Below are 57,671 nucleotides of genomic sequence, written 5' to 3' on the forward strand. Positions count from 1 at the left end.
AACGGTTATTTCTTTATAAATTTATAAGAAAATAAGAAATATTTCTAATTATGCCGAAAACGTTACCAATAACAGTAACTGTAATCACCATCCTGTTATACTGAACAAAAAATAGTCATTTCTATTATTGGGAAAAAATCCGGATGAAGGGACATAACGTATCAAACTATGTCTCTGGAGAGCGCCGTTGGAAAAATTACCTGATCCCAATCCTGTCCCGGTCTTTCTCTCCCGCAGGCGTCTTCTGGCTCTATCCGGCGCCTGCATCACCGCTGCTGCAATCGGAACGGTTAAGAAAGGTTCTGCTCAAGAAATAGTAGCATCGAACCGGAATGGCGTTTCAGATTTTATGCAACTATCAACTTTTGCCACCGGGCATAAAAATCTGGATCTTGCTATTGGATCCGCGCTGCTCCTCGCGTTTGAGGCCCAGACAAACGATTTTTCTGCTCGCGTAGCAGCTCTTCGCGAAAGGATCGCGAAAAACGGCTATCAGGATGTTGAGGCGCTGGACGAAGGTCTTAACGGCGATCCTTTGCATGCCACGCTCCTGCAGATTATCCGCGGTTGGTATTCTGGCGTTATTGAAGGTGGAACGAGCGCCAAGGTTTACGCTTTCGAAAAAGCGCTGATGTATCAATCGTCTCGCGATGTCGTCGTCATCCCGACTTATGCTCATAACGGGCCAAATTACTGGGTTGCAGAGCCCGGTTCCGTCGACGTCATGCCGGAATTCTAAGGAAATTATCACAGTGAAAATGCGATATTTTCGTTCTCTGTCCGGCACTGCCCTGACAACGGTTCTGCTTTTCGCAGGACCGTCTGCACTGGCACAACCGACGGAACCCACACCCGCTTCAGCTCATCAACCATCTATCAGCCGCGGCCATTATCTTGCGATCGCAGCCGATTGTGCTGCGTGCCATACAAACGGACGGGATGGTCAATTTCTGGCTGGTGGATATGCGATCTCCTCCCCGATGGGAAACATTTACTCCACCAATATTACGCCATCCAAAACTCATGGCATCGGAAACTACACGCTTGAACAGTTTTCTCAGGCGTTAAGGCACGGCATTCGCGCAGACGGTGCGCAGCTCTATCCGGCCATGCCTTATGACGCCTATAACCGCCTGACGGATGAAGACGTTAAATCGCTCTACGCCTACATCATGAACGAAGTAAAACCTGTAGACGCGCCCTCGCCCAGGACACAGCTCCCCTTCCCGTTCTCTATCCGTGCCTCACTGGGTATCTGGAAGATTGCCGCGCGTATTGAGGGCAAGCCATATGTCTTCGACCATACCCACAACGATGACTGGAACCGTGGGCGCTACCTTGTTGATGAACTGGCTCATTGTGGCGAGTGCCACACGCCACGCAATTTCCTACTTGCACCTAATCAGTCCGCTTATCTGGCGGGAGCAGATATAGGCTCATGGCGTGCACCGAATATCACCAATGACCCTCAAAGCGGCATTGGCGGCTGGTCTGACCATGATCTCTACCAATACCTGAAAACCGGCCGAACGGCTCATGCGCGTGCGGCCGGGCCGATGGCTGAAGCCGTTGAGCACAGTCTGCAGTATCTGCCAGACGGGGATATTTCGGCGATCGTGACCTATCTCAGGTCGGTTCCGCCTAAAGCAGAAGCTGGTCAAACGGTTGCCAATTTCGCTCATCTCGGTCGCCCATCGAGCTACAGCGTTGCCGACGCGAATGCGCGCCGTAACAACAGCACCCTGTCCAAAACAACGGACGGGGCAGCCCTCTATGAAGCCGTCTGCGCTAGTTGCCATCAGTCGGACGGCAAAGGATCAGCAGATGGATATTATCCCTCCCTCGTGGGGAATACCACGACCGGGCAGCGCAACCCGAATGATCTGATTGCCAGCATTCTCTATGGCGTGGACCGCACAACGGAAGATCATGAAATCCTGATGCCAGCCTTTGGCCCGGGAACTTTGGTGCAACCGCTCAATGATGAGCAGATCGCAACAATCGCAGATTACGTTCTGAGCCACTTTGGCAACGCGCAGGCTACTGTCTCTGCCGATGCCGTGAAACAGGTGCGTGTTGGCGGCAAGCAGGTGCCTCTCGCCAAACTCGCAAGCCCAGGCGTGATGCTTCTGCTCGGAGCTGGTGGCGTTTTAGGGGCAATCATCGTGGTGGGTGGCGTCTGGTGGCTGATCAGCCGTCGGAAACAGCGTGTCGCTTAATAGAATTCAAAGGTAAAATCATGTCTGGTGAAACGCTTTCGGCTGATGTCGTCATTATCGGAGCAGGAATCTGTGGGTCCCTGCTCGCCCATAAACTCGTTCGCAACGGTCTTTCTGTCCTGCTTCTGGATGCTGGTCCTCGGCGTGATCGCTCCCAGATTGTGGAGAACTGGCGGAATATGCCGCCTGACAACAAGTCCCAGTATGATTACGCAACGCCTTATCCCAGCGTGCCGTGGGCGCCCCACACCAACTACTTTCCGGACAATAATTACCTGATCGTCAAAGGCCCGGACCGGACAGCCTACAAGCAGGGCATCATCAAGGGCGTTGGTGGTACAACCTGGCACTGGGCAGCCTCAAGCTGGCGGTATCTGCCAAACGATTTCAAGCTGCACTCCACCTATGGCGTGGGGCGCGATTATGCCATGAGCTATGACACGCTCGAGCCGTACTACTACGAGGCAGAGTGCGAAATGGGCGTGATGGGCCCAAATGGAGAGGACATTACGCCGTCCGCCCCCCGCAGAAATCCCTGGCCCATGACATCCATGCCTTATGGATATGGAGACCGCACCTTCACCGATGTGGTGAGCAAGCTTGGGTTTTCCAACACTCCTGTTCCGCAGGCCCGAAACAGTCGTCCCTATGATGGCCGTCCACAGTGCTGTGGAAATAACAACTGCATGCCGATCTGCCCGATTGGAGCGATGTACAACGGGGTCTATGCCGCATTGAAGGCTGAGAAGCTGGGGGCCAAGATCATTCCGAACGCTGTCGTGTATGCGATGGAGACGGATGCCAAGAACCGGATTACGGCCATCCGCTTCTATGATCCGGAAAAACAGTCTCATCGTGTCGTTGCCAAAACGTTTGTCGTGGCCGCCAACGGTATTGAAACACCCAAACTGCTTTTGCTTGCGGCCAATGATCGCAATCCGAACGGTATTGCAAATTCATCGGACCTTGTTGGCAGGAACATGATGGACCATCCGGGCATCGGTATGAGCTTCCAGTCAGCTGAGCCTATCTGGGCTGGCGGCGGTTCGGTTCAGATGAGCTCCATTACGAACTTCCGTGATGGTGATTTCCGTTCTGAATATGCCGCGACACAGATTGGCTATAACAACACGGCTCAGAACTCCCGTGCTGGCATGAAAGCTCTATCCATGGGCTTGGTTGGCAAGAAACTCGACCAGGAGATCCGCCGCCGTACGGCTCATGGTGTGGACATCTACGCCAACCATGAAGTCCTCCCTGACCCGAACAACCGTCTCGTTCTGTCAAAGGATCATAAGGACGCTCTCGGTATTCCCCATCCCGAAGTCACGTACGACGTGGGAGAATATGTGCGCAAATCAGCGGTCATTTCCCGGCAGCGCCTGATGGACATTGCCAAGGCCCTTGGAGGGACCGAAATTGAAATGAGCCCGTTCTTTACTCCGAACAATCATATCACCGGTGGTACCATCATGGGCCATGATCCGCGTGATTCTGTCGTGGATGAGTGGCTCAGAACCCATGATCACGCCAATTTGTTTCTCGCTACAGGCGCAACAATGGCGGCGTCTGGAACGGTGAATTCCACTTTGACGATGGCTGCGCTCTCACTTCGCGCTGCCGATGCCATTCTCAACGACCTGAAACAGGGGTAAGTGTTTTGTACAAACTATTTCAGCGCCAGACCATTGGCGCCGTCCTAAGTATTCTCATCGCAACAGCAAGTCTTACGGGGCTTGCATCAGCGAAGGACCTGGCCGTGAATTTAGAGACGTCAAATACCCTCATCGATCAGGCCAAGAAGCTTGCGGTGGCCAGTCATGCCCGTGTCGCCATCGCTATTGTTGATGCGGGAGGAAATCTGGTGTCTTTTCAGAAGATGGATGGGACACAACTCGGGAGTATCGAACTGGCGATCCGCAAAGCCAAGACCGCGCTCTCGTTCGCTCGTCCGACTGCTGACATGGAACATGCCCTCAATAGCGGGAATTACATGATCAGCACGCTGCCGAATGCTCTTCCCGCCGGCGGCGGATACCCGATCATGGTGAACAACGAACTTGTAGGGGCTCTTGGTCTGAGTGGTGGCGAAGGTGAAACCGATGCTCGTCTCGCTCAGTCCACAGTCACCACCTTCCTGCAGACTTCAAAGGCAAAGAGCACTGAATGAAAACCCGACGTCCAATGCACAGGAAAAAACTTGCTGGCTTTTTCCTGTGCGCGGCCTTGGGTATCGTTGGTCCCGGCCGTCAGGCGCTCGCACAGAGCGAAACTTCCCAGAACCTTGCAACACCTGAATCCTACAAGTCCCGTGCTTTTGCGATGGAAGGCATGGGCACCTTCGCTGTCGGTCCCCTCGTCCCGTCTCTTTATGGGAATCCTCATTTGTTCGGAGACTGGGGCGGTGCGCAGACATGGCTGACAAAGCACGGCATGTATCTGAATGTCGCGCTCAATGAAGAATACATGGCCAATGTCACGGGTGGCCGCACGCGGGATAATGTCCTGGCCGGTCAGGTGGCTGCCGAACTGGATGTGGATTGGCAGCAGCTTGCAGGTGTGAAGGGTCTCTGGACGCATCTTCTCGTAATTAACGGCCATGGACGCAGCTTTAGCCATACACTGGGCGATTCAGTCACCAACCCTGAACAGATCTACGGTGCCCGCGGTAACGTGGTTGCCCATCTTGTTTCCATGTATGCGGATAAATCCTTTTTGAATGACCGCATCATTTTGTCCCTTGGTGATATTCCAACGGGAAGCTTCTTTGCGTTCGATTACGTTGCCTGTTCCTTCATGAACGTATCCGTTTGCAGTAATTTCGCTCCCGGAAAATACGTCCCGGGTGGACGCGACTGGCCCTCTGGAAACCTTGGTGGCGTGCTGCGTCTTCGTCCGACGGAACAAACTTACATCATGGGAGGCGTCTTCGCGGTTTCGCCCCATAGTTACAACGGTGGCATTTCAGGCTGGGCTCTTGCTCAGAGTGGATTAGGTAAGGTCTCGTCGCAGATTGAAATCGGCTGGATGCCGTCTTTCGGTAAGAACAAACTGCGAGGCAACTACAAGCTCGGCGCCTGGTACGATAACTCGCGGTATCCGAATCTTTACGAGGACGTGAATGGCAACTCCTTTCAGGCGACAGGCCTTGGGAGGCGCTATGAGGCCGGGATGACATCAGCCTGGTTCATGTTTGACCAGATGTTGGTCCGCAATGGGCCGGGCGTTACCGATGGGCTTATTCTTATCGGCGGTGTTGGGTATGCGCAGGGCAATCTCGTCGCCATGCGAGATCATGAGTGGATCGGGATAGTTGATAGCGGAACACCGTGGCACCGAAGTGGCGATCAGGCTGGTATCATGTTCCAGCATATGGACATGAGCCATACCGTCACCCTTCAGCAGGAATCATCCCTGGCGCTTGGTCTGCCCTATCTGGATAATCAGTGGGGCCCTGTTTACGGGGTGCAGCATTGGGAGAATGTGTATGAAGCGTTCTACAGCACCCATCTCATGCGAGGCACAACGTTGCAGGCAGACTTTCAGTATCTCCAACGCCCAGGGGCTACGACCACCTTCAAGGACGCCGCTGTTATCGGAGGGCAGCTGACTTCCAATTTCTGATTGCCAGAAGTTCGGTTCAACCAGATTGCCGTTCTGCACTCCAGATGACGGGACAAAAGCTGACATAGCGGCGTCCCATCATTTGGTATCACGGCTTCAATTCCCGTTCTTTAAATCCAGGAATTTCAGTTTTCACTCTGGCACAACGCAGGTGAAGCTGGCCGCCGTGGTCATAGGGCCGTGTCCATCATATCGGGCAACTTGCGGCCATGCACAGAGCGGTCTTGTGCGTATAATCTTCCCGTCCTCGACCCGAGAGGCAATAATCGTTTGTGGAGCGTCGTGACGTACGACCCACGCATCGATCGCGCCAAGCTTGTTGAACGTGTCGCACCCTGCTCCGCCATAGCAATGCCCCATACCGGGGATTTCAATGAGGCGAGCAGCCTTCTGTTCTTCTGGTCCGGCATGCTGCATGAGGGCCTGATAGTATCCGGCGAGTTCCTGCGGGTTATGCCCGTCATTCCAGCCAATATACATTAACAGCTTCCCCCCACGCTTGAAGAAGGGCGTCAGATTGTCATCGACATGAAGCAGCGGGCCAAGCTTGCTGGTTGCTGAGGCGATGTCAGTGTCCCACTTCAGTGTGGTCCAGTCCCATGCGGGGTTCTGAAAAGCAGCATATCTGAACAGATCGAGAGCCACAGGAAACGCTTTCCCATCCGCTGAAAATCCGTCTTCACTGCCCTTCGCAGGCCCGGGGAAGATAACCTTGCCTGTTTTGGGATCAACCGGGCCGCGATAGATCTGCTCCACCGCTTTGATCTCATTGGCCGTCAGGCAGCTTTTCGTATCTTTTCCCTCGCACAAAAGCTGCTTAGGCTCGAACCCGCACTTGTCCGGATCATCAAGAAAACCCTGGCTTTTCCCGACCGGAGAGGCACATGCCGCCGTAACTGCGCGGTTCAAAAGCTGGAACTTCTCGCGCCCCACACGCAGTGCGGGATCATGATAGCTCATCCATCCTGCCCAGAGCTGCTCACCATTAAAATTGACAATCGGGTTAGGAGGCGCTCCAGCAACGATGCCGTCATAATCATCGGGGTAACGCTTGGCTTCGATCAAGCCTTCCAACCCGCCCAGGGAGCATCCAATCCAATATGCATGGGAAGCGTCTTTCCCATAAAAGCGCCGGACAAGCTGCTTTGCCATCACCGTCATCAGGTGGTCAGCGCGATAAGCATAATCCACCAGCTTTTCCGGATGCCCTAGCGTGAAACGTCCCCCCTGTCCTTCGGGCGTAGAACTGTCATGGCCTGTATCTGTGCTGGCAACAGCATAGCCTTCACCCAGACCCGTCACCATGCCGTCATACATGAGAGAGCCTGCCCATCCGAAATTTCCGACCCCAAGCAGCTTTCCGTTCCAGCCCTGTAGCGGAAGCCAGATTTCTGTTTGGATCGCTGAATCTGAAGACGGACGGAGCGTCATAGCCACACGGCAGAATGCCGTATTGGCAGCCTGAACAGGATGTCCTGCAAGGTTCATGCCGGGTGCTGTCATGATCCGGCTCAGATTTGTTTGCGGGCTGTGCCACTCTCCGGCGCCTATGGTTTCAACCTTGGTAAAGGTTGCATCGGGAAGTGCTAGTCGCGCCAGATCCGCGCAGTTGGCAGCATGCGCCTCTGAAGACAAAAGCAGAGACCCTGAGGCCAAGAGGAATGCTCCAATTGCACAAGTTGCCAAAATTCGATGCGGCAATTGCGTGTGGCGAGAGCGGCGGGGTTGCATGATTGGCATAGGGTCCTCGGCTTTTTGCTTCCGTGGCGTTGTCTGGCGTACCAAAGATCAAGCCTCTGCAACCTAAGACAGCACGACGCAGTCTGAACACCTCAAAGCTAAAGAGGTAAAGTCTTGATCCGTTCCGTGCTGCAATGCAGTGTTTCAGTCTCGCTTTTCGGAACAGCGCGTGAAGCGGTATGAGCACCAATGAGGGTGGGCGGGATGAAGAGCATATTTGGGATAATTGGTAGCCTGGTTATGGCCAAATCTCCGTCCATTGCAGCCAGTACTCTACAATTTCGGACGAAAGTGCCGTCAGGATCAAACATGGTCTTCACGCAGACGAGCGTCGCCATAAGGTACAGTTTCCTTTTGTTGCACAAAAGTCTGGTAACCTTCCCTGCTTCCGAAGACTGGCTCCACTTATCTTGCTTGTATTAGTTTTGGATTACGGTCTGAAACAGCGTGGTTTATGAACTGCCCGCTTCCCTACGATCCCATATTTTCCGGCAAAAACGTTCTCCGAACCAGTCGGACTATCAGCTGAACTTCTCTTCTGGAGACTTTTTTTGCCGAAGGCATCTCATAAAACCGTGGCCTTTTCTGCTCAGTCTGACGCGGGAGAGGCTCTGCGTTACTCCCCGCTTATTGCTTTTACCATGGCTATTGCGACGTTCATGCAGAACCTTGACGGAGCCATCATCAACACCTCCCTTCCAGCAATGGCGCGTTCCTTCGGGGTAAAGACGCTTGATCTCTCGATGGGCGTGACTGCCTATCTTCTGGCGTCGGTTGCTATTTCACCCATCTCTGCCTGGATGGCCATGAAGTTTGGTGAGAAGCGCGTCATGTGTCTGGCTGTAGCATTTTTTACGCTTTCGTCCCTGCTTTGTGGTCTGGCGGAGACACTTTCTATTTTCGTCTGCGCGCGGATCGGACAAGGTTTGGCCGGTGCCGTCATGATGCCTGTAGGCATGTCCATCATCCTACGCCACACGCCTAAAGGCGACCTGATGAAAGCGCAGTCCGTCACTGTATGGCCTGCTTTGTCTGCTCCAATCATTGGCCCGGTTCTAGGCGGCTATCTGACCGAGACCGTCGGATGGCGCTGGAATTTCTGGCTTAATCTGCCCATCGGAATTCTAGCCGTTCTGATCATGCTGCGTGTGGTCCCTGCCGAACCTGCGGAAGGAGCAGGAAAGCTGGATATCAAGGGTTTTGTGCTTTGCGGGACAGGTCTGACCTGCCTGCTGTCTGGCCTTCAGCGCATTTCTGAAACGGGAACGGAGCAGCTTGTTGCATGTGGCCTTACAATAGCAGGAGCCATCATCAGCCTGTTGGCCGTTCGTCATCTTAAAGCTCACCCTACTCCCATCCTTTCTCTGGAGCCTCTCAAACGCGCCAGCCTGCGATATGCGGCCTTCTACCCTGGGCTAATTTTTCGCGCTGTATTTTCCTCTGCCCCATTTTTGCTTCCGCTGTTTTTACAGCTTGGGCTTGGATTTTCTCCCATGGAGGCCGGAACATGGCTGCTGGCCTATTTCTGCGCCAATCTCGGCATAAAACCCTGGACGTCTGCAATCATTCGGTGGGGCGGCTTCCGGAACATCCTCTTCTTCAATGGCTTACTCGTCGCGGTGTCGCTGCTCCCCTTCACTTTGTTAAACACCCAGACATCTCCGGTCTTGCTAGGTCTTTCCCTCGTAGTCGCGGGGTTATGTCGCTCGCTCCAGCTCACCAGTCTTTCGACGATGGCCTTTGCGGATGTCGGTCACAACGAACGGAGTAAAGCCGCTGCCATCATGTCCATTCTAGGACAGGCGGGCTCGACTGTGGGCGTTGCCATGACGGCTTTCGGGCTTGCCATGCTCTCTCACGTGTATGCTCACGCCTTAATCAGCCTGCGCGAACTGCATACGGTCTTTCTGCTGACTGCTGTGATCGTGCTGATTGGTACATCTGGTTTCTGGAAAATGTCACGTAATCTCGGGGCAGAAATTTCAGGAAAGCGAAGCTGAATTGAATGCAATATGCGGCTCACGGTAAGGTGAGATGACGACGCGAATGCTATAGTCTTCCCGCTCATTGCCCTTGCTACAGCACACGGTTTCTGCTTCCCCGCCGTGATGCCTAGAAAATTGTGATCGGATACCCGCAAGCAATCTCCCTTTTTTCCAGAACTCTCGCGCAGTTGGGAGCGTTCACTGATCATCCAGCCTTCAAAGGTCCGTTTTTTTGCGGGATCTCATTGCAAATCACGAAACTGACTGTTTTCCGTTTGTGGGCAGTTGATTAGCCGAAACAGACAATTACCAGTCAGCGGAGAAAATGACACCATGGCTTACCAGACGGTCAATCCTTTCACCGAACAAACTGTAAAAACGTACCCTGGACACACGGATGCGCAGGCATTCGAAGCTCTCGGTAGAGCTGATGCAGCTTTCAAATCAGCTGACTGGGGTCATGGGCCTATCGAGAAACGGCTATCTGTATTATCGAAAATTGCAGATCTCTTTGATGAGCGCGCTGATGATTTGGCGCATGCCGCGAGCATCGAAATGGGCAAGCGGTTTTCTGACGCGAAAGAGGAAGTCAAACTTTGCGGCGGTATTGCACGCTTTTATGCTGATCACGCAAAAGAGCAGCTGAAGCCCACACCCTGCGAGACGTCTCTCGGAGAGGCGTGGATCGAAAATGCGCCGATTGGAACACTCGTTGCTGTAGAGCCATGGAATTTTCCTTTTTACCAGTTGGTCCGTGTTGTTGCGCCAGCGTTCGCGGTAGGGAATTCCGTTCTCATCAAGCACGCGGAAATTGTGCCGCATTGCGCTGAGCTTTTCGAAGCCCTCGTTCGTGACGCAGGCGCGCCGGATGGTGCCTGCGTCAACCTGTTCATAACGCCTGACCAGGTTGCGGCTCTTATCGGTGATGACAGAGTGCAAGGTGTTGCGCTTACAGGCTCAGAACGCGCTGGCGCAGCGGTGGCGGCTACCGCAGCCAAGCATCTAAAGAAGTCCACTCTTGAACTGGGTGGCATGGATATCTTCGCAGTTCTAGATGACGCTGATCTCGCCCGCGCAATCAAAATTGGCACAGCAGCGCGGCTCTCAAACGCTGGACAGGTTTGCACCGCGGCCAAGCGCTTTATTGTGCATGAGAAAGTTGCAGACGCGTTTATTGCTGGCCTGAAAACAGAGTTTGAAAAAGCCCGTTTGGGCGACCCTCTGGATCCGGCAACCACGCTGCAACCGATGTCGTCCAAGGCCGCATTGGAAACAATCGCCAAGCAAGTGGACGAAGCTGTAAAGCACGGTGCTCAAGTCCTGACGGGTGGAAAAGTCGCTGATCGGAGCGGCTTCTTTTACGAACCAACCATTTTGACCGGTATCGACAAGAACAGTCCTTCGTTCAAATCGGAGTTCTTCGGACCGGTGGCGCAGGTTTATGTTGTGAAAAGCGAAGACGAACTGGTTGCGTTAGCCAATGACTCTCCATATGGCCTTGGCGGATCGGTCTTCTCGAAAGATCATGAGCGCGCCAAGAAGCTTGCCTCTCAGATAGAAACCGGCATGGTTTTTATTAACCAATGGACCAGCACGGCGCCGGAACTCCCTTTCGGAGGGGTCAAACGATCTGGCTACGGACGTGAGCTGGGCGACCTTGGGATTATGGAGTTTGTTAATCGCAAGTTGGTCGTTGTCGCGCACGGCTAACAGCCTGCTAGACCCACGTCTGCGCTTTTATCTGGTGCTCGCTATTATGAGCGCTGGATAAAGTTGCGTAACCTGATGCCCGCTCTATTTGTCATAGTTTATGTTTGTATCACCAGCCTCTCTCTCCGCGCAGTCTCTGCAAGTGAGCGCCGGTAAAGAACAATGAAAGATTTCCATAGCCGTCAGACTATGAAACCGACGACTTCTTCCAAATTTTAGTGACTGGCCATCGAAATGATTGACGCTGTCATTTCTACGCGTAAACCGTCGGGATCGTAGTAAAGTTCGGTCTTACCTTGATGTCCCAGGCCAGCCTGTAACAGGCGAATTCCGAAACCTGTCCGGTTTGGCATTGTCACTGATGGGCCGTCCGTTTCCTGCCAGGTCAGCATCATAGCTGACTCTGGTCCATACCCTTCGACCGTCCAGTTCAAACTCACAATCCCATCAGGGACACTCAGCGCGCCATGCTTTAGGGCATTCGTGGCCAGCTCATGAAGGACCATTGAGAAGGATGTTGCCGTATCGGGCCCAAGGCAAAGGAAAGGCCCGTTCACTTTCACCCTTCCTTCCAAGCCGAGCGGTGTCATGACTGCTACCGTCAGACTGGCAAGGTCTGTAGATTGCCAGTTTCTTCTCATCAATTGATCATGCGCTGAACCTAGCGCAATCAGTCGCGCGGTAAATGTCGTGAGCGCGCTCTGGTCCTCAACACCTCGAAAACCCTGATGGGCCAAGCTCTGGACAATGCTGAGCGTGTTCTTCAAGCGATGAAGGATTTCATGGTTAATCAGATCCTGCCGGGACAGAGTATCCCACTCATCCAAACCAGCAAAAATCCTGTCGGCAGCCGTGCGGATGAAAGACGTCTCGTCCACAGTCCATTCTCGAGGCTGAGAGCTATGGACAAAAAGGCAGCCCGTCAGGTCTCCTCCCCTTATTTTCGGGACCAGTACCTGCGCAATGACATTCACGGACTGATAGGCGGCCTGTTCGACACTCATCCACGACGTATGGGTGATATCATCCAGAATGAAGACGGAACCTCCGCGAAGGAAATCTGACGTATGCCGAAAGGCTTCGAATGAGAATTCTCCGCTGATGGGCGGCATGTCAGCCGCACACCAACTCTGCTCTACAGTGAAGCGCTCTTCCCGCATGGAAATGCGGGCGAAACCAACGCGCTGCGCATCAAGGCGGTTTCCAAGCAACTGACATGTTTCCTGGAGAGCCTTCTGGCGCGTTTCGGCAGTCCGAAGGGCATCACCAATGGCGAGAAGCGTTGTCAGTCTGGCAGTCGCATTTCTTTCGGGTGTAACGTCCTGAAGAGTTCCGATTAGCCGGATCGGGCGCCCCGCTTCGTCATGATCAAGAATACCCTGACGGAGAACCCATCGCTCCTTTCCGTCACTGGCCCGAAGGATGCGGTACTGCAGTCTTAAGGGAGCAGTTCCTTCAAGAATTCGATTAAGAGTGGGGATCGTCACCTTGTCATCGGGATGGATCAGGGCAATCCATTGCTCTGCCGAAAGAGTAGGAATGAGATCGATGCCTGCAATCCGGCAGACCTCGGGCGACACGGTGATGTCTCCCGACACCAGATCATACTCATAGATACCTATGCCGCCAGCCGCTCCGGCTGCTTGTTGAAGAGCATATTTTTCCAGAGCATGGCGACGTTCGGCCTCGGCCTCTCGCACCCGCTTTGCAGCACGCTGGCTGCGAAGCTGCTGCGCTGTAAAACGCCGTTCCTGAGTGACTGACGCCTGCCTTAAATCCATCAGACGCATGGACTGGCGTGCCAGTGCAGCGAGACCATCTTTCTGATGTGAGGACAAGCCATCAGATCGTGTTTCAAGATCGACAACGCAAAGGGTACCGACTACCCTTCCCTGGGTATCGAACAGTGGATAGCCCGCGTAAAACCGTAGTCCAGGCACACCGCAGACAAGTGTGTTCTTCTGGGTGTAAGGATCTGCCAGCATGTCAGGAATAACAACCGGAACCTTACGGGCAATCACTTGCCCACATCCTGAATTTGCAAGCGGACCGAAAGGCTGGTCTGTGCCGACACGGGCTGAAAACCACAGTCTGTCCTGATCGAGAATACTGACAAGGGCTATGGGAGTTTGACACAGTGCAGCGGCTGCGATCGCGATGTCATTCAGGTCCGCGTCGGAAAAGGCCGACAGATCTCCGTAGGCATTCACCCGGTCAAGTCCGTCGGCAGAGCCCATTCTCAAGGTATGTCCAAATCCTGCATGGTATCCAGCATACCGCGACTGGGGCTTACCTCCAATCCTGTTTTAGAAGAACGCACCCTCAAATATGAGGGCTTTCATACGTCCGGAGTAGAACTGCCAATAAGATGTATCTGGAGGGAGCGTCGTTTGAGACAAAAAACCTCCCTGGCCAGGTTTGGCAAGGGAGGAAGAGGCTAGCTAAAATGCAGGCGATGGACCCCTTGGACGATCAGCCGTTGATAATCATGCCGCCGTTCACATGAAGTGTCTGTCCGGTCACGAATGATGCGTCGTTACTCGCGAGGTAAACATATGCTGGGCCAAGCTCGGAAGGGTCTCCACAACGTCCCATGGGTGTGTCTTTCCCAAGATCTGCGACGGCCTGCGGGTCAACTGGCCCCCAGCTTGCTGGCTGTAGAGGGGTCCAGACCGGGCCAGGAGCGACAGCATTCACACGAATACCTTTCGAGACAAGCTGAAGCGCCAGCGCACGCGTGAACCCCATTTCCGCAGCTTTGGTGGTTGAGTAAGCCAAGAGGGCTTTGTTCCCGGCGAACGCGTTGATGGAGGACGTGTTGATGATAGCACTTCCCTTCGCGAGATGCGGGAGCGCGGCACGGACCAGATAGAAATATCCGTTGATATTGGTGTCCATGTGTTTTTGCCACTCTTGGTCCGATATGGCGCTGATATCTTCCTGAACGATCTGGACGCCAGCATTGTTGACAAGAATATCAAGTCCTCCAAGCTCCTTGACCGTCTTCTCCACCGCTGAGTTACAGGTTTGACTTGAAGAGACATCCCCCGCGATAGCAAGGCCTTTGCGGCCCTCCTTCTCAATCAGGCGAATAGTCTCTTTCGCATCTTCATGTTCTTCAAGGTAAAGGATTGCAACATCTGCCCCTTCACGGGCAAAATGTAAGGCTGCAGCACGTCCAATCCCGCTGTCGCCGCCGCTGATCAATGCTTTTTTTCCGATGAGCTTTCCGCTTCCTTTGTAACTGGCACGGATATGCTCCGCTTTAGGCTGCATTAGTCCTTCAAGGCCGGGCTGATGATCCTGTGACTGGGGAAGAATATGGTCAGGCATGCAACTATTGCTCCACAAGGGATGATGCGCCTAAAACAAGGGCGCTCCTGGCATAATCAACATCCAGAAGTCCAAAGTGTTTCTTCGAAAATTTTTCCCTCATGGAAGTTTTACCAAGCGATGAGAAATTCGTTGGTGGAGTAAATATTCTATCAAGAATGTTAATTATTTTAAGTATAGATAGAACGGAATAAATCCGAAAATCGTCCAGGCGATAATGAATATGAAGGGTGCCTGATGAGCAAAGAGTGCACCTCGTTGTGCTCTTCGCATCATGTCGCGTGTCTCGTCCTCATTTGGGGCAAGAGTGAAATCAGTCAATGCCGGGCTGCGCTGATGTAACATACGCTGCTTCCCTTCCCATTTACCAATCGCAGCGTATGCCGCACGGATACCAGGAAGGGCCATTGCTGCCAGAACAAATCCCAATAGCGAAAACAGGGGCGGCAGAAGAAGAACCATGCTGTCTCCCCACCTTTTTGTAGAGCCCGTCATGGCTGTGGCATAGGCAATGACAAGAAATGCCTGAGAACCCAGAAGAGCCTGCAAGCGACCGTTTACAACTTCAGTCTCAAATCGGATCTCCGAGCGGTAAAACGCTAGTAATTCGTTGTCTGTCGGATGACCCTGCGCCACGATCTGGCTGGTGTCGGGGGACGGAGACGCTGTTTCTACCATCAGGACCTTCTGCAAAACTGTAATGATGTTTAGCGCAAGGGTATCCTTCAAGTTTCCTGCAAAGCAGGTTTCAGAAAGTATCTCGGTCTGTAATTATGGTCAGTGCGAGTGATTTTCCTCGATCTATAGGGCTACACGGGCAATAAAAGAGTTCATTCCATTACCCGTAAATCATAACGCGGGCGTCAGTAGCGCTGCGGAACCAGCATGGTTTCTGGCGTGGGCTCACGCTCATAGTCGGGATGGAATACACGCTCGGGAAGAACAACTTCCGGGCGGCTGACAGGTTCGTAAGGCAGAAGAGACAGGAAGTGAGCAATACAGTTCAAGCGCGCCCGCTTTTTGTCTACTGCCGGCACAACCCACCAGGGAGCTTCTGGAATGCTGGATCGTTCGAGCATGATTTCCTTGGCCAGCGTGTAACTTTCCCAGCGACGACGGCTTTCAAGGTCCATCGGGCTGAGTTTCCACTGCTTCAGGGGATCCTCAATGCGGGCGCGGAAGCGTGATTCCTGTTCTTCGTCCGTGATCGAGAACCAGAACTTAATCACCCGAATGCCGCTACGGACGAGCATGCGCTCAAATTCTGGCACTGATCGGAAGAATTCTTCGTATTCCTCGTCGGTGCAGAACCCCATGACACGTTCAACGCCAGCGCGATTATACCAACTGCGGTCAAACAGCACGATCTCGCCTGCTGCGGGAAGATGCGCAACATAGCGCTGGAAATACCATTGTGTCCGTTCACGGTCATTAGGCGCCGGAAGAGCTGCTACGCGACAGATCCGCGGGTTCAGCCTTTGGGTAATACGCTTGATCGCACCACCTTTCCCGGCAGCATCACGGCCTTCGAAAACGACAACAACGCGTTCTCCCGTTGCCTTGACCCAATCCTGAAGTTTGATGAGTTCGGCTTGCAGGCGAATGAGTTCTCGAAAATAGGTGCGGCGGAACGCACGATCTGCAGGATCAAGCCCCTCGCCTTCGTTTTCTTCCAGCGAAAGTTCGAATTCTTCATCCAAATCGTCGATGATTTCGTAGCGCATACGTTCCCGCGCCTGTTCGGCCGAAGAATGGGCGCTGAAATCGTGGTCCTGCGTCATGGATAAGTTCCTTTATCACCGACCTTCAAGGCCGTGAAAGAAACTATACTGTGGAAACCAGACTGAGAGTTTGAAGGTTAATTGACATTACGTTGGCCACTTTTCAGAACGTCGTTGTCATATTCAGGCCAAGAACAGCGCCTTCTGAGGCCGCTGCTTGACCCTTTTCTGGCTCCTGACCTCCAACAGGCCAGAAATACTGAAAATCAGGCTGAACAGTCAGGTAATCGCGGACCGGAATTTGCCAGGTGAGTTCAATATGATCTTCCGGTACGAGCAGTCTGGCGGAGCTGTCTGCGAGGCGTATCGTATCTTTGGCGTTGTCTCGTGCACGGTGCCCGTAAAAGCTGGTTCCCCACCCAATTCCAACAACATCATTGGGCCGATACGGCACAAAACCCTGAAACGTCAGCCCAGCTTCCACTTCATTTGTAAATCGGTTGCGCGTCCCGCTCGCGATGGTCGCACGAACAAACGTATTGATTGCCTTTGATGGCCCCTGAACCGTTCTCCAGAGGGTTTGGTCCAGCACGATGTAACCCAACCAGTTTCCATGGTGATATGCCGGTATTCCGGAACTGTCAGGGCTGCCCAGGAAGCCGCCACGACTGTCATATCGGGGATCAGGGAAATGGCCGGTATCGTAAAGGCCGCCGATTTTCCATGTCCCGGGGAGTGCGGGTGCATCTTTTCCTGAAACGCTTTGGGCAGCATCGACCCAGAGCTGCGCCTCCCCTAAAAATAATGTGCCACCACTTGTCGAGAAACTGGTGCCCGAAGGGTCCATACGAGTAGGGCTGAGTTGACTATAAAATGGGCCTTTGGTTGGATTGTCGTCTGTGATGGCCAGCATAAGCACAAGCGGATAAGCTGGAGACCACTTGATCCGTGTTCCGACAGCCGAGAAAGGCCAGGACGGGCCGCCCGAATACAGATTGCTTGACGTCGAGAGCGGCCAGCCAAAGCTTGCATTCAAAAACAGGGATGCGTTCTGGCTGACCAAAAATTCAGTATCCAGATCAATTGTGCCAACGCGAATATCAAGCCGGTTTCCAAAGAAGCCCTGCCCATACCAAAGCTCGAACAAGCGTGTGGTTCGGCCAGCGTCATAGCCGCTCACCGGGTTTAAAGACCCAAGACGCTCTCCCGCCAGAGACCGCCCCCTGACCTGAATGGCGCTGATATTGAGAAGGCCATCATGCCAGCCAAATGCGCGGCGGGTTTCCAGCACGAGAGTGGCGGCTGTCATGCCGTCATATGTGGGCCCCGGATGCATTCCGCCTGAGGCTAGTCCCCATATTTCCTCAACATCCTGAAGGTTGAATCTGATCCCTTTTCGGCCCAGCCAGATTCGTGCTCCACCTGCATCGCCCAACAACTCCGTTCCTGTATCTTCCGGTGGTAGAACAAAACCCGGTGCCGGAGATGGTAACGGTACGCCTGACGGCAGAACGTCAGTTACGAGAGGTGCCGCTGCCGCCTCGGCTTTCCCGAAAAACGAATGGAAAATGCTACTGAAAACTACAAGGTGTGCCAGTGAGCGCATTTTCCCAAGCATGCGGAGATCCCGTCAAAAACCTGGAGAAGTTATGCCGCCCTCTATAATTAGTGGCCTTCTCAGCCTTGCGGTGCCGTGTGCGATAAAAAGACGACGATACTGAGCACTCGTAAGCACGACGGTCCCCTCATTCCGAGATGCCGGAAGGCATAATTCATTCACAGAAATGAGAGGAAAATGGGAGTGAAGTTATTATGACTTTGCCAGCCTCGCTCAGGGCCACTCTGCAAGGATTTTGTTTTTTACATCGTTCGGCAGCGGGATGTAATCCAGATCCTGAAGGGCCTTATCGCCGCGACGCAGCCCATAGGTGAAAAATGCCTTCACTGCGTTTGCAGTCGTCTGGTCTGATGGATGAACCGGGACGAGCACGAACGTTGCGCTCATGATCGGCCAGCTTTTTGAGCCGCCGGCGTCCAGTAAGCTCACCGCGTAATGATCCGTGTGCTGCCAGTCTGCGCTGTAAGCAGAGCTTTTGAAGGCGGCTGTTTCCGGAGCAACGAATAAGCCTGAATGATTTTTCAATTTTACTGTGTTCAGATGATTTCGGCGCGCAAAGGCATATTCCACAAACCCAATCCCGCCGATAGACTGACGCACACTCGCCGCCACACCATCATTGCCGCGTGCCTCGGCCCCCTCGCCCCATGATCCGGGCTTCCAGGATGGCGACTGTGTACGAAGATAGTCTGAAAAGACTTGGCTGGTTCCGGATGCCTCTTCACGATGAACTGGCAGGACATCTAGGTCCGGGAGGCGAAGATCAGGATTCAGGGCGCGAATGCGCGGATCGTTCCAGGAAGTAATGTCGCCTCTAAAAAGGGCGCCGAGCGTTGAGCCATCCAGCCGCATATGGTCAGCCCCTATGCCGGGAACATTGATGACTACGACAATAGCTCCGATCGCGGTTGGAAACTGATAAAGTTCCTGCATATCAAGAAGCTTGTCTGGAAGAGGAATATCTGAGGCCCCGAAATCCACCTTGTGCGCCATGACAAGTTTCTGCCCCTCTCCTGACCCCACAGTGCGATATTTCAGGGACAGGCCAGCTTGAGGTGGAAGACTGTCACTCCATGCTCGATACAGGGGCGCAGCGAAGCTTGATCCTGCGCCAGCAACGGGAGCTGAATATGCCGCGCCGCAAATCATGAAGAGAAGCATGGGCATCACTTTGCGTGCCAAAACTCTTATCGAGAGAAACATGCGCACCGACACTCCGTCTGCTCAGGAATTTTCCGCGCATATCACTGAGGAAGGCCGTGTGACTATGCTCTTCCAACAAATCAAAAAAGACAGTTTCAAGACAAGCGTTCCAGAGTGCCTACGTGAAATAGTCCACGAGAGGGTTTGGGGTGCCCTCTCGTGGATCTAGTCGACTTTTTGAGCGTGACTTCCCTATGCTCAGAAAGACGCGTTAACCCGCCCGAAATAATATCCGCCGGTAAATGGTACCTGGTTCGAGAACTGATCATACATGCTGCCACCGGCAGAAATCAGCTGGTCAGGCAGCTTGCGAGGGCGAACATTGAAAATATTGTTCGCGCCCACCGCGACATGAACGTGTGACGTGACGCGATAGCCGATCTCCAGATCTGTCAGCCAGCGCGGCGTATTCTTGAACTGTGCGAAACAACTGTTGGAGTAACGCAGCGCTCCACCTTTCGGGCATGTGGCTGAGGCTGGCGTCCAGTCCTGATACGTCATCATGCCCGTCGTTTCACCATAACGGCTCTGGCGGATGTTTACGTCCCAATCGCCGACAGTCCACAGGGCATTCAGGATCATTTTGCTGCGTGGGGTTGCGGTCGTGATGTACGCAATCGTCTGATCGTTTAGCAGCGGGGTCCCGATCGATGAAATACCATTATGATGCAGACGGGTCCGGTTGAGATTTACCGCAGCTGTCAGGGCGATATTGCCCCATTGATGCATATGAACGAGGTAGTCAGCTTTCAGGTCCAGCCCCTGCGTGCGTGTGCTTGCCCCGTTGGACAGGAAGTAAGCTGACGAAGCCGCCGCATTTGTTGCTGTTGGTGAGACGTCGAACCCGAACGAACGGATGGCATCCAGCGCCTGTGCTCCGCGCACCGTTCCACCTTGCACAATGCGATCGCGCAGGTTGATCTGGTACACGTCAGCCTCGACGTGAAGTCCGTGCACTGGCTCCATGGTAAAGCCGCCGCTGGCATTCACTGAGCGCTCAGGCTTCAACCCCGATGCACCGAGAGATCGTGCAGCGGCAGATTCAACCGGAAGCTGCCCTCCGACGCTGCCTGTTCCAGCAAAAATGCTCAGACGGCTGAAGTGAGATTCCTGCAATGTCGGAGCGCGAAAGCCGTTGCTGATCGTGCCTCGGAGTGCGAACCGACGAGACACATCATACCGGGCGGAAATCTTGCCGTTTTCGGTGTTGTTTGTGTCTGTGTAATACTCATATCGGCCAGCGATATCGATCGAAAGCTTGCTTGTGGGCCGTAGCGTCGTGTCGACATACGCCGAGTACACATTGCGATACCACGTCCCTGCGGATTGAGGCGGAATGCCCGCGTGCTCTACTGGTCCCCCATCAAGATAGGATTCCGGATTGCCCGAGATGATTTGATAGGAATCCAGCCGATGCTCCCCACCAAAGGCAAGGCTCACAGGCATCCCCATAACCGTAAAGCTGCGTCGCAGATCGAGATTATTAGTCCATTGTGCGTTCTTCTGGGTGTAGTCCCAGAATTTGGACGGTGAATATCCTGTCCGGGTCAGCATCCCGATATTGACGTTGTCACGAATGCTGATCCGGGAGTTATCGCCGCCGTAAACTGTAGAAAGATTCCAGTCGAACCCAGCAAAATCATGGCCCTTCAAGCCAAGGGCGACGCCATAGTCGAGTTCGTCATCGCCCGTGATCGGACGTAACTCGTCAATTCCCATGGCGGGCACGACGTAAGGGTATTTGTAGGCCCGCATGCCTGCATGGCGATAGGCGAGAGTTGCCTGTCCATAAAGCTCGATGTCAGCCCCGAGTGGCTTTCCGAAGTTCAGGCCGAAATTTTCGCGCGTTTCTTCAGGGGTGCTCAGATAATCGGTCTTACGACCTTTCCACTTTTCTGAACCCGGCTTGATGCCGACAAAGTAGTTTTTTGTATCGGCACCTGCTGGCCAGTAGCCAAGGAGCGCGTGATCCGGTCCCCATGCGACTGCGTGTTCGCTGTGATAGATCTGCGCGCCAAGGTGTACATAGCCATCGTGACCAAGTTTGAAGCCACCGTCTGCATTGAGCTGGAACTGCTCTCCGCTCCCAAGATACGCATTGGCTCCACCCTGTCCTGATAACGACAGGCCGTGATCCTTCTTTTTGGTTATGATATTGACCACACCTGCAATCGCATCAGAGCCATACATCGCAGCGGCGCCGTCTTCAAGAATTTCGATATGATCGATCATATTCTCGGGAAGCATGTTGAGATCGACACCCGAAGACGCAAATTGCGGGCCTGGCTTCTGCACAATGTTCGCAGTGCTATGCCGACGCTTTCCATCTACCAGAACAAGCGTCTCATTGGGTCCCAGCCCTCTCATCTGGATAGATGACACCAGTGAGTTGGTATTCGATCCGCGAGCGCTCATCGTGATTGATGGATAGATGCGCGTCAGCGCATTGGCGACGTTCATTTCGGCTGAACGCGCAAGGGCTGCCGATGAGATGATGACGACCGGGCTGATGCTTTGTCGAGCCTTGACGTGGGATTCACGCGTTCCCGTTACGATGACCTGTTCGCTCTCGTTTTCATGGGCAGTCGTCGTTCGTTTTGATTTTCCTTTGGCCTTAGCAGGTTTGTCGTCTGTCGTGGTTTGACTGGAGAGCGGTTGAGCCTGCGCGGGCACCAGGAATGCGCCGGTAGCAGTTGTTGCAACCAGAATTAAAACCGTCTTTTTCATCGGAATGTGTCCCAAAAACGCTATTTGTAACGCCTTGGTACGGATTGTTAGTTGGAAGAAATAAATCAGAAAAGTTAAGGTTTTGTGTCATTATTATTATGTTTCTGGTGTATTTTTTAATATTTCCATATTTTTAGTTAAAAATAATCCTTGAAACAATAATAAATAATTATGAGATGCTTTGAATAATTGAGGGCTGTTTGTGACCCTTACAAGGCATGTGTGCTGCATATGCTGCTTCAGCAGATACAGAAAATTACGCTCTCTGCCGGGTCATGGTTATGCCTCGAATGTGAATAGGTGCGCACCCAGTGATGATGACAGCAGGGCGCAAACTTGGTCCGCCTGGTCCTATTTTTGGGACTTCCCATTCGTCATTTTTCGAAAATTGGTTTTTTTCCGAGGCCGGAACGCAGCAAAATTCGTGACAAAATATCATTAACTTTCGTTTGAATTGACGAAATTTGAGGAATTTCTCTTCGTGAAATTATTATAAAAACTGTTCAAGTATATGATTCTAAAAGAATTTATTAACGTTTTTTCTGTGCTGCCCACTGGGGTGTCAACTTTTTTTTTACCTTTGGAAAATTCATCCATATTCCGGCCCCTCAAAATTGTGTCTCTATCTCCATGACAAGATTCTGCAAACAATCTGAATGGAGCCATATTCTGTTAAATTCGCCCCTTTACGTAGGGCTGGTTGCGCTAGCCGCCAGCGATCGAATTTTACAGATATCAAAGAAATTCTGACTGTCCGTCCGCAGGGTCACAAAGAAATACCATCGAGAAGTTTGAATTTCTCACGCTCTGGGTGGTTGTACCGTTAACGAATTCTCTTGGAGGGAATTATGAGCCACGTAACGAACGGCGTTCTGTATGTTGATGACTATGTCAGCGGTGGAACGGACCCAGGAAGCTTCTATGGATCAAGTTTTTCTTCGGTATATATTTCTTCGGGCGGAATTCTCGCAGCCGCGACTGTTATCTCTGGCGGTTCGGTTGTCGTCCAGAATGGTGGCTCAGCGTTTAACGACACGGTCTCTTCGGGCGGCGTCCTAACCATTTCTTCGGGCGGTAGTGGAAGTTATATTAGCTTGGCCGCTGGTGCGACTTTTAATATTGGCACTAATTACGATAATCAACACATGACCTCCCTGACTGCCCTGTCAGGAACAAAAATTAACGTTCTTTCTGGCGGAACACTATCCAATGCTGACGCCAGCTATATGGGTACCATCATTGTCAATAAAGGTGGCACAGTTAAAAATGCCATCATCTCAAGTGGCGGTGGTTTGGGTGTAACAGGGACGGCCTCTAACACAACCGTCAATAATGGCGGTGTGATTTCTGTTGCCTCTGGAGGTACAGCCTCGGGCGGTACTATCAATGCTGGCGGATCTGCGTATTTCGCTGCCGGTGCTACAATGTCGGCTTTGACGCTGAATGGTGGCATCGTTGATACCTATGTTACGCCGTCATTTGTTGCGGGTGGAATTGTTAGCGGATCTCTGATTCTTGAGAGTGGCGTGAGCGACGGTGGCTATCAGAAGCTAGGCAGCGGCGTTACAATTTACCTCAAATCTGGAGCCTCTCTTTCCAATAGTACGATTGGCGCCAGTAATACAGTAATCGTTAGCGCAGGCGGCGCAGCTAGTGGCTTAGTTATTAGCGGCGGCGGCGGTTTAGGGGTTGGAGGCAATACATCTAACACAACCGTTATTAGCGGTGGCGTGGTGGATGTTGGATCTGGGGGCAACGCGACAGGAAACACAGTCAGCAATGGCGGGTACCTTTACGCTGAGTCTGGTGGCACGATTGGTACCACCACCCTTCAGAGCGGTGCAATCCTGAGCGCTAAGGCTGGATCAACGATCTCGGGTACCGTCACGGCCGCCAAGGGCGCTACACTGACAATCCCGACGACTGCTGGTGGCACCATCGACCTGCAGGGCAATGGGAATGTTGGCCTGACCATCACAGGTTCGGGTAACCCGACGACGGTTATCTCCGGTTTCTCGGAAGATAAGACGGCAGGAACCGCAGACGGCATCACGCTGACGAACGTCAAAACTGCCAACGTCGCTTCCGTCACCTATCCTGACGCTGACCATGTCACGTTCACGCTCAAGGACGGTTCAGCCGTCACGCTGAACATCATTGGCGTCCAGAACGTAGGCTATACGCTGGCTTCAGACAGCAGCGGCGATCTTGTCTACGAAGTGTGCTTCCTGGCTGATACCCTGATCGCAGGCCCGAATGGTAATATTGCCGTCCAGGATCTTGCACCAGGCGACACCGTCACGTCCTATCGCGACGGTCAGGCCTACAGCAGCACGGTTTCCTGGGCAGGTAAGGCACATTGCGTCGTCCGTCCGGAAAAGGCTGATGATGAGGCCGGCTATCCAGTGCGGATCCTTGAAAACGCGATTGCTCTGGGTGTTCCCTTCCAGGACATGCTCGTGACGTCTGAACATTGCCTCTTCCTGGATGGCAAGTTCATTCCGGCCCGTATGCTCGTCAACGGTCGTTCGATCTATTACGACAAGTCCTTCACGTCCTATGACTATTTCCACATTGAGACGGAAGATCACTCGGTCATCATGGCAAACGGTGCATTGACCGAGAGCTATCTTGATACGGGCAATCGTCGTGCGTTCGAACAGAAGAGCAATGTTTTCATGTTCGGCCAAAAGGCGAAGTCCTGGGAGAACGATGCTGCTGCTGCTCTGACCGTATGCCGTGATCTGGTTGAGCCTGTTTACCGTCAGATCGAACAGCGTGCGCAGGAGCTGCAGTTCGCAGTTCAGGCACCGGCTGCGACGACGGTCACGGAAAGCGACCTGCACCTGGTGTCTGATCGCGGTCATCGCATCCAGCCGCTCCGCACGGTCGATAACCGCGTCATGTTCATGATCCCAAGTGATGTGTCTTCGGTTCGTATCGTCTCGAACAGCAGCCGTCCGGCTGATGCGATTGGCCCGTTTGTTGACGACCGTCGTATGCTGGGTGTGTTGATTGGCGATGTTTCGTTCTTCGACAGTGGCGTCACGGTGAACATCAAGACGCACCTCACGAAGGAAAATCTGAGCGGCTGGCATAGTGTGGAGCACATCCCGATGCGCTGGACGAACGGCAACGCCTATCTTCCGCTTGGTGCACGCCTGCCGGGTGGCATTGGTCTTCTTGCCATCAAGGTCGAAGCTGCTGGCCCTTACGTTGTTGCTCCGGCAGATGACGTGGAAGTCGCTCTCAAGACAGCCTGAAGGTTATTCCCCTGCCCGTGAGAACTACGGGCAGGCTTTCCCTCCCAGCTTAATCAAAGTTTTTGCTTTGGCTGGGAGGTTCTTAATATTCAAAAACTAAAGAGTAAGATTTACTAAATCAGTTTCGTGCAAGTCGAAGATGACATTCTTTATTTGCAAGAATGCAGCTGCTTCACTCTACTTGGCAGATAGCCAAATTTTCTCTGAAAAGCAGCGCTGAAATGACTGACGTTGCTGTATCCAAGTTCCATCGCCGTTTCTGTTACGTTCAAACGCTCTAAAAGGCTTCGTGCGTATTCCATCCGATGGGATTGATACAGCGTATAGGGCCCGCAGCCGTACTGTCGGCTGAACAGTTCTTTAAAACGCGTGGGACTAAGGTCGCAGAGTGCCGCAAGCTGTGGGATTGTCGGAGCTTGGTCAAGACGCGCCAGAAGCGCGTTACGAGCATTTTCCAATCCATGGATTGTTTTGGCCGTTAACTGAGAACGAGCTGTTTTCTGCGTCGTAAACGCATATCCTAGCATCGTCATTGCCAAGCCGTACCCCACGAGAGCTGCAGGGGAATGTGCGGCAGGAATAGTTCGTAAATAGCCAAAGAGTTGTTTGGCTGTTTTCAGAGCCGGATCCTGAAGTTCGAGAGATCGCCTCTGAATTTTGGGGAGGTGCTCGATTTGCATCTGCTCCAGCAGTGGCGATGGTACGTGAATTTCAAGAGCCGAGAATTCAGCACTGTTCTCGAAGGTGAAAGACTCAGCGGAGGTGCGCGCCATAATAAGATCGCAGGCCTGAAAATGATGCACCTGACCGGCTGCCTTCATACTGCATGCCCCTGAGAGGATGACAGTACAGCGGGTGGTTGATCCTGGTTCATCAAAATAGCCATTCAACGCCCCCGCCTCGGAAGCCAGAAACCCACTTGTGAGAAGGCCACCAGCAAATCCGCAGGAATGCGGATGCAACAGAGATGTGCCTGCTACCCGGTCGGGGTGTGGTTGATGAACCTGAGTTGAGCTGACTTCTGCCATCACAGCGCGGTCTTTCCTGTCCGATCGGGGTAAACAGACTGATCCGGGTAGCGGAGATAATGAGAATTATTATCATCCAGATCCATGAAAGAAAACCTCTCCCTTCCATGGCTCAGGAGCAGCGTCCGTTTGCGGAGCGTGAGTTCACTGGCTTTCGTCTGTACGGCGCTGACGGCATTACCTGTCCCTGGATGGGCGGCCGCATCCCCTGCGGTGAAGTGCACTCACAAGCCCGGCGACGATAGCCCGGAGACATCCTGCATCTCTGCAAAAGAGGCCCTGACCGTCTGGGGTAAGCGCGCCGCTTTCGTGAACCCCACGAGCACAACACATCTGTCTGCACAGGACATTCAGGCATACAGAATGCAGACTTTGGGGGACATTGCCGAACGTGACCCGAACCTGTCATTCACCAATACAACGCCCAACAATCCGGTTCTGATGGTACGAGGACTTGGCGGCACGGAGGATGAAGGGCCGGTTCTTTACACACCCGTCCTGATCGACGGCATACCTGTTCCCAGCTTTGCCATGGGGCAGATGTTTGATTTCAGCAATGTGGATGTCATGCGCGGCCCCCAGTTGACAGAAGGGATCAATGCATTTGGGGGCATGGTTTCTGCGCAGTCGCGAGACCCTGGAAATCGTCTCGGCGGGGCATTGGACTTCGAGTACGGAACGGGAAATCGCAAAAGAGCGACATTTTCTGGCGACCTTCCGGTTGATGCATCCACCAGCCTCCGCCTTTCCGTGGGAGGAGAAACTGCCGATGGTTACATTCACAATCGAGCTCTGGACCGTCGAGATACTGGCGGCTGGCATGGCTGGTTTGGCCGCATCAAACTGCTGCATAAGGATAGTGCTGGCGGAGAATGGCGCTTTAGCCTGCACCATATGTTGAACCATGGCGGTAACGACTTCTTCGAAACGCCGCAACATGCCCGGAACCATGTCTCTTACAACACGTCGGAAGGCGTAAATGATACCGAATACCTCATTGGCTCAGCACAATATCATCGACGCTTCAGTCAGCGCCTGATTTTGGACGTTACGTTCGGGGGAGCCTCTACCGACTGGCGTTATAGCAACCCCTACTCTGTCTTCTCTGCCAACTCTGGCTTCACGCTACCAACACGCCAGATTGGCGGGTCTGTCATGCTCTCCGGGAGTTCAGGAACACTGGACTGGAAAGGCGGGATTTACGGGCAGCAGGCTAAGCGTTGGGCACCCTATACCTTTGACATGACGCCCTATTATGACAGCCGCACAACTGCGACATTGGGAACAGCCAACGTTGCCTTTATGGGGGAACTAGGGTGGCATTTCTCGAAGAGCTGGCGCCTTGTGCCATCGCTACGTATCGAGCATGTCGATAGTTCGCTCAGCAACTGGACAAGCTCCATGAGCGGGGACACGCCTTATGCGTATAGCATGCAGGACAGTCTTCCTCGTCAGACACTCTCCAAGACCGCTCCCCTTCCGGGCCTTAAACTCGAGTATAATCCTCAGCCTTCCGGTCAATTGAGCCAGTTTGGCTGGCTGAGCTACTCCCGCTCTTTCCTGCCGCCAAATTATAGCCCTTACGGTTCCTACAGCAGTACCGTCTCGGCGCCGTATGCTTCCAGTTACGGCAATAATCTGGAACTGGGGTACCGCCTTGGAGATCTCACCGGTCGGTGGTCCGTAGAGGCAACCGGATTTGCGAATTTCCTCTCAAATTTGCAGGTCTCGGCCACCAATGGTGCAGGAGAATCCCTTATCGGGACTGCCGGTACCGCCCACTCACGAGGGGTGGAAGCAACTGCACACTGGAAGCCACTCAATACACTTCAGCTTAACGCGTTCCTTGGGTTGACCTACGCCGCATATGATCGCTTCGTCTTTGGTGGCTCAGATTATAGCGGCAAACAGATGGCTGGCACTCCGCGGAGTAATTTCGGTTTTTCAGGCGAATGGCATCCCGTTCCGGGATGGACCGTCAATGCCAGCGTGGTCAGGCGTGGACGAACAACCCTCTATCCCAGTAGCAGTATTCAGAATGCACCCTACATCCTGGTGGATGCGCAAATCGAGAAGCGCTGGAAGCATTGGAATGTCGCGCTTTACGGCCATAATCTAACCAATTCGAGCTATTTTACGCGTGGCCTGTCGGGTGGGTACGTCGTGGCCGCCAACCCGCGTCAGCTTGGCTTCCGTGTTGGGGTAAATTTCTGACATGAAGAGTGCATCCTATCTCTGTCGGAGTGACCACTCTGAAACTAGGACAACAATCTTAACGCGGCTTCTGGCAATCGGGCTCATGTATGGCTCGCAGGGTATCCCTGCGGGACTGGCTTTCAACGCATTTTCAACCATTTTGCGCAACAGCGGGACGCCATTGAAGGATATCGGCCTGACAGGACTGGTGTTTCTGCCGTGGGCGCTGAAATGCTTCTGGTCCGGTATTGCTGACAATGCTGGCAAACGATGGGGCTATGGAGCCCTCGCCTTATGGACGCATATGTCAGCGGTCATGGTCTGCCTGCTTCTGGGCTTTGCCTCACCTGAGCATCACTTTCTGTTGGCTCTGTCAGGCATTCTGCTTCTGAACACGATTTTTGCCACTCAGGACATTTTTACGAATGCGTGCGCCGTTTCACATATGAAGGGGCGCAACGCAGGGCTGGCGAATGCCTTACAGGTCATTTCATTTCTTCTGGGCATGGTGGTTGGTGGTGCAGGATCACTCTTCATCTACGAGCGGCTTGGCTGGTCCGGTGCGATGTGGGGCATGGCATGTGAACTCTTCGTCCTGTGGCTCGCACTTCTGCCATTAAGAGCTGGCATCGAGCCTAGCAGGGTATTCCAGAAGCCCTCTCGCCTTGTGGATCTTTTCCGGCAGCCGGGTTTTCGGTGGGCGCTTTTGATGGCGCTTACCTTCAAATTTGCAAGTTCAGCGCTCGCGATGCTGCTCCAGCCCTGGCTGATGGACCGATCTTTCAGTCTGGATTTTGCCGGAACACTTCAGATGTCCAACATCATCTGTGGCGCCCTCGGTAGCGCAGTTATTGGCTTCCCAGCGGTCAGGTTTTTGGGCTGCCGTCGCGCTGTTGCGCTGCTCATCTGGCCATCCACTTTGCTGCTTGGAACGTTGGTATGTCTGCAGGCCGGGGGGATGGCAACGCCAGTACTTCTTTATGCCGGTCTTGGCATAGAAAACTTCCTTGATGGAGGCTTTTACGTCTCCGTCTGGGCCACACTGATGAACTGGTCTTCAGAAGAACGGCCAGGAACGGACTACAGCGTTCTTCAGTGTGGAGAAAGTCTGGCGAACGTCCTCGCAGGCCTGTCGATTGCGCCTTTGGCCTCAGTCATCGGATACAGCAGAACGTTTCTGGTGGCCTGGATCGCTGGCGCATTCACGCTGCTGCTTGTCGTGACGGCGGCCAGAAAACTCGCAGGCTTATGTGAGAACACTGAGCCTTCCAAACAATCTTTCAAACACATGAGACATTCATGACGATATTCAATCTCCCCAAAGAAGCTGCCGATCTGTCGCTTATTGATATTGGTAAAAAGACAGAAACGGTTTCCACAAACGGGTTGAAGATGCTTTTCCCTTTTGGAACTCACGACGTGGGACTACTGCGTTTCAAAGGTTCAACCCCTTGGGAAGAGCATCCAAACGATGAATTTCTTCTTGTGGTCGAAGGAGAAACTACGCTGACACTTCGAACAGAACAGGGCGAGGTCAGTTCTACGGCCAGCAAGGGTGACGTTCTGGTTGTTCCGGGAAAGACCTGGCATCGGCAGGATGCGCCCGTTTCGGTCACTCTGATGTTCATTACCAACCATGAGGGTAACCGCCATCATGCCGCCTCTTGATAAAAGTCTGACGACGACGGACAAATAGGCATTCACGTTCTGGCGGCATGTTCTTGATCAGACATTTTTGCCGCCACTGCCAATTCGTACGTCCAGCGTCAGGGGAGCCGTGGCCGGTCTTTGCGAAAGATGCTCTCGCAAAGACCGGCCCAGATCATAACACTATGAAGCGTTCCGCCGATTTACCTGCAAACCCACCTCCCGTCGTCGGTTTTGCAGATTATTATGCCGGCAGTTTCGTAGATGGCTTCCACACACATGAGCGGGCACAGCTATCTGTGTTCATGGCAGGGAGTGTGACAGTCACTACACATGAGGAAAGCTTCGTCCTTCGTCCGGGGCAAGGGCTCTGGCTTCCTGCCCACACGCTGCATCAAGCAACCTGCCGCACCGACCTGTCGTTTCAGGTCATCTATGTTGATCCTGATTTTCCCGGCGCGGGCACGCTTCCATGCAAGATGTTTGATGCATCTTCTTTGATACGGGGCCTGATGGACGAGATCATTGCCATGAGCTTTGAGTTTGCCATGGACAGCCGCATGTCAACGATTGCCGGGCTTCTCATCGATGAAGTGGAACGCGCACCACGGCTCGCCGAACGCGTGCTTCTTCCTGCCGACCCTCGGATGCGGCGGGTCTGTGAAGCGATTATCGCCAAGCCGGGAGATTGTCGCGACATCGATCACTGGGCGCGCGAAGCCGGTATGGCACGGCGCACTTTTACCCGCCTCTTTCAGTCTCAAATGGGTATGGGCTTTGCGGCATGGCGCCGGAGAGTACGGGTTGTGGAAGCCGCTTCCCGAATTGCGACGGGCCAATCGATTGCCGAAGTCGCCTTCGATCTAGGCTACGATAATGCCAGTAGCTTCAGCAGTATGTTTCATAGAACCTTTGGTGTTTCCCCCCGCGAGTTGAGAGCCAACTCGCCTATGGCTGCGCGGCTATAAAGCATCGGGTTACCACACCTGATTGGTCGAGCCTTCCTCTCCTCCACAGTCAAAAATCGGTAACAAACCGTTTCTTTTCCGCTCTGAAAGTGACCTGTTACCAGTGATCGGGCCTTATTCAGTTGCGTTTGGGCCAACTGCGCGCTGGCTGCTTGAAGCTGTTTCCGAAGATGTCTAGGAGCGCAATTAAGTATCATTCTTAACAATCAAGCCGGTCTCTGCCTCGCAACCAGCACGAGCCGGTAACGAAATGAGTTGGGTATGCAGCGCAGCAGGATAGTTTACACGGTTCTTTTCTCCCTCATTTTGAGCGATACGTCTTTCGCGGCTGAGCAGGAGAATAAAGCCAATGATCCGCAGCAGTCTGAGGCACCTGCCCCGGCTCAAGCAAGCGCTGACAATGCCAAAGCACGGAGCGCAAGGGTTGAACGGGTTGAGGTTCATGCTCGCAAGTCTTCAACCATTGCCTCTTCCGCTACAAAAACAAACACACCTCTTGTTGAAACCGCGCAGTCCGTCACCGTCATCACCCGTGACGAAATGGATGCACGCGGTGTTCTGACACTGAATCAGGCCGTGCGGTACGCAGCAGGCGTTACAGCGGATACGCGGGGTGGTGAAGGCACTCGCTATGATCTCTTCGATCTTCGCGGCTTTACAGTGCCGACTTTTCTGGATGGACTGAAGTTTCAGGACAGCCCGACCGGCTTTGCCGTTGCCCAGACGGATACCTTCCGGCTTGACCGCGTTGAGCTGCTTAAAGGACCGGCTTCTGCGCTGTATGGGCAGTCCAGCCCAGGTGGTCTGACGGCGTTATCCAGCAAGCTGCCGACGGATCAGCGGTTTTATGGTAGCGTCAATACAACTGGCGGCATGTTCGATCTATATCGTGTGGATGCTGACGTCGGCGGATTTGCGACCAAGGACGGTCTTGTTCGCTACCGGCTTTATGGCACAGTAAACGGCCAGCATACCCAGCTCAGCAGAACCGGTAGCCGACGCTTCAGCATTAGCCCGGCCTTTACCTTTGGAGGCGACGGCCCAACCACCCTCACCCTGCTGGGTAATTACCAGTACGATCCTGAGAGTGGCTCTTATGGCGGCGTGCCGCTGATTGGGTCGCTCAAGCGTGCTTCCTATGGCTACCTGCCCCGGAATTTCTATGACGGGGATGTCCCATCAGAAAAATTCAACCGCAAACAGGGCGCAATTACCTATATTTTCAATCATCGCTTCAATGATGACTGGAGCTTCAGCACGCGTGGCCGCTACGATGATATCAAGACCATCTATCGCAGCGTGTATAACAATGGTTACTATGACAGCGATGACGGTACGAGTGGGCAGATGCTGTCCCGCTCTGCATATGGAACGCACGAACACACCTATAATCTGGCGTTTGACAGCCAGGTCAAAGGTCGCGTCCGCACTGGCCCGTTGCGACATGCCCTGATGTTCGGCTTTGACTATATGCAGCAGAAGGCCAATGACACAGAAGCCTATGGCGATGCTCCGGATCTGGATGTGCTTCATCCCGATTATCACATGGTCATTCCGGACCTGTCCCCGTATCTGAACTATGTCACGCATTCTCATCAGATCGGCGCGTATGGTCAGGATGAAATCCGCTGGCATCGGCTGATCCTTACGGGAAGTATTCGCAATGACTGGTATCGCTCGCATCAGGTTGAGTCTCTGACACCTTCTGACAGCCGCCAGAGTTCAAGCCAGGTTACATGGCGTGCTTCCGGTCTTTATCACTTTGACTTCGGCCTCTCACCTTACATCAGCTATTCAACGTCCTTTCAGCCGCAGTCAGGCTCTGTTTCCAACGATGGCGGTGCGACCGTTCGCCAGGCCAATCCGTCTATGGGCAAGCAGCTTGAGGGTGGCGTGAAATATCAGCTTCCTGGAACATCCATCCTGCTGACCGCAGCGGGATTCCATATCGAGCAGAGCAACGTGCTCGTCTCGGTTGCGAACACAGGGTACAGTGTGCAGAGCGGACTTGTTCACTCGGACGGTTTCGAATTTGAAGCCCATGCCGAGCCGTTCCGTAACCTCATGCTGACAGCCGCAGTGAGTTTCCAGAAGATCAAGGATGATTCGACCGGGAAGCCATTGATCCAGTCTGGAAAAGGGAATGCCTCCCTCTTCGCGTTCTACACAATGCCCTCCGGGCCGCTGAAGGGGTTCGGATTTGGTGGTGGTATGCGCTATTCAGCGAAAACCTACGGTGGCGAAGCAACATATGGCAGCGTCTGGCTTCCCCAATATGCTCTCTTCGATGCGTCCGTGAGCTATGATCTGGCGAACATGTCCCATTCGCTTCACGGCTGGAAAGCCTCTGCAAGCGTTCGCAATCTCTTTGACAAGAAATATATCGCGAACTGTTTCGCTTACGGTGCCGACGGACAATATTGCTACTACGGCGAGCGCCGCAATGCTCAGGCCAGCATAGGGTATAGCTGGTAATTTTTACGAAAAGCTTGCCAGAATAGTTTCTGGCAAGCCCTTTCAAGAGGCTCATACCGTCATGTGTTAAGCCTTCTCGTTAGGCTGGAAGCATTCCGTCTCCCGCATATTTAAGGCGTTGCGCGTCCCGTGCGGGAGGAACCCCAAACATGCGCCGGTACTCTCTACTGAATTGGGACGGGCTGTCGTACCCGACCGCAAATCCGGCCTCAGCAGCATCGACCGTGGCACTGAGCAGCCTGCGGCGCGCCTCCTGAAGGCGAAGACGCGTGCGATACTGCAAGGGACTCATCATCGTGGCTGCCCGGAAATGCCGATGAAATGATGACGGGCTCATCCCGGCAATTTTCGCAACAGATGCAATGTCGAAAGATTCTGCATAATGCGTTCGTATCCAGCCGATTGCCCGATTGAGCTGGGAGAGATTTGTTCCCGCAGTGGCAATCTGCCGCAGAACATAGCCTTGAGGCCCCTGCAACAACCGATACAGCAGTTCGCGGAGGATGGCGGGCTGAAGAATGGGAATATCTTCCGGGTTTTCCAACAGCCCTACGAGGCGGGTCACTGGATCCAGGATTTCATGGGTGAGTGCACTGACCGTCATGCAGGATGGGCATGTCGTTCCGTTTGTAGGAAAGGCATCCTTCATTTCGAGTAGCAAATCAGCAATTTGCGCAGGATCCAGAGCCAGGCAGAGCGCCAGATAGGGCTTTTCATGCGTGGCTTGTGTCACCTGCCCGGTAACGGGAAGGTCAACGGCCGTTACGAGATACTTGCTGGCATCATAATCGAAGACCTTGTCACACAGCATGACCTGTTTTGACCCCTGGACGATCACACAGAAGCGGGGCTCGTACACCACATCCATTGGTGTCGTGGGGGCATCGGCACGAAAGAGCAGCAGGCCCGGCACAACCGAGCGGGTCGTTGGTTCGACGCAATGGCGGTCGATCGTGTCTCGAAGCCGTGACAGAATATCCTGCATGAAGCGAAATTTCCGATTTTTTCAGTCAGTCGTTTGGGTATTGCACATTTAGGGGCATGCCTGATCCGCCCAGAAGGGTAGTGTGAGACTTTGGTCGGATTGTGCAAGCATATGATCGAATCAGGCATCTTTTTGAAGTTTCGTTCTAATTCATTATGGCACTCCACCCACTTTTGATGGCGTTTTAGGGGCAGTTGCCTTTATTTCACGTCCTTGCCTACAGCTCGATATGGCAGGATTGTGCAATCATCTGATTGGATTGCTCTACCGGATGTTGCGCGCGAAGTTGCATGATCCGCCCAAGCCTTCCGCGGCGGTTATGCTCCTTCCCTGAGAACTTCGTTTCCGGTGAGAAGACGGCAAACGCGGCGCGGCATCATGCCATGGCGAAAAGCTTGCCGATTTGTCCGCACATGGATTGTGCCGGACAAGCGGGGTGCGGGTTCCGTGCTCCAAAGCCATCTGAACAGAGATATTCAATGGGGATCGTCGCCTTTGCGCTACGACGGCCTTACACGTTCCTTGTCGCAGGGGTACTCATCCTGCTTCTGGGCATCACGGCCGTCTTCAGAACGCCTACCGATGTGTTTCCGAACATCGATATCCCGGTCGTCACCGTCGTCTGGTATTATGACGGCCTGGATGCAGCCGAGACCGAGAAGCGGATCAGCACTTATACGGAGTTTTCCGAAAGCTTCTTCGTCAACAATCTGCGGACCATCGAAAGCCAGACGACACCGGGGCTGGTCCTGCAAAAGCTGTATTTTCAGCCCGGCGTAAACGTGGACCTTGCGGTCGCACAGACCGTTTCGGCTACAAACTCAATCCGCGCCCTGCTGCCACCGGGCATTCAGCCGCCCATCATCATGCAGTACAGTGCTTCCAGTGTGCCGGTTCTCCAGCTTTCCCTCTCTTCGGAGAAGCTGACGGAAAGCGAACTGTATGACTATGGCATTTACCGCATCCGTCAGCAGCTTGCTCCCATTCCCGGCACGATGCTACCCCCGCCCTATGGCGGAAAGATCCGTCAGGTCATGGTGGATATTGATGAGACCAAGCTGGCGGGTGTCGGCCTGACGCCGCTGGATGTTTCCAATGCCATCAACGTGCAGAACCTGACGCTGCCCGGCGGAACAGTGAAATTCGGCGCCACTCAATACGACGTGCGTATGAACGGCATGCCAGACGTCGCAGCGCGCCTGAACGATGTTCCCCTCAAGCGTGACCCCAAGACAGGTGCCATCGTGCGTATTGCCGATGTTGCGCAGGTCCGTGATGGAACGGCCGTGCAGCAGAATGTGGTGCGCCGCGAAGGACGCCGCTCCGTGCTGCTCTCAATCATGAAGGCCGGAAATGCCTCGACGCTGAGTGTTGTAAACGCCATTCGTAATCAGGTTCTTCCTGTCACGCGGGCAGCAGCTCCGGCGGGCATGAAGATCGAGGAACTGTTTGACCAGTCCCTGTTCGTCAAAGCGGCAATTACCGGAGTGGCATCTGAAGCTGTCATCGCCGGCCTGCTGACAGCGGCCATGATCCTTGCGTTTCTTGCAAGCTGGCGTTCGACCATTATTGTTGCCGTCTCCATCCCGCTGGCCATCCTGTCTTCGATTGCCGTGCTGTCCTGGACTGGCCAGACACTGAATCTGATGACCTTGGGTGGTTTGGCTCTCGCCGTCGGTATTCTGGTGGATGATGCGACTGTAACGATCGAAAATATCCATCGCATCCGCCATGAAGGAACAGAACTGCGACAGGCTGTGCTCAACGGCGCGTCGGAAATCGCACTGCCAACACTGGTGTCGACACTGGCCATCTCCAGCGTATTTGTGTCGGTAGAGTTCCTTGTCGGCCCGTCCCGCTTCCTGTTCACACCGATGGCCCTTGCTGTTGTGTACGCCATGCTCGCCTCCTATGCGATCAGCCGGACACTGGTGCCAATCTTCGCAGCTATTCTTCTACGGTCTGAAGAACGGCAAACCATACGACGACGCGATGCCGGGCTGCCACCTGATGTCATTACCCGGTTCGGCATGACTTTTGATCGGCGCTTCAACCGGCTGCGGGATGGCTACGTCCGTCAGTTACATGGCCTCATCGAAAGTGGCTGGAAAGTTCCTGCACTTGCAGGTGTTACCGTTCTGGCAGCCGGTTTCCTCGCAACTCAGGTCGGGCAGGATTTCTTCCCCACGATTGATGCCGGCGAATTCAAGCTCCATGTCCGCGCGCCGGAAGGAACGCGTATCGAAAGCACGGAACGCCTGTTCGATCAGGTTGAAGACGTCATCCGTGAGGTCGTACCCGAGCATGAACGGTCATTGGTCCTCGATAACATGGGCGTACCATTCCGGTATTCCATGCCTTTCGACGACGGCACGACCGTTGGACCAAATGACGGTCAGATCATGGTGGAGCTGAAGGAAGGGCATCGTCCAACCGCCGACTATATCCGTAAACTGCGGACCGAACTGGCGCGCCGCTTCCCGGACAGCGTATTCTATTTCCAGCCGGCCGACATCGTGACCCAGATCCTGAATTTCGGGCTTCCCGCGCAGGTGGATATCCGCATTTCGGGTTATGACGCGGCCAATAACCGAAAGGTCATGCAGGAAGTCCGTCAGGAAGTCTCCTGCATTCCCGGCCTGGTGGACGTCCATCTGCACCAGCAGATTGCAGCCCCAGAACTGGCGATTGCGATTGATCGTGAGCGCGCTCTGGACCTCGGCCTGACGCTCAATGACGTTGCGCGCAACGTGATGGTGTCACTGGCGTCCTCCAATACTGTAACCCCGAATTTCTGGGTCGATCCGGCAACGGGCATCCAGTACCCGCTGGCAGTGCAGACGCCGCAGTATCGGGTCAACAATCTGGGTGATCTTCGCAACACCGTCATTGCCTCCGCACTCGGGTCACAGCACTCCTCGGCTCTGCTGAGCAACGTCGCAACCATCAAGCGCGGCACGGCACAGAACGTCATTTCACACAGCAATATCCAGCCGACACTCGATGTCGATGCAAGTGCGGAGGGGCGTGATCTGGGGAGCATTGCCCGAGACATTGACCGGGTCATTGCGCGCCATCGGGGAGAGCTTTCACCAGGCAATGTGATCACCGTTCAAGGGCAGATCGAAAGCATGCATTCTGCCTTTACCCGGCTGGGTATCGGCCTGATGGTTGCAGCGATTGCGGTCTATCTTCTGATGGTCGTGAACTTCCAGTCCTTCATGGACCCGTTCGTGGTCGTCCTTGGCCTTCCCGGCGCCATGTGCGGGATCGTGTTCATGCTGTTCGTTACAGGAACAACGTTCTCGGTTCCTTCCCTCATGGGGGCGATCATGAGTGTCGGTGTGGCCAGCGCCAATTCGATCCTGCTTGTAACCTTTGCCAAGGAAAGACGTGCTGAGGGCTTGAGTGCCGTCGAAGCCGCCGTCGCTGCCGGACAGGCACGCCTGCGCCCCATTCTGATGACGTCACTCGCAATGATCATCGGCATGTTACCCATGTCTCTGGGGCTCGGTGATGGCGGCGAGCAGAACGCCCCGCTCGGACGCGCCGTGATTGGCGGCCTGATGATGGGCACCTGCGCCACGCTCTTCATTGTGCCTTGGCTCTACACACGCCTGAGAAAACGAGAAAGCCGCATTCTTGAGGAATACAGTCATGTCTGAACCCGTTTTATCCTCGACCGGCGTCCGTGAAGAACGTCGTGGGCCGCCCATCGTGCCGTTGATTGGCCTGGGAGCTATCCTGCTGCTCGGCTACGGGATCTACGCGCATAGTGAACGCGGCATCGCGGTTCGTGCTCTCGCTGAGACGCGTCAGAGCCAGACGCCGGATGTCAGCTTCATGATTGCTCATAGAGAGACGAAGCCGATCTCTCTTGATCTTCCTGGAGAAACCGCTCCTCTCGAGACGGCGGCAATTGGTGCGCGGGCATCAGGATATATTGCCGAACGGCGCGTTGATATCGGCACTCGTGTGAAAGCGGGAGACGTTCTGGCCATTATTCATGCGCCAGAGCTGGATCGACAGGAAGCACGCGCCAAGGCCGCGGCCGAACAGGCTCGCGCCAATCTGGATCTCGCCCGTGTTACGGCAAGGCGCTCTGGCGGCCTCGTTGGTGGTGGCGCGGTGAGTAAGCAGAACTTCGATACGGATCGCATTACCCAGCAGGCTCAGAATGCTGCACGTGCGGCCGCTGATGCGGCCCTGGCGGAAAGCGCACAACGACGCGCCTACACGACTGTGACGGCCCCTTTCGATGGTGTTGTGACCGTGCGGAACGTGGAAGTTGGCGATCTGGTGAGTGCGGATAGTGCTCAGTCAGTCCCGCTGTTTGTGATCGCTCGCACGGATAGACTGCGTGTTCGCGTGCATGTGCCACAGGAGGAGGCCGGCACAGTGCAGACGGGTACACCTGTCAGTCTGACTGTACCGGATCATCCGGGAGAAAGCTTTGCAGGCACCGTCACACGGACAGGCCATGCGCTGGAACGTGAGAGCCGGATGCTGCCAGTTGAAATCGAGCTGGATAATCGTGACGGAAAGCTTGCCTCCGGTGTGTATGGCTCCATTCATTTTGACTTGCCACGCCCTGCCCCGACCCTGCTGATTCCAACGGAATCACTGATTTACAATGCGGACGGCCTGTCCGTGGCCACTGTCGAAGACGGGAACCGACTGCGTCTTCATAAGGTGACTGTTGGCCGGGACTATGGAGATCGGATTGAGATCCAAACCGGTTTGGCTGAAGGAAGCCGCCTGATCATGCATCCTCCCTCGGCTTTGACAGATGGCCGTCAGGTTGCACCGCATGATGTGAATGGATCGAAGGGAGCGTGAAGATGCGTTCTTCCACCACAACTCTTACGGCTGGATTGGCGATCCTGCTGAGCGGCTGCACGATGATTCCGGACTATCATCGCCCTGCAGCCCCAATGGCAACCGCGTGGCCCAATAAAGCCGCCGATGTGGCGGCTACGGATGGGGGCAGTCTTGAGAACTGGCGCACATTTTATCGCGACCCCGTTCTGCAATCGCTGATCGAGACGGCTCTGGCCAACAACCGGGACCTTCAGATTGCCCAGCATCAGGTCGAAGCGTCGAGCGCGCAGTTCGACATTGAAAATGCCGCCCTCTTCCCAACCCTGAATGGGACGGCGGGTGCGAATGTTCAGAAGATGAACTCCAGGATCTGGAGCCTGTCACAGGGGAATGGTCCGTTCTATATGCGGCAATATGCCGTGGGGTTTGGTGTCTCGGCTTATGAGGTCGATCTGTGGGGACGTATCCGGTCCGCCTCTCGTGCGTCGTTTGATCGGTATGTTGCAGATGAACTGGGGCGTGAGAGTATGCGCCTCAGCATCATTGCAAGTGTTTCGACAGCAATGCTCAACTGGGTCGCTAACAATCAGGCCCTTCTGGTTACACAGAACGTCCTTGCAAACCGCCGTCACACTTATGATTTAGTCAAGCAGACAGCCGATGTCGGCACCGGAACTCAACTTGATGTTGCCGAGGCGGAAGCTGCTCTGCGGGACGCAGAAGCCAATCTTCAGATCTACACCCGTCAGCGGGAGCAGGCGATGAACCAGCTTGAACTCCTGGTTGGCACACCTCTGACGCCTTCTGTGCGTGCTAATCTGGAACATAAGGCTGCTCTGGAGGATGTGGTGCCTTTTCCAGAGGTTCCCGAAGGACTTCCTTCAGACATGATTGCACGTCGGCCTGACATCCTTTCGGCAGAGCAGGTTTTGCGGGCGGCGAATGACGATATCGGAGCGGCGCGAGCTGAGTTTTTCCCCAAAATCCAGATCACTGCGGCGAATGGTACGGCGAGCAACAATATCACTCGCCTGTTCCAAAGTGGGATGGGTGCCTGGAACGTAGCCCCTCAGATCACTCTTCCACTGTTTGACGCCGGGCGTCTGACAGCAGAGCTCCACCAGGCAAAGGCTCGTAAGAAGGAGGAAATCGCACGGTATGAGAAGACGGTGCAAACTGCATTCCGGGAAGTTGCTGACGCCTTAGCTGGGCGAGGCACTTACCTGGAGCAGTTGCATGCGCAGAACGCCTTGGTTCAGGCTGGTGGCCGCCAGTATCAACTCGCACTCGCGCGTTTTAAAGGGGGTTATGACCCCTATCTTGATACGCTCGTCGCACAACGGACACTCTATAGTGCTCAGCTTGGAGCGATTACGACTCATCTTCAGCAGATGTCTAATACGGTAACACTCTACAAAGCGCTTGGAGGCGGATGGAACGAGACCCTTCCGGCTCGTAAGGACGCCATGATCAACCACGTTTTGTAGCGCTTCCTTCTCTTTCTACCGTCCTTGGCGGCGAAATTCCCGATTTTGCCGCCATTTACGAAAATGTTCGATATCGTTTGTCATAACTCTCCCAATGACAAACCTTCCGTAACAAACGTAAATGAGAGTAATTATCATTTGCGGAAAAATCAGATGGCTGCCCTTAGGACACTCGCTTTTGCATGCGCGGGATTATCTGTTTTCAGCGGGTTTGGTGCAGAAGCCTCATCCAATGACGCGCCCTCTTCCACATCAAGCAGCAAGGAAGACCGTTACAAAAAGCCCAAAACCGTCACATCGCACGGTAAGGCTGAACATATTCGTGTTCATGCAGATGCACATTCCTATGGAGCCACATCCAGCAGCATAGCGGACAAGCTTCCGACAACATTTCTTCAGCAGACCCAGACGACAAATGTTGTGACCCATCAGGTCATTGAAGACATGACGCCTCAGACGATGGAGGATGTGGCAAAATATGTGCCCGGCATTTCCATCGGCAATAACTTTGGCGGCACACAGGATGATCTGATGAAACGCGGTTTCGGAGCCGTGGACGATGGTTCGATCCTGCGCAATGGTGTGCGGATGCCGACGGGTCGGAACTTCGATCTCGCCACAACAGAACGCGTGGAAGTGCTGAAAGGGCCAGCGTCTCTTTTCTACGGAATGCAGGAGCCTGGTGGCGTCATCAACGTCATTACAAAGCAGCCCCGGAAAACGTGGGGAGCCAATCTCGGGACGACATGGTCTTCGCTGGGCGGCGGTTATGGCCACTTTGATGTGGGTGGCCCCCTCACCCATGGTTTGAGCTTCAGGCTTGTCGGATCCTACAAGAATGAGAATTACTGGCGTAATTTTGGCTCTAACAGGCAGAAGCTGCTGGCACCGTCCCTCCGTTTTGAGCGCGGCCGCTTTACAGCGGATGTGTCTTACGAATGGGCGAAATATAACAATACGCTAGACCGCGGTGCCGTCTTTTCGAATGGAAGAGCGGTCAGTGGTCCAGAAAAGCGGTTGGATGAAAGCTGGGCCAAATCCTTTGGCGAACGGCATCTTCTGGCCACGACGATGGAGTATCGTCTGACGGAGCATGACCGCATCCGCCTGTCCGGAGGCTGGAACCGGGACAATTATCATGATCGGCAGGCTGATCCGTCAGCTTACAACGCCGTTACGGGCATCCTGACCCGCCGTTATAGAAGCAATACCGGAACCATCCGTGCCAATGGCTATGCGTCTTTAGATTACCTCTCAAATCACGTCCTGTGTGGTATGAAGCATGATCTTGTTGTGGGCGCCGACTACGAGAACCGCCAGCAAAATCAGGGCGCTTTCATTGATGGGACGCGACAGGGTGGGTTCTATCCCGCTGATCCTGTGTATGGGCTGCTCAAGCCTGTTGGCCCGATAAACAACAGCAACAGTGACTGGCGGCAGCACATCAACAGTGCTTCAGGATACCTCAAAGACAATATCCATCTGGGTCATGGGCTGATTTTAGCACCCGGTGTGCGGTATCAGTTTTTTCACATCACGTATGGAGGTCGCCGTCCGTACGTGCAGACAACCGATGCATCATACACCAAGCCTCTGCCGTTCGTAGCGCTGGTGTATCAGCTAGGGAAACGCGTCTCTTTCTATGGAGATTATTCCCAGTCTTTCACGCCCAATCAGCTTGATGCTGGCAGCGTTCTTGAAGGGGGATACAAGCCCACCATGGGCCGGCAGTTTGAAGTCGGTGCGCGCTATCAGGATCGTTTCCTGACGGCGGATGTGGCTTTGTACAATATCCACAAGAAGAACGTACAGCAGTCCGCAGGGCTGGACGAGACAGGGAATACGCTCCAGCGTTTGGCGGGCCTGGTGGGTTCCAAGGGAGTGGAGGCCAGTGTGGCAGGCAAGCTGGACAAACACTGGAACATTCTGGCCAATTATGCCTTCACCTATGCGCGTATCCTGCGTGACACGCCTGCTGATGAAGGCAAGCTTGTCGCCAACGTGGCCAAGCATACTGGTGGTGGCTATCTCACTTATGAAGCAGCTTTGCCATGGCTTCAGACGACTATGCGGATCGGCGCAGGTGCTCGGTACGTTGGGCGACGGGCAGGAGATCTGAACAATACCTTCTGGCTTCCAAGCTACACAACAGTTGATGCCTTCGCGTCATGGCACACGGGGCGACTGTTGGGCCATGACACGTCTTTGCAGGTCAATGCGGTCAATCTGGCCAATAAAGCCTACTTTGTCTCAACCGCCGGGACCCCGCTCCGTGTTTCCTGGGGGCAAGGCCGTACGGTGCATGTGGGCATTGAGGTCGGGTTTTGAACGCTTAAGGGATTTTGAGTCCTAATTGCTCTCCTGCGACTTTCGAAAACGTACAGGTGATTGACCCAGAAGGTGTGTGAACGCTTTTGCGAAGGCGCTGAGTGATGCGTAGCCCACCTCTGCACTCACATCAGTCACTCGCTGACCTTCGGCCAGCAGGGTCGCAGCGTGGAAAAGGCGAGCCTGCGTAATCCACGCCTGCCACGTCATTCCGGTTTCATTGAGAAAATGACGACGGAAACTGCGCTCAGACATGCCGGCTTGATGCAATGCCTGCGTCAGGCTGGCATGGCCTGGATCGGCAAGAGCACTATCCATAGTGCGCGCCAGCGATGGATGGGTGACGCGCGGTAGAGTGAACGTCTCAGCTGCTTTCTGCTTCATCTGTTCCTGACACAGCAGAAACAGAGCCTGAAAAAACGTTTGCTCGACAGGCATCTTCTCCCCTGATTTATCTGACCAGCGAAGCGTGTGAAACAACATCTCCTTTATGACGGCCGTCACCGGGAAGGTTTGAATGCGTTCCAACGTTTCTGCAGAAAAATGCGCGGGATCAAAGTAGACCGAGACACCATCCAGATTACGGATCATGGTGCGATGTCGCGTTCCTGCGGGTATCCATATGGCATGAGACGCTGGCAGAAGATGCCGCCCTTCCGGCCCTTCAATCTGCGTTGTGCCGCGTCTGGCGTATGTGATTTGATGCCGTGGATGCTCGTGCCAGTCATAGAACACAGCTGTTGACGGATTGCGAAACCCGAAACCAACACCACCCGAGGTATCGATCCGGTTCTCAATCAGGATGCTCTGTGTTTGATTGGCAGTCAGATTTTGAATTGGCCGGTTCCCGCTATTTTATGGCCGGGCAGCGTTAGCCGGCCAGTCATCCAGTCTTTATCCTGAACCCATTCGGAAAGGAATAAAGATGTCCCGTTCTCCCGCATCCCACGAAACCCGGATTGTTGATCAATTCACACGATGGGCAAAACCGTTTGCGGAATTGCCCATCCATGCAGACGCCGAAAGCATGGCACAGACCGTTTCCGCCTGTTCTGTCACCAAAGGCATGAAGGCACTGGACGTGGCATGTGGGCCAGGCATTGTTGCCTGCGAACTCGCCCTGACAGGCGCCGACGTCACAGGAGTTGATCTTACCCCTGCCATGATCGAACAGGCCCGTCTGCGAGCACGCAAGGCCGGTGTGAGCGTGAAGTATCAGATTGGTAACGCGCAGCATCTCCCTTTTGAAGCGGATAGCTTCGATCGTGTTGTGACACGTTACAGCTTTCATCATATGCAGGAGCCGGCTGAAATCCTGGCTGAAATGGTGCGTGTGTGTCGGCCGGATGGGCGGATCATTGTCGTTGACGCAACGCCAACCCCTGACTGTCAGGCACACTATGACCTTGCTGAGACCCTGCGTGACCCCTCTCACACAAGTGCCCTCACCTTGCAGCAGTTACTGCGGCTGGGCACGGATGCAGGCTTGTTCCCCTTGGCAACACAGCAGTATCGCCTTGAATCCCGCTTGCAGGATCAGGTTGCCCCCGAAGACTGGTCTGCTCTGAAAGAAATGTTCGTGGAGGATATCGCCAGCGGGCAGGATCGATTAGGCATGGGGGCATGGAACGCTGAGGACGGCATTCATTTCTACTTTCCGATCTCAATCGTAGTGTGGCGCAAAAATTGCTAGGCGAACGGGGTGGCTATCAGTTGCCCCAATATCCGGAAAAAACATTATGATGCCGGTACGGTCCACGCTAGAATTCGGCACCGTTTTCTGCTGCCGGATGTCTAAGAGATGTTTTTTCCGTTGTCTTTCCGAAAGTTCTCGAATTTTTCAGCAAAGACGCTGGCCTGTTCGCTGTCATGTATCTCTCTGACATCATCATATGCCGTTGCTGGTGAAACGGCAGCTTCTCCGGTTCCCACAGCAAGTCGTGTGGCGCACCCCGTTGCCTTCAGTGATGAAGTTAAAACACGTCAGTTGTTGGTCGCGGTCGCCTTGGGTCATGCCCCAGCTGACCTTCTGATCCAAAATGCAAAGGTTCTGAATGTCTACACTTTGAGTTGGGAGGATGGACAGGACATCGTCATTGCAGGGCAACGGATTGCTTGGGTAGGACCTGTTGGGGCGTGGAAAGGTCAGGCGCTTTCAACCTTTGATGCCAAGGGGCTCCCGGCTGTCCCCGGTTTTGGGGAATCTCATAAGCATATTGAGAGTTCAATGCTCTCGCCCGAGTGGGAAGCGGCCCTTGTCATCCCACTGGGAAATACCTGGACCACGGAAGGCTCTCATGAGTTTGCGAATGTCAGTGGTACGCATAACGTTGAATTCTGGCTGACAGCAGAACACCTTGGCAGTCCGCTGAAAATTTTCCCTGCCCTCGGGTCGGCCACCCCGCCTTCTGCCTTTGAGCAAGGTGGGGGAAACTATGCTTACAGGGAAATCTCTGAAAACATTCGCGATAATCCACGCGTCCAGGGACTGGACGAAGTGATGGACTGGCCTGCTGTTTCCAACCCTTCTCATCCTGGTCACCAACGGATCTGGGAAAACATTCAGGCCACATTCGATAATCGAGGTGTCGTCGACGGGCACGGGGCAGGATTATGGGACATGGACACGATTAATGCATTTGCCGGAGCGGGCCTCTCCAGCGACCATGAAACCCGGCTACCTGAAGAAGCATGGAACAAATTACAGCATGGCCTCTTCTTGCAGCTCCGTGATGACAATATTGAGCGGGCCGTCCCCTATTTTGTGCGTAAAGGGCTGAAAAACTGGAATAATATTGCGCTTGTAACAGACGACAGGAATGTCGCGGATACGCTGAAGCAAGGAACCATGGATTATCACATCCGTCTTGCAATCAAGATGGGTGCGCCCATTGAGGCGTCATACGCAATGGGTAGCCTTTATCCGGCCCAGCATGGTCATATGGATCAGATTGTCGGGTCTATTACACCGGGTCGGTATGCGGACGTTGTCCTGCTATCTTCTGTGCCGGACGTGAAGATCAAGTATGTTTTTGCGAACGGAAAGCTGGCGGCCCAGGATGGGAAATACTTGCTCCCAGTGCCCAAAATTACATGGCCGACATGGGCATCCGATACGATCCACATCGGTAGAAAACTGACGGCAAAAGATTTTGAAATCCTGGCACCCAAGGGAAAACCGACCCAGGTTACGGCTGCTATTCAGGCCCCGTTTTACACTGACCCCGTTCAGAAAACTGCAACGCTCTCTGTTGTGAACGGGGTCGTTCAACGTGATATCGCACGTGATATCATCAAAGTTGCAACAGTAGATCGGTACATGGGACAGGCTCGGCTGGGCAAGATGTTCTGGACGGGCAATGGCCCTAAAACGCCCGATAGTGCCATCGCTACGTCCGTCTCCCACGATCTCCACAATATCACAGTCATGGGAACCAGCGACGAGGCAATGGCGCTCGCGGTCAATCGTATCGCCGAGCTCAAAGGTGGGATCGTGATGGTCAGCCACGGTAAGGTTCTTGCCGAAATGAAGTTGGAGATCGCAGGTCTAATGACCAGTCGTCCCGTGCAGGATGCCGCTGCGAGCATGGAAAATGTCTATGCTAAAGCTGACGGGCTCGAATGGATCGGAGCGCCCGGTTATCCGCGGAGACTTCTGATTTCGATGATCACATGCAGTCCTTTCACATGGCGCCTGGTCGTTCCATACCCAGGCAATCCAAGCGGGCTAGTTCTTCTCCAGACGGGGCAGACGATGCCGACGGTCTGGTAAGGTATGAAGGCTGTTTCCCAGAACATCTTTTGCGTTAGTGAAAATGTAAGAAAATCCATTCAAGTTATTGTTTTTGCTTTTTTATTTCTGATTAGTTTTCCTGCGTTTGCCGATCCGGAATCCATGACGAGAGTCCTGGTCTCGCTGGATCGGCCCGACACGGCGACGGTCATGATCGATATGGATCTGACAGTTCTTATGGGTGACCCTGCCAGATATTATGTGCTGGCGACTGGGCGCGGCTCACAACATGAGGCTGAAGTCAGATCTATCGCCCAGGAAATCACTAAGGCCCTACCGCTTTTCTCGGGTCATTCTCCCCTTCACGCCACTCTTGTGACCTACAGTTTTTCTAGCAAGAGCCGGGATGAATATATGGATCTGGCAGCAGACAAACCTGCTCATTTCCAGTTCGAGATACCGCTTCCTGCCAATAACGGCCCGTTACAACTGCGTATTCCACTGGGGGCTCAGATTGATTACCCGGTCGCTTATACGGTTCAGCTTCCTGAACGCCATTTTACCCAAACGCGCTGGCTCGATGCCGGGCAGCATGAGAGTGTTACGTTTGACTATCGGGGAAAGCTTCCAACTGGTCATGTCGATCAGCCCGGAAGTTTTGATCCGGATACGTTGTCATGGTGGCAACAGCTTCCGGTTTATCTGAAGTTTGGGTTCAAGCATATCGTCCCGGAGGGGACAGATCATATTCTCTTTGTCTTAGGCCTTTTCTTTCTTGGAATTAGCTGGCGCAAGCTGCTGTCCCAAACAACGGTCTTCACAATTGCCCATGCCACCACATTGTTTCTCTCAACCTATGGAATTTTTGATCTTCCAAGCCGTTTTGTAGAGCCAGCAATCGCGCTGTCGATTTCGTTCATAGGTCTGGAAAATGTCTTTAGTCCAAAACTGGGACGAATACGCCTGATGGTTGTTTTTGCTTTCGGGCTGATTCACGGCTTTGGGTTTGCCAGCAGCCTGAGTGAAGTGCCCTTCCCTCATCGTGACTTCATTGCGGCTCTCATAGGCTTCAACTTTGGCGTTGATGCGGGACAGCTATTTATCATTCTCCTCGCAACACTGGCCGTAGGCGTTTTCAAAAACCGTCCGTGGTTCAGAAGACGAATTGCGATCCCTGCGTCGCTTCTCATCGCAGCAATTGGCCTATTCTGGGCTATTCAACGAATTTTAGCTTATCATTTGTTAGCCTGAGGATCAGCCATTCACTTTGGGCTAGTCTTTTCGATGAAGAGACCTGGGTATGGCGGATGATCAAGGCCTAGCATCACAAGGAAGCTGAACTTTCACGGTTAGATTTCGTCTGTGAATTCTGTTCATAATTCATATGCAGAGACAGGCTATTATCGCACAAGATTGAGGACTGCATACTCCACATCTGACGTAACCGAGCCGAAGCGAGGTCTCATGCTCTATCTTATGAACGGCATGGTTTCTCCCGACCGGCGAGCTGTAGAGATCAAAAGATGATTGAAGCAAGCAGCGATGTAGATGTGGCGGTGAGTGCCGATAAGGCGTGGAGCCTATTAGGCGGCTTCGATAATCTTCCACTCTGGATCCCAATGATTATCAGGAGCTTCCTAGAAGACGGAGGTCGCGTTCGACGACTGACGGCCAAAGATGGGTCTGTGATTGTAGAGCGCTTGGTCAGTTTCGATCAGCGCAAACGCACTTACACTTATGCCTATATCGAGGGGCCGGACCCGGTTGAAGACTACCTTGGGAAGGTCACAGTTACATCCCTTTCCCCTGAACGTTGTTGTATAAGTTGGGGGAGCCAGTTTAGCCCGGTTGGAATAAGCAGCTCAGAAGCAGAAACGCGTTATCGCTCTGCTTATGCATCCGCCCTAAATCACGCAAAGACACTTCTGGAACAGGCGACTTAAGGTCCGTTTCCAGTAAATTTCCATAGTATTCAGGTTTTCAGGATAACTTTGATGAAAAATATTCTTCTTCTGAATGGTTCGAAAGCATTCGGCCACTCTCAGGGCCGTCTCAATGACACGCTCCATGAGGTTGCTTACGAAACTCTAAAAAGCGCCGGGTTCGATACTCGTCAGACCAAAATTGATGCAGGCTATGATGTGCAGAGCGAGGTCGAGAACTTTCTCTGGGCAGATCTGATTATTTATCAAATGCCAGGCTGGTGGATGGGCGCGCCGTGGATCGTCAAGAAGTATGTCGATGAAGTTTTCACGGCTGGTCATGGCTCCCTGTATGCCAGCGACGGACGAAGCCGCTCCAATCCCAATCAGAAATATGGTTCAGGCGGCCTGATTCAAGGAAAGCATTATATGCTCTCCTTAACGTGGAATGCACCGGAAGAAGCTTTTGAAGATCCGGCCCAGTTCTTTGAAGGTAAAGGGGTCGATGCTGTTTACTTTCCTTTTCACAAGGCAAACCAGTTTCTGGGAATGAGTTCTCTCTCTACGTATCTGGCAACGGACGTCATCAAAGTCCCTGCCGTCGATAACGTCATACGGCGCTACCGTGAACACCTTTCAAAAGTCTTGGGATTTGTGCTTCCCGAAGCCACTCTGGATACATGAGAGAAAACAGTTTTGCTCTGATGATGTGCCCGGTCTTATGAATTGTTCCAATTGCGCAGTTGGAGCAAAGTAGCCGAAAGTGCCAGTCCCGCACCAAGAAGGACAATTCCAGTCCAGCCGAATGTGGGCCAAACCATCATCGTCGCGGCGGAGCCAAGAGCTCCGCCAAGAAACATTGTTCCCATAAAAATGGTATTCAGGCGTGCTCGCGCTTCAGGCCGCAGGGCATAAACGACATGCTGATGCGACACGAGCGCGCCCTGAATTGCAAAATCCAGAACGATCACCCCAGCGACCAGACCTGGAAGCGAATTCCAGAGACCGAAAATGCCCCATGACAGAAGTGTCAACATGGCCCCAAGAATAATCATTTTATGAGGGCCGTGTTGATCGGCAATTTTCCCGGCAATCGGGGCCGCAAGGATACCAACGGCTCCGACAATGCCAAACAGGCCTGCTGCGCCCGCCCCTAATCCAAACTTGGGCTCTTGCAGGTGAAGGGCGAGGATCGTCCAGAAGACGCTGAAGGCTCCAAACAGGAGACTTTGAGTGACTGCTGCGAGGCGTAACTGTGGAAACTCTTTCCAAAGGCCTGCAAGGGACGCAAGTAATTGCCCATAATGCATCTTCGAGTTCGGCTTACTGGTGGGAAGAACCCACGCCAATAAGGCACCTGTGCCCAGCGCGATCGGAGCGCCGAGCCAGAACATCTCGCGCCACCCGGCATATGTAGCGACGACACCGGCCAAGGTCCGACTTAGAAGAATGCCGCACAGGAGCCCTGCCATAACAATGCCGACAGTGTGGCCGCGTCTTTCCGGAGACGAAAGATGCGCGGCAAAAGGGACAATAAGCTGTGCAACAGTTGCGAGTGCACCAACCGCGACGGACGCGACAAGCAGGAGGGCTGCGTTGGGTGCAATTGCCGCAGCGGCAAGAGCAAGCGCGAGCAGAACAAACTGAAGAACAATCAGCCGTTTGCGCTCCAGAAGATCCCCGACAGGAACAAGAAGAAACAGTCCCGCGGCATAACCAAGTTGAGTGCCGGTTGGAATCAAATTTGTGGTCGAACCTGGCAGGTCACGCTTCATGATGCCAAGCATAGGCTGATTATAATAGATGTTCGCAACGGCAACGCCGGCAGCTACAGCCATGCTGAGCGTCAGAAATGCGGAGAGCGTGTTAGCGCTGTCAGGGCGATCAGCGTGGCTGGAGACGGTCGTAGGAGTTTGGTTGCTCATGATACTCGTTCCTTACCATGCCCCTCAGCAGCATGGCGACAGGCTCCTTAAATCACAGGATTTTGCCATATTGTGCTGAGAGACCGCATACTCATAGCTCACTCGTCACGGCCTCTGTTTTCGTTTCACGAGCTAATGCCCGCTAACCGTAAGGTTTCAGCTGTTTTACAGATCCAGCGTTCATCGGGATTCCATCTGGCCATTTGAGCGGCGTTGAGCAAAGCTCCGCCTACCGGTGGCAGACGGGGCACCAGGGAAGCACCGTGATGAGCGGCTAGTGTCTCTCGCAGGAGACGACTTTGGAGAGCTCCCCCAGCATAGCTCCAAGGGAGAGATGTATCGGGAAATTTGCGTCTCGCAGCAGTGATGTGAGCTCCCAGGAGAGTTGCGGCTTCAACCATTATACGCTGAGCTGGAACAATGCCCTGCTCAGCCAGATCTGAAACCGTTTTTGCCAGCGATGCCACTGATGCACGAGGATTTTCGAGGCGGCTGTACCATTCCATTAGCCCCGCATCATAAGGATGCGCGTTAGAAGATAACCCGAGAACGTCAGCAAACGGTTCGAGGAATGTCCGATCTTTCTGATTGCGGCCATCTAACAGCCTCGCCAGTAATGACAGCGCCTGTCGGCCAATCCAGAACGCACTGCCTTCATCGCCAAACAGGCTTCCCCATCCGCCAACGCGATCTTGTTCTCCTTTGCCATTGACGACCCATGCGACAGAGCCTGTTCCTGCCAGCAGAAGGACGCCGCCATGCCCGGCAAAGGCTCCGGTACAGGCAATATCCACGTCATTGGTAATATTGAAAATATGCGGGAAATTTGCCGCTACGACGTCTTTCTGTTTTCGGCCGGATGGCCGCATCTCCCCGTAGCCCGCGAGCCCAAGAGAGAGGGTTTTCGTGGTTGAGGGAAGACGGGACATCAAGGATATCAGGATGGACTGCCAGTCGACTTGATCGAATGGGTTGGAGCCAGGAGCTCTTATAACAGGGCCTAGAGTGCCGTCTCGGTTGAGAACGACAAGCAATGTTTTGGTGCCTCCGCCATCTATTGCCGCGATGCTGGAACAGGTCACGGATCAATCCAATCAGACATGTCGTGCAACAGTCGTTTGAGCGCTCATCGTGTGCTTTAGGCCCTGTTGTAGAGACCGAGTGCATGCGCGGCTTCCGTGGCAATATCGTATCGAAGTTGAGAGACATTCCCGCTCCCATTCGGATGGACCCTGTTGGTTAAGACTAAGACGTATGAATCACTGGCCGGGTCGATCCAAAGCGACGTTCCAGTGAAACCTGTGTGGCCGAAGGAAGTGTCAGAGAAAGAGCTGCCTCTGGGCGAGGAGTAATGCGTCGCAATATCCCATCCAAAGCCACGAAGTTCTGTTTTTCCTTGTGGTTGTTGTGGCGAGATCATCTGTTGCAGAGTTTCCCGCCGGAGTGGAAATGCACTCGGCCTGCCCGCAATCCGATCCAGCAATGCTTGTGCGTACAGGCACATGTCATGAGCGTCTGAGAAGAGACCTGCGTGCCCGGCCACTCCGCCCATACGGCGCGCAGTCGGGTCATGCACCACGCCACGAAGCATCATGCCGTGTTCGTCATATTGTGTTGGAGCGACGAGCTTTCTGAGTGATGGATCAGGAAAATAGCCGGATTCCGTCATCCTCAAAGGACCCAGAATTTCTTTTTGAACGTATGTGTTCAGAGAAAGCCCGCTGACTTTCTCGACCACAAGTCCCAGCGTGATGAAGTTGATATCACTGTAAACAAATTTTTCGGCTGGGGGATTGGCCAGCGAAGAAGTCATCGCACGACGAACGGCTTCGGCTTTACCATACCACGCATCGTCCAAAGACAGGTCCGGTGGTAAGCCGGAATAGTGCGTCAGGAGCAGGCGTATCGTGACAGGCGCTTTCCCATTCGCGGCAAAGGTGGGTAAATAACGGCTGACAGGTTCGTCCAGGCCCGCTTGGCCCCGTTCGACAAGTTGCATGATAGACAACGCTGTCATGGTAGGCTTTGTCAAAGACGCCATATCAAAGCGCGTATCCCAGGTCATCGTTTCTCGATCCGGAACCAATGCTCGGTTGCCGCAAACGTAACGATGTACAATCTGCCCCTGATGCCCGACTGCAAGAACAATCCCCGGTACCTCACCTTTCCGGACTGCTCGCTGCGCTAAGGTATCTACCCGCAAGAACCTGTCGTCTGAAGATTGAGCACAAGCAGACAGACCGCCACAGACCAATGTTGCGGTGCCCGTCAGAAAAGTGCGCCGACTTGTAACAGCCAAGTTACGTTTGGACGATGAAGGATTGGGACTTTTCATCCTGCTTTTATCTCCTGATGGACCACAGGGTTAGCCACGCTCTGCTGATGTTCGGAGTTCTACGACAAAGTCATAGAGATCGGCGCGATAGCATGAGAATGTCACCTCAAGTATTCGTCCATCTGCCAAAAAAGATCTTCGTTCAATTTCAAGAATGGCACTTGGCTGCACAAGGTGGAGGAGCTCCGCCTCTTGAGTAGTCGCCATTCGGGCACGAATGCGCTGAAGCGCTCTGACTGGCAACAGGCCTCGCTCTTTCAACGCCTCATAAAATGAATCTTTGACCAACTCGGGAGATGCCAGATCCCTGCGAGAAATAACGGCAGTCTCGATGGCCAGAGGTTCCCCATCTGCGGTTCTGATCCGCTTGAGGCGAAGCACGGGTGCGCCCGGGGCCATACCCATTGCCATTGCTTCGTCCGGGCTGGCCCCTGCCATGCGCTTGCCTAGCCAGATTGAGCCGGGTTCATAGCCCCTCGCCCGCATATCTTCGGAAAAGCCCATCAAAGCAGACAGCGGCTGCTGGATGCGTCGGGTGACAAAGGTTCCAGCACCCGGGCGTTGAGTTAGAAGTCCCGCATTTACCAACTGCTCTAACGATTTGCGGACTGTCACTCGTGAAACACCGGTGAACTCTGCAATTTCCCGCTCCGGGGGAACAGCATCGCCACCCTTAAGGGCTCCACTCTCAATCAATTCCCTTAATTGCTCAGCAAGTTGCAAGTAGAGAGGCTTGCGGTCTGCGGGATCAGGCGTCAGTGCAGCGAACAGCTTTTGCGAACTCATCACGTGCATGAAAATTACTCGTGTTCTTGGCGGGACATAAGAACAGCGCGCAAATTGCCTTCATGGGCAACAAGAGCACTTTCGGCGTCGTCAATTGTCATGCCAGACCGAACGAGCACGGCCCGCTTGACGTTTTGACCGCTCACTGCAAGTGCATCAGCGATTTCCGCTGAAGTTCCGCCGGCTAATAAGTGTACCATCTGTGCTGCACGTCTTTCCAGTTTTGCATTGACGACGCGCATGTCTACCATCTGCCCCCGATAGCAATGACCCATCTGAATCATGAGCGTAGTGGACAGAAGATTTAGAGCCGCTTTTTGTGCCGTTCCTGCCTTCAAACGCGTTGATCCGGCAATAACTTCAGGGCCCGTGACGATACTGAGACCTATTTCTGCCTCCCTGAGAAGTCGACCAGATGGATTGGAGCTTATGCCGACAGTCAGCGAGCCCATTTCTCTGGCAGCTGCAATCGCGGCACACGTATAAGGTGTCGCACCGCTTGCTGCGATCCCTAGGACAACATCATTCGGCCCTGGAGTATGAGACAATATCTCGGCACGCGCCGTGTCCTCGCGGTCTTCCGCTCCTTCCACAGCTTCGAAAAGCGCTTTGGTACCTCCGGCCAGCATGAGGACCAGACGCTCAGGCTCCCACCCAAACGTAGGTGTGAGTTCTACACCGTCCTGAAGCCCAACACGCCCAGACGTACCAGCACCCACATAAAAAAGGCGTCCTCCTGCCTGTAGCCGAGGAAGCGCCGCAGCAACGATCTTCGCAATTTGCGGGACGGATGTTTTAACAACTGCTGTTGCAGACATCTGGGCTTCCGCCAGTGCGTCCAGAATGGAACTGGCCGGCCAAAGGTCAAGGTCCACATAACGGGGGTCCTGAGATTCCGTGCCAGAAGAAACCTTTGAAAGGCTGATGGCCATGATTGTCAGTCCTTTGAAGTGTCGGGAGCGGACGGAAAGTGTTGGAGCCCGCCCCTTGTGAACATCATTGAAATAGATCCCGATATGACCATCAGGGTAATTCCTAACGGCACTAACCAGGGAAAAGCCACGTGCCAGCTATAATACTGTAATGCCCCCATCATGACGGCCATGCCTGCCAGAGAAACAGAAAATCCCGTTAAAGCATCTTTCAAGCGTGCTGATGGATACAGCATTCCAAACAGAAAGGTGCCTAGTGTTGGCCCATAAGACCATCCGGCGACTGTTAAGCCCAGAATAACCGCTGATTGGCGGCTTCCTGTGAACCACAGCGCAGTCAAGACAAGGGCAAGGCTGCACACCAACGTTAGGACCCGAGGTGCGAACAGCTTACCCTGCCTCAAATTTAAGCGTGTTTGGCACGTCTGAAGGGCACGTGCAGGTAAAGGGCCAAAATCCGTTAAAACGGCACTTGCCATTGCGTTCAGTGTAGATGATAGCGAGCCCATCGTTGCGCTTAATACACCTGCCAGGAGCAATCCGCCCAAGCCTGCCGGTAGTCCTGAAACAATAAAAGTCGGGAAAAGGTCGTCGGGAGAGTGCAGCCCCAGAGATGTGAGAGAGGTGCCCCCGTTGCGTATCCAGAGCTGCACTCCGATTAGGGACAGGATCCCAAACAAAAACGCGATAACAAAAGCACTTCCCATCAGTGCAAAGCGTGCATCGCTCAAGCTGCGTGCAGCCAAAAGGCGCTGAACCATGAGTTGGTCAGTTCCATGAGAGGCAACTGAGAGAATAGCCCCTCCGACTAACGCAGCTAACAGCGTAAAGGGATCAGACACCAGATTGCCCATAGTCATATAATGGAAAGGTGCCAGATGCCCTGATCTCCAGGCACTGGACCAACCTTCAGGAGAGATCTCGTTATTCAGCAGTACAGCACAGATGACTGCGCCAAAAAGATAAATGCACAGCTGAATAGTATCAGACCACACGACCGCGCGAAGACCACCCATCATCGTATAAGTCAGTGTAAATACCATAATGATGCCCATGACTAAGGCGCGGTTTATGCTGATCCCTTCATGATCAAGCATCCACATGATTGGGATAAGCCCTGCCGATAAACGAACGCCTTCCGCAAGCAGTCGCGTTATCAGGAATGCGGCTGACGCGGCTCGCTGCAATCCAGGACCGAAGCGATGGCCCAGATACTGGTATGCACTCGTCATGCGCCCTTGTGCATACAGCGGTAAAAACCATATGGTCACGATTAAACGGCCAATAAAATATCCCGCCGCGAGCCCCAGAAATACCATACCGCTTCCATAACTTACTCCCGGAATGCTGATGAATGTCAGGGTCGAGGTCTCGGTAGCGACCAAAGACAGGCAGATCGCCCACCACGGCAGGTCATGAGCGGCTGAGAGGAAATCTCCTGATGACTTCTTTCGACGTGAAAGCGTGATCGCCAGCACAGGCAGTGCAATGAAATACGCACAGATTACAGCAATGTCGGCAAACTGCATGAATGTTTCCTCGTAAACCTCAACTGCCATAGAACCTTAATAATACCAAAAAAATACCTGATAACTCGCTCCTGCCCTTCGCCTCAGATATGGAAACACGCATTCAAGCTCTACTTTAGATCTCTGTTTGAAATTGCTCATGCGATCGATGAGCGCTGGGGATAGTCCTGAACATTTCCCGAGCGCTCATTTTTTCGCGTGTCTCAAAATCCAGAGGAGACCGAGACAATTCCTGCAAATCCGCCTGCGACGTTGTAAGTTGGTGCGCTGGCGGCGATCGCTGTGCCATACACGCCCGTCGTGGCATGAGCGTTCGTTGCAACAGAATACGTCGAAGAGAGGTAACCCTTGTTACCAAGCCCAAGATTAACCAAATTCAGCTGAATTTGCGGGCGATGCAGGAAACCAACAGACTGAAATCTGTAGCCGAAATTCATATTCAGAGTTTCATATGCTGGCATCTTCTCATCGTTCATAAATGTGGAGTATTGACTTCCAACATAGTTGAACAAAAGGCCACCAAAGGCGCTGCCATTATCATACAAAATTCCGACGGATGCTGTGAATTCTGGCGTATTAACAGCCAGTTTTCCCTTAGTTCTCAGATAGTCACCGCTGGACGCTCTCAAGTTATTATCGATCGTCGCGTGGATATACTGTCCTGAGATATATGGGCTTAAATGATGCCAAGGCTTCAATCCCAGTTCAATAGTTGCTCCGCGCGATGTTTGTCCACCACCATTAATGGATGAACTCACTCGCGTTCCGCCCACAACTTCTGTCGTAGAAACCTGACGGTTTGTAAAATTGTAATTAAATAGGGCAATATTGACGTTTACGAAGCCATGATGGCGATATCCCAGCTCTTCAGAAATTGCGTATTCTGGCTTTAGATTTTGTGCATGGCCACGCGTCTGTTTGCCGGTGGCGACGCTGATAAAATCAGCGTAGCTCGGCCACCCAGCAGGTTCGGCAAAGCCCGTTGTTCCGTTAACGAAAATTTGGTCATTCGGTGTGATCTGATAACTTGCCATCACTTGAGGAAGCGGCACGGCATCGCTATTGCCATTTCTGTATGAGGGTAGCCCAGGCATGATTTGCGTGAGTTGTCTTGTAATCATGCTTTCTTTGAATGCGGCAGAAAGCTTTAAGCGGTCATTCAGTGCACTATATTCATCGACAATATAGGCTGTATTGGTCTGCTGCATAAAATTAATATTGTAACTGTGCAGCACGTCACCCGCCGCAGAAACAACCGGGTACTTTCCAGACATGCTGGCGATACTACCGTTCGCATCCGCCGCAGCATATGTTGCAGCTTCTGGCTGCGCAAAGTATGCGTACCAGTACCCGACCGTTAGAGTATTGTGACCATGTTTCCATGACAACGAGGCGTTGAGCCCGGCATTATTTTCTTTGAACGTGTCCGTA

The 57,671-nt window shown here is 53.6% G+C and carries 40 protein-coding genes and 1 pseudogene (1 of these 41 only partly in view); 22 read left to right on the forward strand and 19 right to left on the reverse strand.

What is annotated here, in order from left to right; all coding sequences use genetic code 11:
- The first annotated feature begins 187 nt into the window (after positions 1-187).
- From R5H23_RS02720 to R5H23_RS02740, 5 genes are all read left to right on the forward strand, one after another.
- A complete protein-coding gene (locus R5H23_RS02720; protein ID WP_317214249.1) occupies positions 188-739 on the forward strand; it encodes a sugar dehydrogenase complex small subunit in 552 nt (183 codons plus the stop codon).
- A 19-nt stretch (positions 740-758) separates the two neighbouring features.
- On the forward strand, positions 759-2,219 hold the full coding sequence (locus R5H23_RS02725; RefSeq protein ID WP_317214597.1) for a cytochrome c: 1,461 nt from the start codon (positions 759-761) through the stop codon (positions 2,217-2,219).
- Positions 2,220-2,239: 20 nt separating this feature from the next.
- Positions 2,240-3,874 carry a GMC family oxidoreductase gene (locus R5H23_RS02730; RefSeq protein WP_086634285.1) on the forward strand — a complete coding sequence of 545 codons (1,635 nt, stop codon included), beginning with the start codon at positions 2,240-2,242 and terminating at the stop codon, positions 3,872-3,874.
- Between the two features lie 104 nt (positions 3,875-3,978).
- Positions 3,979-4,389, forward strand: a complete 411-nt coding sequence (locus R5H23_RS02735) for a heme-binding protein (protein WP_317214250.1) — start codon at positions 3,979-3,981, stop codon at positions 4,387-4,389.
- Positions 4,386-5,843, forward strand: coding sequence for a carbohydrate porin (locus tag R5H23_RS02740; RefSeq protein ID WP_099213004.1), 1,458 nt, complete (start codon positions 4,386-4,388; stop codon positions 5,841-5,843). Before R5H23_RS02735 ends, R5H23_RS02740 begins: the two co-directional genes overlap by 4 nt.
- A 132-nt stretch (positions 5,844-5,975) precedes the next feature.
- Here the strand turns inward: R5H23_RS02740 and R5H23_RS02745 are convergent, their stop codons facing one another.
- A complete protein-coding gene (locus R5H23_RS02745) occupies positions 5,976-7,583 on the reverse strand; it encodes a tannase/feruloyl esterase family alpha/beta hydrolase (RefSeq protein ID WP_408874324.1) in 1,608 nt (535 codons plus the stop codon).
- 575 nt (positions 7,584-8,158) lie between these two features.
- Between R5H23_RS02745 and R5H23_RS02750 the strand changes: the two genes are divergently transcribed.
- On the forward strand, positions 8,159-9,583 hold the full coding sequence (locus R5H23_RS02750) for an MFS transporter (protein ID WP_317214252.1): 1,425 nt from the start codon (positions 8,159-8,161) through the stop codon (positions 9,581-9,583).
- Between the two features lie 318 nt (positions 9,584-9,901).
- Complete coding sequence (locus tag R5H23_RS02755; protein ID WP_317214253.1) at positions 9,902-11,278, forward strand: NAD-dependent succinate-semialdehyde dehydrogenase; 1,377 nt, start codon at positions 9,902-9,904, stop codon at positions 11,276-11,278.
- 215 nt (positions 11,279-11,493) lie between these two features.
- Here the strand turns inward: R5H23_RS02755 and R5H23_RS02760 are convergent, their stop codons facing one another.
- The 7 genes from R5H23_RS02760 to R5H23_RS02790 all read right to left on the reverse strand — a co-directional run bounded on the left by R5H23_RS02760 (position 11,494) and on the right by R5H23_RS02790 (position 21,880).
- Positions 11,494-13,515, reverse strand: coding sequence for a GAF domain-containing protein (locus tag R5H23_RS02760; protein ID WP_317214254.1), 2,022 nt, complete (start codon positions 13,513-13,515; stop codon positions 11,494-11,496).
- 235 nt (positions 13,516-13,750) lie between these two features.
- Positions 13,751-14,611, reverse strand: a complete 861-nt coding sequence (locus R5H23_RS02765) for a glucose 1-dehydrogenase (RefSeq protein ID WP_317214255.1) — start codon at positions 14,609-14,611, stop codon at positions 13,751-13,753.
- A 165-nt stretch (positions 14,612-14,776) separates the two neighbouring features.
- Positions 14,777-15,340, reverse strand: coding sequence for a hypothetical protein (locus tag R5H23_RS02770; RefSeq protein ID WP_099212999.1), 564 nt, complete (start codon positions 15,338-15,340; stop codon positions 14,777-14,779).
- Between the two features lie 134 nt (positions 15,341-15,474).
- The gene (gene ppk2 / locus R5H23_RS02775; RefSeq protein ID WP_317214257.1) at positions 15,475-16,392 is read right to left on the reverse strand and encodes a polyphosphate kinase 2; all 918 of its coding nucleotides are present in this window, start codon (positions 16,390-16,392) and stop codon (positions 15,475-15,477) included.
- A 103-nt stretch (positions 16,393-16,495) separates the two neighbouring features.
- Entirely contained in the window at positions 16,496-17,950 is a 1,455-nt protein-coding gene (locus R5H23_RS02780) for a carbohydrate porin (RefSeq protein WP_317214258.1), read from the reverse strand.
- Positions 17,951-18,163: 213 nt separating this feature from the next.
- Positions 18,164-19,153, reverse strand: a complete 990-nt coding sequence (pstS, locus tag R5H23_RS02785) for a phosphate ABC transporter substrate-binding protein PstS (RefSeq protein ID WP_317214259.1) — start codon at positions 19,151-19,153, stop codon at positions 18,164-18,166.
- 198 nt (positions 19,154-19,351) lie between these two features.
- A complete protein-coding gene (locus R5H23_RS02790; RefSeq protein ID WP_317214260.1) occupies positions 19,352-21,880 on the reverse strand; it encodes a TonB-dependent receptor in 2,529 nt (842 codons plus the stop codon).
- 848 nt (positions 21,881-22,728) lie between these two features.
- Here R5H23_RS02790 and R5H23_RS02795 point away from each other — a divergent pair.
- Entirely contained in the window at positions 22,729-25,143 is a 2,415-nt protein-coding gene (locus tag R5H23_RS02795; RefSeq protein WP_317214261.1) for a Hint domain-containing protein, read from the forward strand.
- Between the two features lie 149 nt (positions 25,144-25,292).
- On the opposite strand, the gene R5H23_RS02800 is transcribed toward R5H23_RS02795, so the two are convergent.
- Positions 25,293-25,964, reverse strand: coding sequence for a helix-turn-helix transcriptional regulator (locus R5H23_RS02800; RefSeq protein WP_317214262.1), 672 nt, complete (start codon positions 25,962-25,964; stop codon positions 25,293-25,295).
- A gap of 345 nt (positions 25,965-26,309) precedes the next feature.
- Between R5H23_RS02800 and R5H23_RS02805 the strand changes: the two genes are divergently transcribed.
- The 5 genes from R5H23_RS02805 (at position 26,310) to R5H23_RS02825 (ending at position 33,457) form a co-directional block, all read left to right on the forward strand.
- Positions 26,310-28,385: a TonB-dependent receptor domain-containing protein gene (locus tag R5H23_RS02805; protein ID WP_317214263.1), complete on the forward strand. Its 2,076-nt coding sequence runs from the start codon at positions 26,310-26,312 to the stop codon at positions 28,383-28,385.
- Between the two features lie 85 nt (positions 28,386-28,470).
- A complete protein-coding gene (locus R5H23_RS02810; RefSeq protein ID WP_317214264.1) occupies positions 28,471-29,670 on the forward strand; it encodes an MFS transporter in 1,200 nt (399 codons plus the stop codon).
- Positions 29,667-30,035 carry a cupin domain-containing protein gene (locus R5H23_RS02815; RefSeq protein WP_211501126.1) on the forward strand — a complete coding sequence of 123 codons (369 nt, stop codon included), beginning with the start codon at positions 29,667-29,669 and terminating at the stop codon, positions 30,033-30,035. Before R5H23_RS02810 ends, R5H23_RS02815 begins: the two co-directional genes overlap by 4 nt.
- Before the next feature lie 164 nt (positions 30,036-30,199).
- On the forward strand, positions 30,200-30,982 hold the full coding sequence (locus R5H23_RS02820; RefSeq protein ID WP_317214265.1) for an AraC family transcriptional regulator: 783 nt from the start codon (positions 30,200-30,202) through the stop codon (positions 30,980-30,982).
- A gap of 261 nt (positions 30,983-31,243) precedes the next feature.
- Complete coding sequence (locus R5H23_RS02825) at positions 31,244-33,457, forward strand: TonB-dependent siderophore receptor (protein WP_317214266.1); 2,214 nt, start codon at positions 31,244-31,246, stop codon at positions 33,455-33,457.
- Between the two features lie 79 nt (positions 33,458-33,536).
- Here R5H23_RS02825 and R5H23_RS02830 read toward each other — a convergent pair whose 3' ends face one another.
- Entirely contained in the window at positions 33,537-34,442 is a 906-nt protein-coding gene (locus R5H23_RS02830; RefSeq protein ID WP_064274858.1) for an AraC family transcriptional regulator, read from the reverse strand.
- Between the two features lie 479 nt (positions 34,443-34,921).
- Between R5H23_RS02830 and R5H23_RS02835 the strand changes: the two genes are divergently transcribed.
- From R5H23_RS02835 to R5H23_RS02850, 4 genes are all read left to right on the forward strand, one after another.
- Complete coding sequence (locus R5H23_RS02835) at positions 34,922-38,107, forward strand: efflux RND transporter permease subunit (RefSeq protein WP_317214267.1); 3,186 nt, start codon at positions 34,922-34,924, stop codon at positions 38,105-38,107.
- Positions 38,100-39,281, forward strand: coding sequence for an efflux RND transporter periplasmic adaptor subunit (locus R5H23_RS02840; RefSeq protein WP_317214268.1), 1,182 nt, complete (start codon positions 38,100-38,102; stop codon positions 39,279-39,281). Before R5H23_RS02835 ends, R5H23_RS02840 begins: the two co-directional genes overlap by 8 nt.
- 2 nt (positions 39,282-39,283) lie before the next feature.
- The gene (locus R5H23_RS02845) at positions 39,284-40,750 is read left to right on the forward strand and encodes an efflux transporter outer membrane subunit (protein WP_317214269.1); all 1,467 of its coding nucleotides are present in this window, start codon (positions 39,284-39,286) and stop codon (positions 40,748-40,750) included.
- A gap of 153 nt (positions 40,751-40,903) precedes the next feature.
- Complete coding sequence (locus tag R5H23_RS02850; RefSeq protein WP_317214270.1) at positions 40,904-43,078, forward strand: TonB-dependent receptor; 2,175 nt, start codon at positions 40,904-40,906, stop codon at positions 43,076-43,078.
- Between the two features lie 21 nt (positions 43,079-43,099).
- Here R5H23_RS02850 and R5H23_RS02855 read toward each other — a convergent pair whose 3' ends face one another.
- Positions 43,100-43,669, reverse strand: a complete 570-nt coding sequence (locus tag R5H23_RS02855; RefSeq protein WP_317214271.1) for a helix-turn-helix transcriptional regulator — start codon at positions 43,667-43,669, stop codon at positions 43,100-43,102.
- A 3-nt stretch (positions 43,670-43,672) separates the two neighbouring features.
- Positions 43,673-43,813, reverse strand: a pseudogene (locus R5H23_RS17105) (AraC family ligand binding domain-containing protein); the annotation flags it as partial.
- Positions 43,814-44,003: 190 nt separating this feature from the next.
- On the opposite strand from R5H23_RS17105, the gene R5H23_RS02865 reads away from it, so the two are divergent.
- The 5 genes from R5H23_RS02865 to R5H23_RS02885 all read left to right on the forward strand — a co-directional run bounded on the left by R5H23_RS02865 (position 44,004) and on the right by R5H23_RS02885 (position 49,417).
- Positions 44,004-44,771, forward strand: a complete 768-nt coding sequence (locus tag R5H23_RS02865) for a class I SAM-dependent methyltransferase (protein WP_317214272.1) — start codon at positions 44,004-44,006, stop codon at positions 44,769-44,771.
- 120 nt (positions 44,772-44,891) lie between these two features.
- The gene (locus tag R5H23_RS02870) at positions 44,892-46,850 is read left to right on the forward strand and encodes an adenine deaminase C-terminal domain-containing protein (RefSeq protein WP_317214273.1); all 1,959 of its coding nucleotides are present in this window, start codon (positions 44,892-44,894) and stop codon (positions 46,848-46,850) included.
- Between the two features lie 123 nt (positions 46,851-46,973).
- Positions 46,974-48,062, forward strand: a complete 1,089-nt coding sequence (locus R5H23_RS02875) for a HupE/UreJ family protein (RefSeq protein ID WP_317214274.1) — start codon at positions 46,974-46,976, stop codon at positions 48,060-48,062.
- Positions 48,063-48,334: 272 nt separating this feature from the next.
- On the forward strand, positions 48,335-48,754 hold the full coding sequence (locus R5H23_RS02880) for an SRPBCC family protein (RefSeq protein WP_211512394.1): 420 nt from the start codon (positions 48,335-48,337) through the stop codon (positions 48,752-48,754).
- A gap of 51 nt (positions 48,755-48,805) precedes the next feature.
- Complete coding sequence (locus R5H23_RS02885) at positions 48,806-49,417, forward strand: NAD(P)H-dependent oxidoreductase (RefSeq protein ID WP_317214275.1); 612 nt, start codon at positions 48,806-48,808, stop codon at positions 49,415-49,417.
- A 35-nt stretch (positions 49,418-49,452) separates the two neighbouring features.
- Here R5H23_RS02885 and R5H23_RS02890 read toward each other — a convergent pair whose 3' ends face one another.
- From R5H23_RS02890 to R5H23_RS02920, 7 genes are all read right to left on the reverse strand, one after another.
- On the reverse strand, positions 49,453-50,658 hold the full coding sequence (locus R5H23_RS02890) for an MFS transporter (RefSeq protein ID WP_317214276.1): 1,206 nt from the start codon (positions 50,656-50,658) through the stop codon (positions 49,453-49,455).
- A 125-nt stretch (positions 50,659-50,783) separates the two neighbouring features.
- Positions 50,784-51,740 (reverse strand): BadF/BadG/BcrA/BcrD ATPase family protein, encoded by a 957-nt coding sequence (locus tag R5H23_RS02895; RefSeq protein WP_317214277.1) that lies wholly within the window; start codon positions 51,738-51,740, stop codon positions 50,784-50,786.
- 56 nt (positions 51,741-51,796) lie between these two features.
- Positions 51,797-52,993, reverse strand: coding sequence for a serine hydrolase domain-containing protein (locus tag R5H23_RS02900; protein ID WP_317214278.1), 1,197 nt, complete (start codon positions 52,991-52,993; stop codon positions 51,797-51,799).
- A 30-nt stretch (positions 52,994-53,023) separates the two neighbouring features.
- Entirely contained in the window at positions 53,024-53,779 is a 756-nt protein-coding gene (locus R5H23_RS02905) for a GntR family transcriptional regulator (protein ID WP_211503188.1), read from the reverse strand.
- A gap of 14 nt (positions 53,780-53,793) precedes the next feature.
- Positions 53,794-54,711: an N-acetylmuramic acid 6-phosphate etherase gene (locus R5H23_RS02910; RefSeq protein ID WP_317214279.1), complete on the reverse strand. Its 918-nt coding sequence runs from the start codon at positions 54,709-54,711 to the stop codon at positions 53,794-53,796.
- Positions 54,712-54,716: 5 nt separating this feature from the next.
- Positions 54,717-56,240, reverse strand: a complete 1,524-nt coding sequence (locus tag R5H23_RS02915; RefSeq protein WP_317214280.1) for a sodium:solute symporter — start codon at positions 56,238-56,240, stop codon at positions 54,717-54,719.
- Between the two features lie 203 nt (positions 56,241-56,443).
- Positions 56,444-57,671: the 3' portion of a TonB-dependent receptor plug domain-containing protein gene (locus tag R5H23_RS02920; RefSeq protein WP_317214281.1), read on the reverse strand. 1,139 nt of this gene lie beyond the right edge of the window; only the last 1,228 of its 2,367 coding nucleotides appear in the window; the start codon falls outside the window, past its right edge — the gene reads right to left on this strand; the stop codon is at positions 56,444-56,446.

It is taken from the genome of Gluconobacter sp. GP1 (assembly GCF_032913585.1).
GTDB classification, from domain to species: domain Bacteria; phylum Pseudomonadota; class Alphaproteobacteria; order Acetobacterales; family Acetobacteraceae; genus Gluconobacter; species Gluconobacter cerinus.

Bases quoted from the DNA above. Each gene is read 5' to 3' on its own strand.
- R5H23_RS02725 (WP_317214597.1), top strand. From the start codon at position 759: ATGCGATATTTTCGTTCTCTGTCCGGCACTGCCCTGACAACGGTTCTG.
- R5H23_RS02730 (WP_086634285.1), top strand. From the start codon at position 2,240: ATGTCTGGTGAAACGCTTTCGGCTGATGTCGTCATTATCGGAGCAGGA.
- R5H23_RS02740 (WP_099213004.1), top strand. From the start codon at position 4,386: ATGAAAACCCGACGTCCAATGCACAGGAAAAAACTTGCTGGCTTTTTC.
- R5H23_RS02745 (WP_408874324.1), bottom strand. From the start codon at position 7,583: ATGCCAATCATGCAACCCCGCCGCTCTCGCCACACGCAATTGCCGCAT.
- R5H23_RS02755 (WP_317214253.1), top strand. From the start codon at position 9,902: ATGGCTTACCAGACGGTCAATCCTTTCACCGAACAAACTGTAAAAACG.
- R5H23_RS02760 (WP_317214254.1), bottom strand. From the start codon at position 13,515: ATGGGCTCTGCCGACGGACTTGACCGGGTGAATGCCTACGGAGATCTG.
- R5H23_RS02765 (WP_317214255.1), bottom strand. From the start codon at position 14,611: ATGCCTGACCATATTCTTCCCCAGTCACAGGATCATCAGCCCGGCCTT.
- ppk2 (WP_317214257.1), bottom strand. From the start codon at position 16,392: ATGACGCAGGACCACGATTTCAGCGCCCATTCTTCGGCCGAACAGGCG.
- R5H23_RS02780 (WP_317214258.1), bottom strand. From the start codon at position 17,950: ATGCTTGGGAAAATGCGCTCACTGGCACACCTTGTAGTTTTCAGTAGC.
- pstS (WP_317214259.1), bottom strand. From the start codon at position 19,153: ATGTTTCTCTCGATAAGAGTTTTGGCACGCAAAGTGATGCCCATGCTT.
- R5H23_RS02790 (WP_317214260.1), bottom strand. From the start codon at position 21,880: ATGAAAAAGACGGTTTTAATTCTGGTTGCAACAACTGCTACCGGCGCA.
- R5H23_RS02795 (WP_317214261.1), top strand. From the start codon at position 22,729: ATGAGCCACGTAACGAACGGCGTTCTGTATGTTGATGACTATGTCAGC.
- R5H23_RS02800 (WP_317214262.1), bottom strand. From the start codon at position 25,964: ATGAAGGCAGCCGGTCAGGTGCATCATTTTCAGGCCTGCGATCTTATT.
- R5H23_RS02810 (WP_317214264.1), top strand. From the start codon at position 28,471: ATGTATGGCTCGCAGGGTATCCCTGCGGGACTGGCTTTCAACGCATTT.
- R5H23_RS02815 (WP_211501126.1), top strand. From the start codon at position 29,667: ATGACGATATTCAATCTCCCCAAAGAAGCTGCCGATCTGTCGCTTATT.
- R5H23_RS02820 (WP_317214265.1), top strand. From the start codon at position 30,200: ATGAAGCGTTCCGCCGATTTACCTGCAAACCCACCTCCCGTCGTCGGT.
- R5H23_RS02825 (WP_317214266.1), top strand. From the start codon at position 31,244: ATGCAGCGCAGCAGGATAGTTTACACGGTTCTTTTCTCCCTCATTTTG.
- R5H23_RS02830 (WP_064274858.1), bottom strand. From the start codon at position 34,442: ATGCAGGATATTCTGTCACGGCTTCGAGACACGATCGACCGCCATTGC.
- R5H23_RS02835 (WP_317214267.1), top strand. From the start codon at position 34,922: ATGGGGATCGTCGCCTTTGCGCTACGACGGCCTTACACGTTCCTTGTC.
- R5H23_RS02840 (WP_317214268.1), top strand. From the start codon at position 38,100: ATGTCTGAACCCGTTTTATCCTCGACCGGCGTCCGTGAAGAACGTCGT.
- R5H23_RS02845 (WP_317214269.1), top strand. From the start codon at position 39,284: ATGCGTTCTTCCACCACAACTCTTACGGCTGGATTGGCGATCCTGCTG.
- R5H23_RS02850 (WP_317214270.1), top strand. From the start codon at position 40,904: ATGGCTGCCCTTAGGACACTCGCTTTTGCATGCGCGGGATTATCTGTT.
- R5H23_RS02855 (WP_317214271.1), bottom strand. From the start codon at position 43,669: ATGATCCGTAATCTGGATGGTGTCTCGGTCTACTTTGATCCCGCGCAT.
- R5H23_RS02865 (WP_317214272.1), top strand. From the start codon at position 44,004: ATGTCCCGTTCTCCCGCATCCCACGAAACCCGGATTGTTGATCAATTC.
- R5H23_RS02875 (WP_317214274.1), top strand. From the start codon at position 46,974: ATGACGAGAGTCCTGGTCTCGCTGGATCGGCCCGACACGGCGACGGTC.
- R5H23_RS02880 (WP_211512394.1), top strand. From the start codon at position 48,335: ATGATTGAAGCAAGCAGCGATGTAGATGTGGCGGTGAGTGCCGATAAG.
- R5H23_RS02885 (WP_317214275.1), top strand. From the start codon at position 48,806: ATGAAAAATATTCTTCTTCTGAATGGTTCGAAAGCATTCGGCCACTCT.
- R5H23_RS02890 (WP_317214276.1), bottom strand. From the start codon at position 50,658: ATGAGCAACCAAACTCCTACGACCGTCTCCAGCCACGCTGATCGCCCT.
- R5H23_RS02900 (WP_317214278.1), bottom strand. From the start codon at position 52,993: ATGAAAAGTCCCAATCCTTCATCGTCCAAACGTAACTTGGCTGTTACA.
- R5H23_RS02905 (WP_211503188.1), bottom strand. From the start codon at position 53,779: ATGAGTTCGCAAAAGCTGTTCGCTGCACTGACGCCTGATCCCGCAGAC.
- R5H23_RS02910 (WP_317214279.1), bottom strand. From the start codon at position 54,711: ATGGCCATCAGCCTTTCAAAGGTTTCTTCTGGCACGGAATCTCAGGAC.
- R5H23_RS02915 (WP_317214280.1), bottom strand. From the start codon at position 56,240: ATGCAGTTTGCCGACATTGCTGTAATCTGTGCGTATTTCATTGCACTG.